We start from the raw sequence: 53,179 nt of genomic DNA on the forward strand, positions 1-53,179 counted from the left end.
AGTTCATGGGGTGAATTATCGGCTGGCACCCGCGCGCACAAGAATCGTGCCCAAGGGGCTTGACGACCTCATGGGGTTTCTACGTATAATGAGCGGCTTTGCGGGACCTCTCGCGTTTGTAACCTGCTTGTAATTTGCCATGACGACAATGCCACCGGTTGAGTCGAAGGCGACACAGCAAGACGAATGGGAAGATGGGGCGCAAGAGCCTGAATTCAAGCCCTTGACGCGCGAAGAAGCGCAGCAGTGGCGAGCCAGTCAGCCGGTTCTGTCTGTCTGGCGCTTGGTTGGTGCGCAGTTGCTGGCTGGGCTCGGTGTCGGTTTGCTGGGCTGGTCGCTGACGCAATCGGCGTCGGTGGGTTGGTCGGTTTTATATGGTGCAGCTTCGGTTGTGATTCCGTCGGCCCTGATGGCCTACGGATTGACATCAAGCGCATTGTCCAGACTCACCTCGGGCTTTGCGCAGGCGGCGTTTGCCGGCCTCCTGTTTTGGGAGGGTGTCAAAGTGCTGTTGGTGGTGGCCATGTTGTGGCTGGCACCTTCGGCGGTCCCGGATTTGAATTGGTTTGGCCTCTTGGCCGGCTTGGTGGTGGTGCTGAAGGTGTACTGGTTGGGTTTCTGGATTCAGTCCCGCCGTACGAATGAAAACGGTTAAATTTCCGACAGATCGGTGAAATAAAAATGGCAGCTGACGGTAACGTTCTAACCCCCGGCGAATACATTCGCCACCATTTGGTTCACCTGACCAATTCCAAGCAGGAGTCCATTGTGGACTTCTCGGTGATCAACATCGACTCCGTGGTCGTGAGTTCGTTGCTCGGGATGCTCGTGTGCTTCGTGTTGTGGAAAGCAGCGCGGTCGGCCACTGCCGGCGTGCCGGGTCGCTTCCAGGCAGCGGTCGAGCTGCTGGTCGAAATGGTGGACAGTCAAGCCAAGTCGGTGATCCACAGCGCCAACAGCCGCAAACTGATAGCGCCCATGGCGTTGACCGTGTTCGTCTGGATCTTCATGATGAACTTCATGGACATGATTCCGGTCGATTTGATTCCAACCATCTGGCACACCGCCGGACCTGCGATGGGATTCAAAGACTACATGCGTGTTGTGCCCACGGCTGACCTTTCGACCACGCTGGGTCTCTCTGTTTCGGTGTTGCTTCTGTGCCTCTACTACAACATCAAGATCAAAGGTTTGGGCGGCTGGGCGCATGAGTTGGTCAGCGCACCTTTCGGCACCAGCAAAAATCCTGTTTGGGCACTGCTTTTGGGCATTGTCAACTTCCTGATGCAAATGATCGAGTTCGTGGCCAAAACGGTTTCCCACGGCATGCGGTTGTTTGGCAACATGTTCGCTGGTGAGCTGGTGTTCATGCTGATCGCGTTGCTCGGTGCCTACGGTGCCTTGTCGCTCGGCGGTGGACTCTTCTTCGTCGGACACGTGATCGCTGGCACGGTTTGGACTTTGTTCCATATCTTGGTCATTACCTTGCAAGCGTTCATTTTCATGATGCTGGCCCTGATTTATCTCGGGCAAGCGCATGACGCTCACTGAAGCGCACTGAACGGTCGCGCTCTGGTTTTCTCTCTCGTTTGTTTCTTTCTTAACTTTCGTTCATCTCATAGGAGTCATCATGGAAAACGTTCTGGGTCTTGTCGCACTGGCTTGCGGTCTTATCGTTGGTCTGGGCGCCATTGGCGCATCCATCGGCATTGCGCTGATGGGCGGCAAATTTCTGGAAGCCTCGGCCCGGCAACCTGAGTTGATGAACGACCTGCAGACCAAGATGTTCATCTTGGCCGGTCTGATTGATGCCGCTTTCCTGATCGGCGTGGCTATCGCTCTGTTGTTCGCTTTCGCCAACCCCTTCACGCTGTAATTGGGTTTGCTGCCCAGCGCGGCGCCGTGGGTGTGTGATGCGAGGTTCTGACCTCCGTTGCAACACCTGGCGCTTCGCGGCGGCAAGTGCGTCACCACTCTTGTTAACACACAGAAAGGCGTTGCGATGAATATCAATGCAACCCTCTTTGCGCAGGCCATCGTCTTTGCGATCCTGGTGCTCTTCACGATGAAATTCGTGTGGCCCCCGATTGCCAAAGCGCTCGATGAGCGTGCGTTGAAGATTTCCGAAGGTCTGGCGGCTTCCGAAAAAGCCAAGACCGAACTGGCTGGCGCCAACAAGCGGGTGGAAGAAGAGTTGAGCAAATCGCGCAACGAGTCTGCTACCCGCCTGGCCGATGCTGAGCGCCGTGCGCAAACCTTGATTGAAGAAGCCAAAGGTCGGGCCACCGACGAGGCCTCGAAGATCGTCGCCGCAGCCCGTCAAGAAGCCGAGCAGCAGGTCGTCAAGGCCCGCGAAGCTCTGCGAGAAGAAGTGGCTGCGCTGGCTGTCAAGGGCGCCGAGCAAATCCTCAAGCGCGAAGTCAACGCCGGCGTTCACGCCGAGTTGCTGGGTCGCCTGAAGACCGAGCTCTGATTCGCCGCAACCCAGTCGGTATCGTCTAGAGGCATCCAAAGGTAAACCATGGCCGAAATTGCCACCATTGCCCGCCCTTACGCGGAAGCGCTGTTCCAGGCTGCCACAGCCGACGCAGCCACGACCGCGGTCTGGCTCGACGAGCTGGCCGCCGTGGCTTCAAACGATCAGCTGCGCCAGTTTGCGGACAGCCCCAAATCGTCGCCTGCCCAGGTGTTTGACCTCATCGCTGGCGTGCTGAAAAGCAAGCTGCCCGAGATGGGTGGCAACTTCTTGCGCACGGTGATCGACAACGGTCGTCTCGCTGCATTGCCCGAAATCGCTGCCCAGTTCCGCGTCTTGAAAAACGCGCAGCAGGGTACGTTTGACGCCGTGGTTTACAGCGCTTTCGATCTGGACAGCGCTGCGCTGGCCGATCTGTCGGGTGTGCTCGAAAAACGCTTCGGTCGCAAGCTCAACCTCCAGGTTGAACTGCAGCCCGAGTTGATCGGTGGCATTCGCGTTGTGGTGGGTGACGAGGTGTTTGACACCTCGATCAAAGCCCGCCTGGAACAAATGAAAATTGCCCTGACGGCCTGACGGCTCGATCCCCGGGCGCGCCTGCATCACATTTAACGAAAGAAGGAAAGAGTCATGCAACTCAATCCCGCCGAAATCTCTGAACTGATCAAGTCCCGCATTGAGGGACTGGCCGCATCGACCGATGTGCGCAACCAGGGCACCGTGGTGTCGGTGACCGACGGTATCGTCCGCGTCCACGGCCTGTCCGATGTGATGCAGGGCGAAATGCTGGAATTCCCGGCCAACAAAGACGGCGTGCCGTCCTTTGGTCTGGCGCTGAACCTCGAGCGCGACTCCGTCGGCTGCGTGATTCTGGGTGAATACGAGCACATCTCCGAAGGCGAAACCGTGAAGTGCACGGGCCGCATTCTGGAAGTGCCGGTCGGTCCCGAGCTGATTGGCCGCGTGGTCAATGCCTTGGGCGCTCCGATCGACGGCAAAGGCCCGATCAACGCCAAAATGACCGACGTGATCGAAAAGGTTGCGCCCGGTGTGATCGCCCGTAAATCGGTGGACCAGCCGGTGCAGACCGGCTTGAAGTCGATCGACTCGATGGTGCCCGTGGGCCGTGGTCAGCGCGAGCTGATCATTGGCGACCGCCAGACCGGTAAAACGGCTGTGGCTATCGACGCCATCATCAACCAAAAGGGTCAAAACATGACCTGCGTTTACGTCGCGATTGGCCAAAAGGCGTCGTCGATCAAGAACGTGGTGCGTGCCCTGGAGCAAGCCGGCGCGATGGACTACACCATTGTCGTTGCTGCTTCGGCCTCTGAATCTGCTGCTATGCAGTACCTGTCGGCCTACTCTGGCTGCACGATGGGCGAGTACTTCCGCGACCGTGGTCAGGACGCCCTGATCGTGTACGACGATCTGTCCAAGCAGGCCGTGGCCTACCGTCAGGTGTCGTTGTTGCTGCGCCGCCCACCAGGCCGCGAAGCCTATCCTGGCGACGTGTTCTATCTCCACAGCCGTTTGCTGGAACGCGCTGCTCGCGTGAACGCCGACTACGTCGAAGCCTTCACCAAGGGTGAAGTCAAAGGCAAGACCGGTTCGCTGACCGCGCTGCCTATCATTGAAACGCAAGCCGGTGACGTGTCTGCGTTCGTGCCAACCAACGTGATCTCGATCACCGACGGCCAGATCTTCCTGGAAACCAGCCTGTTCAACGCCGGTATCCGCCCCGCCATCAACGCCGGTATCTCGGTGTCGCGCGTCGGTGGTGCTGCCCAGACCAAGCTGATCAAGAACCTGTCCGGTGGTATTCGTACCGACTTGGCACAGTACCGTGAACTGGCTGCGTTTGCGCAGTTCGCCTCCGATCTGGACGAAGCCACCCGCAAGCAGCTCGACCGCGGTGCCCGCGTGACCGAGTTGCTGAAGCAAGCTCAGTACAGCCCGCAGTCGATCGGTCTGATGGCGTCCACGCTGTTTGCCGTGAACAAGGGTTTCATGGACGACATCGAAGTCAAGAAAATCTTGGCCTTCGAAAACGGCCTGCACGCGTTCTTGAAGGACAAGCACGTGGCCCTGCTGACCAAGCTGGAAGCCGACAAGGCCATGGACAAGGACGCTGAAGCCCAGATGGCGGCCGCCATTGCCGAGTTCAAGAAAACCGGCACGTACTGATCCGGCCCATTGACCCGATAAAGGAGCAGCAATGGCAGCAGGCAAGGAAATACGCGGCAAGATCAAATCGGTGGAAAACACCAAGAAGATCACCAAAGCCATGGAGATGGTCGCCGCCTCCAAAATGCGCAAGGCGCAGGAACGCATGCGTGCGGCCCGGCCTTACGCCGAGAAAGTGCGCCAGATCACTGGCAACCTGAGCCGGGCCAATCCGGAGTATGCGCACGCGTTCATGCAGACCAACAACGCCAAGACCGCTGGTTTTGTCGTTGTGACCACCGACAAGGGTTTGTGTGGCGGTCTCAACACCAACGTGTTGCGTGCCGTGACCAACCAGCTCAAGGACTTGCAGGCGCAAGGCGTGGGCGCGGAGGCCGTGGCCATTGGCAACAAAGGGCTGGGCTTTCTCAACCGCATCAACGCGAAGGTCGTGTCCAGCGTGACAGGCCTGGGCGACACGCCCCACCTGGACAAGCTGATTGGCCCCGTCAAGGTGTTGCTCGACGCGTACACCGAAGGCCGCGTTAATGCGGTCTACCTCTGCTACACCAAGTTCATCAACACGATGAAGCAGGAGTCGGTCATTGAGCAGCTGTTGCCCCTGAACGCCGGTGAGTTGCAGGACAACGCGGGTGGCCGCGACTGGGACTATGTGTACGAGCCCGATGCACCTGCCGTGATCGACGAGCTGCTGCTGCGCTACGTTGAAGCACAGGTGTACCAAGCGGTTGCAGAAAACATGGCCTCGGAGCAGTCCGCTCGCATGGTCGCCATGAAGGCGGCTACCGACAACGCGGGTAGCGTCATCGGCGAACTCAAGCTGGTCTACAACAAGACCCGTCAAGCTGCGATCACGAAAGAACTTTCGGAAATCGTGGCCGGTGCTGCAGCGGTTTGACGTTCAACAGAATTCAGAGAAATTAAAAGGTATCCATCATGTCTCAAGTACAAGGCAAGATTGTTCAGTGCATCGGCGCCGTCGTGGACGTGGAGTTTCCGCGCAACGAGATGCCGCGCGTTTACGACGCTCTGAAAATGGAAGGCTCCGCCCTGACGCTGGAAGTCCAGCAACAGCTGGGCGACGGCGTGGTGCGCACGATTGCGTTGGGTTCGTCTGACGGTCTGCGCCGCGGCATGCTGGTGACCAACACCCACGCGAACATCACCGTGCCCGTGGGCAAGGCCACGTTGGGCCGCATCATGGACGTGCTGGGCGCACCGATCGACGAGCGTGGTCCGGTGGACCAGACGCTGACGGCACCCATTCACCGCAAGGCCCCGGCTTATGACGATCTGTCGCCTTCGCAGGAACTGCTGGAAACCGGCATCAAAGTGATTGACCTGATCTGCCCGTTCGCCAAAGGCGGCAAGGTGGGTCTGTTCGGTGGCGCCGGTGTGGGCAAGACCGTGAACATGATGGAACTCATCAACAACATCGCCAAGGCCCACAGCGGTCTGTCCGTGTTCGCTGGTGTGGGTGAGCGTACCCGTGAGGGCAACGACTTCTATCACGAGATGGCCGATTCTGGCGTGGTGAACCTGGAGAACCTGGGTGAGTCCAAAGTGGCTATGGTGTACGGCCAGATGAACGAGCCTCCAGGAAACCGCCTGCGCGTTGCGCTGACCGGTTTGACCATTGCAGAGTCGTTTCGCGACGAAGGCCGTGACGTGCTGTTCTTCGTGGACAATATTTACCGCTACACGCTGGCCGGTACCGAAGTGTCCGCACTGCTGGGCCGTATGCCTTCCGCCGTGGGCTATCAGCCCACGCTGGCCGAAGAAATGGGCCGCCTGCAGGAGCGTATTACGTCCACCAAAGTCGGTTCGATCACTTCCATTCAGGCCGTTTACGTGCCAGCCGATGACTTGACCGATCCGTCTCCTGCTACCACCTTCGCCCACCTGGATTCCACTGTGGTGCTGTCGCGTGACATTGCATCGCTGGGTATCTACCCCGCTGTGGATCCACTGGACTCCACCAGCCGCCAGCTGGACCCGCTGGTTGTCGGTCAGGAGCACTACGAAACTGCCCGCGCCGTGCAGAATACCCTGCAGCGCTACAAAGAACTGCGCGACATCATCGCCATTCTGGGTATGGACGAACTGGCACCTGAAGACAAGCTGGCCGTGGCCCGTGCCCGGAAAATCCAGCGTTTCCTGTCGCAGCCGTTCCACGTGGCCGAGGTGTTTACCGGTTCCCCGGGCAAGTACGTGCCGCTGTCTGAAACCATCCGCGGTTTCAAGATGATCACCGCTGGTGAGTGCGATCACCTGCCGGAGCAGTCGTTCTACATGGTTGGCTCGATCGACGAAGCGTTTGAGAAGGCCAAAAAAGTCGCCTAAAGCGGTCTGATCGGACATCCGGTTGGCTCGGAGGGTGAAAGGGTTCAAACCCAAGTTTCTCGCCCCATGACCAGCCGGACTTCCCTAGATTCGCTTGAACCCGACTTTTTACAGGAGTACATATGAGCACCATTCGCGTCGATGTAGTCAGCGCTGAAGAGTCCATCTTTTCTGGCGATGCCAAGTTCGTGGCGTTGCCGGGCGAAGCTGGTGAGCTGGGCATCTTGCCTGGCCACATTCCGCTGATCACCCGGATCAAGCCCGGTGCTGTACGCATCGAAAAGGCCGATGGCGGTGAAGAATTTGTGTTTGTGGCGGGCGGCATTCTTGAAGTGCAGCCCCACCACATCACCGTGCTGTCTGACACCGCTATCCGTGGCAAGGACTTGGACGAGGCCAAAGCTTCTGATGCACGCAAGCAGGCTGAAGAAGCGGTGAAGAACGCCAAGAGCGATATTGACTTGGCGAAAGCCACGTCTGAGCTTGCGGTCATGGCTGCACAGATTGCTGCCTTGCGCAAGTACCGCCAGAAGAAGTGAGCAGCCCACTGCTGCTCAGCTAGAAGATACCGGCCCTGTGGCCGGTTTTTTTATGCCTGAATTGGCTGTTTGCTAACAGCGCTCAAGCGCTCGGGTATGCTGGCCGCAGGAGGAACGTATGTCGTCTATTTCGGAAAATCCAGAACTGTCCTCCGAAGAGGTTGCAGCGCAATTGTTGGTCACTTCGTCCGCGCTGAACGAACTGACGCTGCCTGACGCGGTCAGGGTGGTGGCCTATATGCGACCACGCTGGATCTCTGCTGGCACTGTTTTCATACGTGAGGGAGAGGTTGAGCAAAACGACTACATGCTGTTGGTACTCGATGGCGATATCGCCGTGGAAACCGAGATTCCCAACCTGGATGAAGGCATGGTGCTCAACGTCATTGGAGCGGGCCATTTGATCGGTGAAATGGGTTTGCTCGACGGCGCGCCACGATCTGCCACCTGCACAGCGAGCACCGATGTGGTGGCAGCGGTGCTGACGCGTACTGAGCTGATGGCGTTGTTAAGAGACGAGCCCGAATTGGCCGCTAGATTGTTGATGGCCATTTCCAAACGCATGGCAGACCGGATGCGGGATATGACAAAAAAGCTCAACACCTTTGCACAAATGAACAAGGCACTTCAAGAGGAACTGCAGGCTGCCATCAGCAGTCACAAAAAAAGACCCAAGAGCGCAGCGTGACTTGACCCTCTTGCACTAGCAGCGAACCACGCAATCAGGCAGTTCATTGAGGATGGGTGTCTCCGCTGCAGAAGGAAAGTGTTCCACCAGCAAGGCCGACACCTCTTCCAGTGCCTGCGTCAAACCTGTTTCAAAGTCACCACCCTGCAAGCTGTGACCCAGTCGGTCAACGATGGCTTGCCACTGGGCCGGGCTGACACGGCGTGCCAAAGTCCGGTCGGCCACGAATTCGATCGCGTGTTCCGCCAGTAGCAGGTAAATGAGCACACCGTTGTTTTGCTCGGTGTCCCACACACGCAGCTTTCCAAACCAGCCGAGTGCGCGTTCCCTGACCACGTTGCGCAGAGGTCGCTGGTCAGAGACATTCCAAAGGTCTGAGAAAGGCAGGGCAGCCTCTACGCAAAGACGCACCTCACCGGTGTGTCGTGTCTCACTGGCTGCTACGCGGCGCGCGAGTCTTTCAGCCAGGTCGTCCGGGACTGCGCGCAGTGTGTCAGAGCGGTCCAGCCACTGGTGTTGAAGAATGCGGACAAATTTGTTCATGCCGTGTTGTGCCGTTACCAGCCGCCCGATGCGCCGCCGCCGCCAAAGTTGCCCCCGCCACCCGAACCAAAGCCGCCCCCACCCCCAAAGCCGCCGCCTCCACGAAATCCACCCCCGTTGCTTCCACCCCAAGAACCTCCGCGGCCACTGCGACCGGTTGCTGGAAGGTGCGGGACGAACTGCATGAAAAGCCCTGCCAGCATGCCCAGCATACCGGCGCCAACAGCGATCCAGAACACGGACGTGATGGCCCAGGCCAAACCGCCCGCGCCCACGCCGGTCAGCAGCACACCCAATTTGTTGCCGAAAATGCTTCGAAGCACCGACGAAATGATGGGTACGGCAAAGACCAGAAAAATAAGCAGATCCATCCATTCAAAATCACCGCCGCCCCCAGAGGTTGTGGCCTCTGGCAGCGGCAGTGCTTCGCCCCGGATGCGGGCCAGAATCTGATCTACGCCCGCGTGGATGCCGCCTGCGTAATCGCCTGCGCGAAACGCGGGCGTGACGGCCTGGTCCAGGATTCGGCGCGCCATAAGGTCGGGGATGGCGCCCTCGAGCGTCTTGGCTGTGGCAATGCGCAAACGCCGGTCGTCCCTGGCGATCACAAACAGCACGCCGTCGCCCACGTCCTTGCGCCCGATCTTCCAAGCATCACCGAGGCGCTGGGTGTAGTCGGCGATGTCTTCCGGTGTGGTCGTCGCCACCATCAACACCACCACCTGTGAGCCTCTTTCCGCTTCAAAGGCCGCGAGCTTGGCTTCAAGCGACGCCAGGCTGGCAGCATCCAGGGTGCCAGTCTGATCCATCACGCGGGCGCTGAGCTCGGGTAAGGGCTGCAGCCCTTGGGCCAGGGTGCCAAAAGACAGCAGCAACGCCAGCAAGCCCAGAATGAGCGAACGGATTGACAGCCGTCGAGCCAATCCTGGCAGGGCCGATCGGCCCAGGCATGGCTTGGCTGCCCAGGCGGCTTTCATGGCTTGTTGAAGTCCACGGTGGGTGGGGTCGAAATGGCGGCTTCGTTTTCAACCTGGAAGTTGGCTTTGGGCGCGTAGCTGAACACCATGGCGGTCAGGTTGGTCGGGAAGCTGCGGGTGAGCACGTTGTATTCCTGAATGGTCTGGATATAGCGGTTGCGTGCCACGGTGATGCGGTTTTCGGTGCCTTCCAGCTGAACGCGCAGATCGCTGAAGCCCTGGTTGGCCTTGAGGTTGGGGTACTGCTCGACCACCACCATCAGCCGGCTGAGCGCGCTGCTCACTTCCCCTTGTGCCGCCTGAAATTTCTGCATGGCGGCCGGATCGTTGACCATCTCGGGTGTCATTTGGATCGAGGTGGCTTTGGAGCGTGCCTCAATCACCTTGGTCAGCGTGTCCTGCTCAAAACTGGCCTCGCCTTTCACGGTGGCGACGATGTTGGGGATCAGGTCAGCCCGCCGCTGGTATTGGTTCAACACCTCAGACCAAGCCGACTTGCTTTGCTCGTCCAGCCGCTGAAAGTCGTTGTAGCCGCAGCCCGTGAGGCTGACGGCCAGCAGCAGGCCGCTGATCCAGTAAAAGAGACGGGTGACGGCTGTGGATGTGCGCATGGGGGAACCTCCGCTGGCCCGGTAGGCCGCTTGAAAAACAAATAGGTAGAAGTCAACAAAAAATACTATACCCGCCACCGCGCCGCCTGAACGAGCGAGGTGTGCAGCAGGTCGGGTGTGCAGGCGTCAAAATACAGGCATGCGCAAACCGAAACTGCCCCTGGGCACCCCTGACGACACCGAACACGCGTTTTACGACGCTTTGCAGCACGCCGATATTGAGCGCTTGATGGCCTGTTGGGTCGACGAGGATGACATCGTCTGCGTGCATCCTGGCGGCCCGCGGCTGGTAGGTCACGCGGCGGTGCGTGCCGCTTTTGAGGCCATGTTTGCCAATGGCAGCGTACAGGCATTCCCTGAAAAAGTGCGCAGGCTGGACGCTGGACCGTGCAGTGTGCACAGCGTGGTGGAGCGTGTAGCCGTGATGAGTGACGACGGTATGCAGCACGCCTGGGTGGTTGCAACCAATGTCTACGCCAAGACCGCACAGGGTTGGCGCATGGTGGCCCACCATGCCAGCCCGGGCACACGCACCGAGCCGGTTGAGGTGCTGACGGCCCAGCCCGTGCTGCATTGACGCGCCGGTTGTGCAAACCATAAGCGACCAAGCCCGGGCCGTTGAGGGTATGAACTATCAGGCGCCCTGGTGGTTGCCTGGTGGCAACCTGCAAACCCTGTGGGCAGCGCTTGCCAGCCGGCGCCATTTTGGTCCGGCGCCGGCGTGGCAGCGCAGCCGCTGGACCACGCCCGATGGCGACTTTATTGACGTGGACCAGGCCACACACGCCAGCGCGCCGCAAGCGCCCTTGCTGGTGCTGTTTCACGGGCTTGAAGGCTCGTCGGGCAGCCACTACGCCATGGCGTTCGCCGACTTTGCCGCCACCCAAGGCATTGCTTTTGCCGTGCCCCACTTTCGAGGCTGTTCGGGTGAGCTCAACCACGCACCACGGGCCTACCATTCAGGTGATTTCACCGAAATCGACTGGGTGCTGGCTCGCTTTGCACGTGAAAACCCTGGCCGCCCGCTGGTCGCCGTGGGGGTTTCGCTGGGAGGCAATGCCTTGCTGCGTTGGGCAGGCGAAGCTGGGGAGGCTGCGGGTGAGCGGGTTCGCGCCGTGGCCGCCGTCTGCTCACCGCTTGACTTGGCCGCAGGTGGCCATGCCATTGGCCGTGGATTCAACCGGCAGGTGTACACCCGCGTGTTTCTTTCCACCATGGTCCCCAAGGCCCTCAAAAAGCTGGAACAGCACCCCGGTCTGTTTGACCGAGAAGCCCTTCTGGCAGCGCGCGATCTCTACGAATTTGACAACCTGTTCACCGCGCCACTACATGGCTTTCGCAACACCGACGATTACTGGGCGCGTGCGTCTGCCAAGCCGGTGCTGCACCGCATACGCGTGCCCGCGCTGGCACTGAACGCCCTGAACGACCCCTTCGTTCCAGCGCCATCCTTGCCTTCCGCGCAACACGTCGGCCCCTGTGTGACGCTGTGGCAGCCAACCCAGGGCGGACATGTGGGCTTTCCCTGCTCGGCTGGGCCCCTGGGTGTTCCGGGGCATGTGCGCACCATGCCCGAATCGGTCGGGCGCTGGCTGCTCGCGCACACCTGAAAAGGAGATTCACATGGACGATATCGTCAAAGCCGCCATGGCCAAATGGCCTAACGTGCCGCATTGTTACGGTTGGCTCGGGCTCGACGCGCGGGGCCAATGGTTCATGCGGGATGACGCCACCCAGGCTGCAGGCCCCTTTGCCTGCGAACCCGGCGAACCTTGCAAATCAGCCAAAGGCTCCCTGCTTTTGCACGAAAAACTGATCGAATTCATACACCGCAACTACAGCCGCGATGCTGGCGGGTGCTGGTTCTTTCAAAATGGTCCACAGCGGGTCTACGTCGAGCTGGAAAACACGCCTTACATCTGGCGCCTTCAGCCCGGCGGCGCTGTACTGGCCCATACGGGTCAGCCGGCTGGACGCGTGAAAGCTTGCGCGGTCGATGAACTGGGGCGGCTGTACCTGCAAACCGAACTCGGTTGGGGTCTGGTGCATACCAGCGACATGGTGCAGGCCGCAGATGCGGTCGAAGCGGGAAGCTGGAGTCCGCAAGACATACAGTCGAAGGACCTGCCCTTGATGGGTGCCTTTGTCAGGAGCCCGCAGCGGATGGCCCAAAGCGCACAGACAGCCATTTGAGCAAAAAAAAGCCGGACGCTGTCCGGCTTTTTCGCAGCTGAGGTGAATTACTTCACCGAAGCCAGCATGTACTCAACAGATGCCTTGATATCAGCATCAGAAGCCGCGGAACCGCCTTTGGGTGGCATGGCTCCCTTGCCTTTGATCACGCTGGCCGTCAGGCCGTCAACGCCCAAAGCCAGACGAGGTGCCCAGGCGGCCTTGTCGCCAAACTTGGGTGCGCCCGCCACGCCGGCCACATGGCACACAGCGCAGGCTTGCTTGTAAAGCGCTTCACCAGCACCCGCGGAAACCGTGGCCGATGCAGGCACGGCTGCTGCAGCTGCAACAGGCGCTGCGGCTACAACGGCGGCAGGGGCTTCCACCGCAGGGGCAGGGGCAGCGGCGGCGGAAGCCGCTGGGGCTGCAGCTTCTGCCGCTGGCGCTGCGGGCTCGGCAAACTTGCCACCACCTGCGTTGGCCAAGTGCACCACAGCGCGACCTAATTCCACGTCGCTGAAAGCGCCGCCAGCTTGCGAACCCATGGCTCCCTTGCCCTGCAGCACCGAGGCCAGCAAAGCGTCGTAACCCGTTGCCACGCGGGCAGCCCATGCACCGGTATCGCCAAACTTGGGCGCGCCAGCCAGACCAGCGTCGTGACAGGCGGCACATTGCGCCTTGTAAACCGCGTCGCCAGCTTGCAGTGGACGGTTGGCGTCACGCAGTTCAACCGAGCCCACGCGCTGGATTCGCATGGCAGTAGCCAGCTCTGGGTCCACGGCGCCAGCGGCAGGCTTGTCGCCTGAGGTGACGACGTAAACCAAACCAATGATGATAAAAATGGGAGCCACAAAGGAGAAGAAAGACGTCCACAACAGCTGTGCGGGTGTCTTGATCGGGCCGGTGTGAGATTCGTGCGCGTGATCGCTCATGGTGTCCTCAAGGGGTGGCGGAACGGGGCCAAGATGGGAAATGGCAGGCCTGCACGGGTTGGGCAGACAGCCCGTGATTATAGCTAAGCGCCCCTTGCGCTGGCCTTGCTTGAGGAGGTAGCTGATAGAATCCGACCCTTGCACCGCACATCCACGAAAATTGGTGTTGGTGCATAAGGCCGATCTATATCGGTTCGAGAGGGTCCGTATCGACTATCGGTCCCAAAACAGCATGCGGCTGTAGCTCAGTGGATAGAGTATTGGCCTCCGAAGCCTATGGTCATCCGAGATGCAGCGCAGAATTTGAGTATTGGTCTTTTTACAGCATGCGGCTGTAGCTCAGTGGATAGAGTATTGGCCTCCGAAGCCAAGGGTCGTGGGTTCGATCCCCGCCAGCCGCACCAAAATCAATGACTTACGTGGGTTTTCCGTGGCCCATGCGACAGTCAAAAAATTTCCATCCGCCTCAGCTAGCTCAAAACTTGGGCCATGCACGGTATGGGGCCGATGGTCACAGTAGGTCTGACGTTTTTGCTGTGGCCCACCCATGGCCCACGCGTGGCCCACCGAACCTTTACTGAAACTTGTCGATGGTCTTTTTTGACCACAGGTCTGTGGCCCGACCCGCTTCTCGTCCGTGATCGAGAGCGACCAGCGAAAAAGCCTTGCCGTCCGGTATGGTTGACGAGAGCTGTATCGCAGAGCCAACAAAATCAATCTGGGCTAGCCGCTGTTGCTCCCGCCCGACAGCTATTGGCAGGGTGACAACCCTTTTGTAACGGTTAAAAGGACACAGCAGAAATCTAAACAGAAGTGAATAGCGATCGTTCAGGGTGCGGCAGTAAGAGCTGGATCGCAATTTCCAAGTCGTGTTGGCCGCAACAACCTGCCGATGAACGTCCCGGCTACCATGACGCCCATGGACCCGAAGACCTTGGCCTACTACACCGCAAACGCGACCGAGATAGCACGGCGGTACGAGTCCGTGGTCAGTCCGGTCGAACGGTACTTTGCCTTGGCATTCGCACCTGGCGCACGGGTGCTCGACGTGGGTTGCGGGTCAGGGCGGGATGCCACGCGTCTGCTGGGCAATGGCTACGACGCCTACGGCATTGAACCAGTAGAGGCTTTGCGCGATGCCGCGGTGGCAGCTCATCCGGAGCTGGCCGGACGTATCGGCGAAGGCGGTTTGCCCTGTACCGGGGATGCCTTCGGTGGGGAGTTTGACGGCATCCTGTGCAGTGCCGTTCTGATGCATGTGCCCGACACGGATCTGCTCGATGCAGCATTGGCCATCCGCCGGCTGCTCAAGCCGGGAGGTCGACTTCTTCTCTCGATTCCGGCGTCTCGAGGGGACTTGCTGTCGGGTGACCGGGATACGAACGGGCGGCTGTTTTCGCCCTACTCAGCCGACGAGATCTCCCTTCTGCTGGAGCGGCTGGGCTTCGCGCCCATCTCGCGCTGGGAGAGCGACGACGCACTGGGTCGATCCGGTACCAGCTGGACAACGCTGCTGCTGGAGCGACGCTCAGGCGCGCAGCAAAGACCGATCGATCAGATCGAAAGCATCCTCAACCGGGACCGTAAGGAAGCCACCTACAAGCTGGCCCTCATCCGTGCGTTGGCCGAGATCGCCACCCAGGAAGCGCGTTCCGCTGTTTGGTCGGGGGCCGGCACGGTCGGCGTCCCGATCCACCGTATCGCTGAGCGCTGGCTCCTCTACTACTGGCCCTTGCTGGCCCATCCAGACAAGATCCCGCAGTCCAGGGCGGAAGCCGCCGGCGGAAATCCAATCAAGTTTCGCAGCGCGCTCTCGATGCTGATGGAGCCCTTTGCACAGCAAGGTGCGTACTCGGGTTTGACGGCCTGGCATCTGGCCCGAACGTCGGATCAGCTGGACGCCACATCTCGCTCCCGACTTCAGGCTGCGCTCCGGTCCATTGCGGAGACCATTCGCTCCGGTCCGGTCACTTTCTCGGGCAGTGGCCTTGGAGCAGGTCCAGTGTTTGGGTACGACAAGAAATCCAAGCTGGTCCTCATGCCCACCGAGCTCTGGCGCGAATTCAGCCTACTAGGACACTGGATCGCCGACGCTGTCGTAGTGCGGTGGGCGGCACTCACCCAACAGATTGCTCGCCGGCAGGACATGGATGCGGGCGATGTCCTGCCGCTGCTCCTGGCTAAACCAGAGGCCACCCGATCAGTCCAGCTTGCTAGAACTGCTTACCTGGAAGCGGGCGTGTCGTCGTGCACTTGGTCGAAACGACCCCTCAAGAGCACGTTTGCGGTGGACCATGCCATTCCGTTCGCGCTCTGGGGCAATAACGACTTGTGGAACCTGGTTCCGGCAGATCCCCGGGTTAACCTGTCCAAGTCGGACAAGCTCCCGGCCACTGAGCTGCTGGAGGAAAGCAAGCCAAGGATCGTGGCCTCCTGGGACGTCCTGCGGGATCGACTGCCCGAAGCGTTTAATCGTCAGGCGCAAGCCCTCGCGGGAGAGTCGCTGACCAATACCGGTGCATGGCCTGAGAAGCTGTTTTCTCGGTTCCGCGAGGCCGTCGAGTTCACGGCCCTACAGCGGGGCGTAGAGCGGTGGTCGGCGAATGGAGCTGCGGTCGTATCCTTCGATGACGACATTGGATCGGCCTGATTCTGTAGCCACCTGTAGTGCGGGACAGTCTGGGTCGCCTTTAGGCTGGCAACAGCCGCTCAGCTTATTCAACTCAACGGCAGCTCACGGCGAAAGGAGTCATCGAATGCTCCGAAAGCCGATCAGCCGCTGCACTCTCATAAACCGGTCATTCAAGCGAACTTCAAGACCGGTGTCCCTCGGTCTCCTGCCAATCACTCGGCGCGCCCAATTGAGGAGTTGTGCCTGGCCCGTTGCTGCAATCTGGCGCCCTAGAGACGACCGCCGCTGGACAGCGAATTCGGGTATTGCCAAGTAAATTTACCCCAACACTCTAAATATCGTTAGAATGACGGCATGAAAAACCGCCAACTCAAGGATTTGTTGTACGAGCAGGTCGCCCGCATTGGCAAAGCGCTGGCCAGTCCCAAACGCCTGGAGTTGCTGGAGATGCTGGCGCAGGGCGAAAAGTCTGTGGAGGTGCTCGCGGCCGAACTGTCGATCGACATCAAACTTGCCAGCGCCCACCTCAAGGCGCTGCGCGACGCTCGACTGGTGGCCAGCCGTCGTGAGGGCAAGTTCGTCCATTACCGGCTCACTGGCCCCGATGTGGCCGGGCTGGGCGTGAAGCTGCGTGAGGTGGCTGAAGAGCACCTGCTGGAGTTGCGCATGGCGCTGGACCAGATGGCGGCGCATCCGAACCAGCTCGCGCCAGTGGACCGCGAGGCCTTGATGGCACAAGCCCGGCGCGGCGAAGTGGTGGTGATCGATGTGCGCCCTTCTGACGAATACGCCGTGGCCCACCTGCCGTTCGCGCGGTCCATGCCGCTGGCCGAAGTGGAACAACGCCTGGCCACTTTGCCGCGCGACAAGGAGATCGTGGCGTATTGCCGCGGGCCGTTCTGCCTGCTGTCCGACGAAGCCGTGGCCTTGCTGCAAGCGCGCGGATTTCGCGCGCGCAAGGTATCTGACGGCGTGAGCGAGTGGCAGGCCGCTGGTCTGCCGTTGGAGCGCGAGGCCGACTGAACATGAACCAGGAGATCCCGATGAGCTCAGTGCTATTCATCCTCAACGACGCGCCCTATGGCAACGAGCGAGCGTACAACGGCCTGCGACTGGCGGGTGCCATGACGGCCAAGACCGGTGTGCAGGTGCGCGTGTTCCTGATGGCCGACGCTGTGGGCTGCGCCAAGGCCGGCCAGAAAGTGCCTGAGGGCTACTACAACGTCCAGCTCATGCTGGGCAAGGTGCTGCGCAAGGGCGAGGTTGCGCTGTGCGGCACCTGCATGGATGCGCGCGGCCTGAACGAAGCCGATATGGTTGAAGGCGCCCAGCGCTCCACGCTGACCCAGCTTGCCGACTGGACTTCCGAGGCCGACAAGGTCCTGGTCTTCTGAACACCTCGAAAGTTCTCCATGTTTCCTGGTCGCCGCAACGTCCTTCTGCTGGCAGGGAGTCAGGCCCTGATGCTCTCTGCCATCGTGCTGTCGATGACCCTGGCCGCCATTCTGGGCAGCTTGCTGGCACCCGACAAAAGCCTTGCCACGCTGCCGGTTGCGGCAATGGTTATTGGTACAGCCTTGGCCTCACTTCCAGCAGCCATGCTCATGCGGCGCCTGGGTCGCCGGGTCGGTTTTCTGATGGGCGCTGGCTTGGGGGTGGCTGGGAGCGCCGTGGCCGGATATGGTCTCTGGCAGGATTCTTTCGCACTGTTTGTGCTGGGCCACCTGCTGCTGGGCAGCTACCAGGGTTTTGCCAACTACTACCGCTTTGCTGCCGCTGAAGCAGTGGACGCAGCGCACACGACACGTGCCATCTCCTGGGTAGTCGCGGGTGGGATTGTGGCTGCCTTTCTTGGGCCGCAGCTGGGTGAATGGGGTCGGGACTGGATCGTTTCCGGGCCCTTTGTAGGCTCATACCTGGCGCAAGCAGTGCTCAGTGTGCTGGCGCTGGGTCTGCTGTCTCAGGTTCGGCTCAAGCCAGTGGCGGTAGCGACCGCCGGCGCGGCCCGTTCCGTTCGGGAACTGCTGTCGCAGCCCTTGCTGCTCACATCCGTCTTTGGCGCGGCAGTTGGCTACTCCGTGATGATCATGGTGATGACGGCCACCCCGTTGGCCATGCTGGGCTGTGGTTTGCCCGGGGAGAGTGTGACGCCGGTGATTCAATGGCACGTGGTGGGCATGTTCGCGCCATCATTTTTCACAGGCCACCTTGTCAAGCGCTATGGCGCCCCCCGCATCATGCAGGTGGGCTTCGTGCTGCTGCTCGGGCACGTGGCCGTTGCGCTTTCTGGGCTGGAGTTCCTGCACTTTGCGTCGGCGTTGGTGCTGCTCGGCGTGGGCTGGAACTTCGCGTTCGTGGGTGGCACCGCTCTGCTGACGCAGACCTACCGCCCGGCTGAACAGCTGAAGGTGCAGGCAATCAACGAGTTTCTGGTGTTCGGACTGGTGGCTGCTTCCACTTTGTCCGCAGGCTGGTTGTACGACCGCTACGGCTGGGCCACCCTGAACCTGGCCGTGGTGCCGTTTCTGCTGCTGGCCCTGCTGGCGTCTGTGGGCACCGAACTGAAGACCGCCAGTCTGCGGAGGGCCATATGACTTTTGAGCAGTTTGTGCTTGCCCACGAACCCCTGATTCGCATGGGCTTTTTCTTCGGCGTGTTCGCCCTGGTCGCCCTGTGGGAGTTGGCGTCGCCGCGCCGCGTGCTGAAACTCAGCCGCAAGCAACGCTGGACCGCCAACCTCGGCATCGTGCTGCTCAACACGGTGGTTGTGCGCCTACTCTTTCCCATGGCGGCGGTCGGCATGGCCGCAATGGGCGTGGAAAAAGGCTGGGGCTTGCTGAACAACTTTGCTGTTCCGTTCTGGCTCGCAGTGCCGCTGGCTGTGGTGGCGATGGATTTCGTGATCTGGCTGCAGCACGTGATGGTGCACGCGGTGCCCGCACTCTGGCGGTTGCACCGTGTGCACCACGCCGACCTCGACTACGACCTGACCACCGGCGCACGCTTCCACCCCATTGAGATCGTGCTGTCCATGGGCATCAAGTTCGCCACCATCACGCTATTGGGCGCGCCGGTGCTGGCGGTGGTGATCTTTGAGGTGTTGCTCAGCGCCTGCGCCATGTTCAACCACGGCAACATCCGCCTGCCTGCCGCGCTTGACCGTGTGTTGCGGTGGTTCCTCGTCACGCCCGACATGCACCGCTTGCACCACTCGGTCGAAGACGACGAGAGCAATTCCAACTTCGGCTTCAACCTTACCTGGTGGGACCGACTGTTCGGAACATACCGAGAGCAACCGCGCGCTGGCCAGCTCGGCATGACCATCGGTATTCACGGGCACACCGACCCGCACGAGGTGGCGCGGCTGCCCGGCATGTTGGTTCTGCCATTCAAGGGCCAGATCACCGACTACGCGATCAACCGGCGCAACTGGTCGGCACCCTCCACAGACGCCCAGGGGTGAATGTGAATACCTCAACGTCCTCGCCCAACATGAACCTTGGCAGCACAACACCGTCCATCCGCCTGCCGTTGACCGGTCTGTTGCTCGGGCTGGTGTCACTCGGCGCCGTGCTGGTGGCAGGCATTGGCTACCGCCAGGGCTGGTGGCATTTTCAAAAAGGTCTGCAGATCGCGGAATGGGCGGTCTACGCCGCTGCGCTGGGCCTGGTGATATCGCTGGTGGGGCTGGCCCGTCTGCGTCGCCAGCGGCAGGCCGTTGTGACCGGTCTCCTTGGCGTGCTGCTGGCGCTGCCGGTTCTGGGCATGGCGCTGCATTGGGAATACGCGACGCGCGCCTACCCGCCCATCAACGACATCAGCACCGACACAGTTGACCCGCCCGAGTTCTGGGACATGCCCAACCCCATGGCCTACCCCGGCGAAGCGGTGGCGCAGCAGCAGCGCGTTGGATACCCGGATCTGGCCCCACTGACCCTGCCACAGGCGCCCGCTGAGGTCTTTGAAAAGGCCTTGCAACTGGTGCAGGCACGTGGCTGGAGCGTGGTCGCCAGCGACGCCGAGGAGGGGCGCATTGAAGCGGTGGCCACCAGCCGCCTGTTCGGGTTTGCCGACGAGGTGAGTATCCGCATCGTTCCGGAACGCAGCGGTTCGCGCGTCGACATGCGATCGCGCTCCCGTCTGGGAAAGATCGATCGCGGCACCAATGCGAGGCGCATTCGCGCCTGGCTGGCCGATCTGGCGAACGCGTTCGGACCCCGTTGAACGGGCTAGCACAGTGGAAACCCTTGAGCGATTGTTGCCTTGCCCCGGCCACAATATCCGTTATTGCTGATATCCGAATTAACACCGTAGGAAACACCTTGAAAATCCGCACCCTGGCCTTGGCCGCCCTGACCGCCAGCACCTTGCTGCTCACCCCATCAGTCCACGCAGACAACAAGGCCATCGCCGTCGACGAAATGGGGGCTTACCTCGAGTTTGTCGAATATGGCGGCGGCGTGATCTTTGCCGAGCAAATCCCTGCCGACGAGTGGAAAAAGATGATCGTCATCGACGCGCGCGACGCTGGCCAGTTCGCAAAGGGGCACATCCCCGGCGCCATCAACATGGACTGGCGTCAGGTGCTGTCCAAGCGCAATGAGATTCCGAAGGACAAGCCTGTGCTCATCTATTGCAACACCGGTTCGCTCTCTGCCCAAGCCGGTTTTGCGATGCGTGTGGCCGGTTGGGAGAACCTGCGCATCCTGCAAGGCGGCATGGAAGAGTGGAAAGCCAAGGGCGGTTTTGATGCGGCGGCGAAAGCCACCGCACCTGCCAAGCATTGAGCAGTTCACCGAGGATGTCGTGACTGTCGAACATTAAAGGGATTGATGTCCTGAAGTGGAGGTCATCAGGCGTCAGCTTCAATCCCTAAAGACGACTCTCGCCATCAGTTTGGATACGTGGTGCGATAAACAACTGCATCGAAAACTGGAAGATCAGCCATAGACGGCAACATAGCGCGCAGTTGAGCTCACCATCCGGGGCAGGCTTTTCAGCATGGGTTCAGAGGACGCATGTCGGCCATGAGCCTTCGGTGGTCAAAGGAGAAAACAGCCGCTCAACGTCATAAACGACACGAGGCGGCATTGCGCCTCAAGGGGCAATTTCACCAACACGCTTCGCAGCTCAATGCCGCTGGGTGTCCGAGTGGAATGATGTTAGGCGCCCTTGAACCTGATCTCGGGGACGACTCATTAGGACGCTCAGTTAAGGGCGAACGTAAGACCAGCCTTCGCCTTGGCGCTTCATCATTTGCACGACTCCAGAAGGTGCATAGTTGATAGAAGGGTTCATGTCGGCCTTGGTTAGTTTTACGGCCTTCATTGTGTTTTCGCATGCCACGACTGTCACGCCCGCTTTGGTGGCTTCGGTCACGCGGTCTGCGGTGGTGGAGTCGGCTTTCAACATGCCGATGCCAGGACCATAGGCGACGATTTCTACTTCCGCTTTGTCAGCACCGAGCTCCTGCCGGACGTTTCTGGCGTTGTTCAACGCGAGATTCCATTTGCCTGGGTCGTTGTCGCTGACTTGGATGACAACCTTCGTGGTCGCGACCGCTGACTGTGCGGAAGCTCCCAGGCTGAAGGGAAGGGCTAAGGCCAGGATCGCGGCCTGCAAAAACGTATTGCGTTTCATGTTGTGTCTCCGGTGGGTTTTTAGGATTTGCTCACGAGACCAATTTGAAAAGGTTTGCCGAGCGCGCGCCGAATAGAGAATCGCCGCATCAGCATATTGCGATGTCTATGGCGAGTGACGCAGAGGGTATTCCCTATGGCCTGCCTAGAGGGCTCAACAGGTTTGTATTACCGGCCCACCAATCTGCTGCGACAGTTCAAGCGCCCATCTACAAGCTGGTCTCGGCCCCCTCCCTCGCCGCGCGTTTGCATCCCTCCTACTGCAGGCAGTTCCGGAAGGTGAGGTGCATGCCGATGGGCCCTTCATTCGCACGAGCATGGCTGCGAGCGCACTTCGAGGACGAGAGGAACTATGCAAAGCGGTGATCGCGTCGTCGCGTTGACGTTCGCTCGCGGATCGAGTCGACGGGTTCGGGATCTACGCATAGTTGAGTCCTATGCATAGGGGTCGCTATGCAAAGCTTTCCATAGCGACCTATTGCGGTCGCCCAACAAATCGAAAGGCGGTTTTTCATTGAGTGAGGACTTCAAGGCAACTTTGCCGCCGCACCCGAACCCCAAGCAAAGGCGAGGTGCCGAGATCCCTTGCACTGAGTTGAACTGGAGAAGTCACAGAACAAGTCAATTCCCCTGCGCCAGCTTCAACGACCCAAGTTGGGCCAGTGCGGGTGGTGGTCGTCGATCACAAAGGGGTGCGAATGGCGCGTACCTTGCCCAATGGCTCCCACGACATGGGCATGTCCGTCAGGCAGATCAGCATGTTCGTGCTCAATCGAATCAGGGTCCTGAAGCGGCCAGACCAGTGTGGCCACCCAGACGGCCAATGCCGCAGCACTGCCCAAAACAGCAAAGGTCACGGGCATGCCAAAACGGGCACCCAACCATCCGGCCAAGGGATAGAGCAACAACCAGCACGCATGCGACAGCGCAAACTGAGCGGCAAACAGCGCAGGACGATCTTCTGGATTTGAAGACCGCCGCAACAAGCGCCCGGAGGGCGTCTGCGCGGTCGAATATCCCAAACCGAGCGCAAACCACAAGGCCATGAGCGAGGCATGCCCGACCACCAAGGTGCCCGCGAACATGCCCACGACCATGAACGCTATACCTGTCAGCATCACGCGCCGATCGGACAGTTTCTCCAGAAGACTGGGCAAGGCCAGCGCCGCCACCATGGACCCGGCTCCAAAGCCGGCCAACGCCAGGGCCACTGCGCTCTGGGTCAAACCGAATTTGCCTTGCACGATGACCACCGTGTTGACAAAAACCATGGAGCCTGCTGCTGCAACCGCCGCATTCACCGCCAACAGCCCGCGCAGCCGAGGTGTGGCCAGGTAAATTCGCAGGCCTCGCGTGGTTCGGTCGTAAATGCTGCGGCGCTTTGGAGTTGGATGCGCGGGCAAAACCACCGACACCACCAACGCGGCAGAAGCCAAGAACCCCACCACCGTGCCCGCAAACAGGTCGTGAAAGCCGATCACCGTCAGCAATGCGGCAGCCAGCATCGGACTGACAAGGCTCTCCATGTCGTACGCAAGGCGTGAGAGCGACAAGGCCTTTGTGTAATAAACCTCTTCTGGAAGGACATCGGGGATGGTGGCCTGGAAGGTGGGTGTGAAAGCGGCCGACGCGGCTTGCAACACAAAAATCAACACGTAGATTTCCCAGATCTGGGAAACAAATGGCAGCAGCAGGGCAACAGCCGCCCGGACCAGGTCCAGCGTCACCAGCATGGTGCGTCTGGGCAGGTGTTCGGCAAAGGCCGCAGCGACCGGTGCCACGCCCACGTAGGCGATCATCTTGATGGCCAATGCCGTTCCGAGGACCATCCCTGCGTTCTCGCCCGCCAAATCAAAGGCCAATAGCCCCAGTGCCACGGTCGCCAGACCGGTCCCGATCAACGCAATCACCTGAGCGGCGAACAAGTGCCGGTAGGTGCGGTTGGAAAGAATGGCCAGCATGTTTTTTGTCAGCGAATCGGCGGCCGGTATGCAAGAGCCGACAACTCAGAGGTACCGAGTGATTTCCTTGAACTCTTCCATGGAGTGCTGGTGCACTCCAGCAAGTGGTCCCACGAGATGCTCAAGGCAGTGGTCCAGATGGTCCTGGATCAGCGCCTTCTTGGCTTGCTGCACAGCCTTCTCCACCGCCTGCAACTGCTGAGCGATATCCAGACAGGGGCGGCCCTCTACCAACATCGCTATCGTGCTGTTCAGATGCCCATTCGCCCTCTTTAGGCGCTTGATGACGGCGGGGTGTGAAGCGTGAGTGTGTGGAAGTGTCATGGACATCATTATCCCCCCCAAGGGGATACTATAATTGCCTGCCTCACCCAAGAAACCCCATGACTCTTCGCTCCCACCCCCCAACACGGCCTACTTTGGCAGCATTGGGTATGCGGTGGCTGGTGCTCATGGTGATCATGTTCGGGACGGTCGTCTCATCGATTGGACTCACCAGCTCCCACGGTCTGGCCGCTATTGTTGAATCGCACCAATCTGCGCTGACCGCTCCTGAAGATCCTCACGGCCATGAACATGCAGATCAAGGGGTTGAGGTTTCGGAGACAGATGAGCGTGCAAGTGCAGAGCACCCTCACCACGCGATGGATCATTCGCACGACATAGCCCACCATCTGCCCCTTGCCTGGGGCAATGCATCGCCGCAACTTCCCCGCTGGGAAATCATGGTGCGGCCCTGGATTGAACTGGGGCAAGCCTACCGGCTGGATCGCCCACCGATGGGCTAAGGCGCTTCTCCTCACCGCCTTTGCGCTGCGCCTCGCAGCGCGACCATTTCTTTCAGACCATCGGAGTCTTTTTTATGAACAGCCTTGTTCACGACAGGCTGCCCCATTCGCCATGGGCGATCGGGCACCCCCGTCTTTTTTTGCTTTTTGCTTTCTTCATCTGCTTGCTGCTTAGCAGTGCAGAAGCCTTTGCCCACGCCGTGACAGCGGGCGACAAGGGCTATATCCAGGAAATCTCGGGTGTCAACCTGCTGCCCTTTATGTACCTGGGGGCTAAACACATGATGACGGGCTACGACCACATCCTGTTCCTGTTTGGCGTGATCTTTTTCCTGTACAGGCTGCAACACATTGCGATCTATGTGAGCCTATTTGCGATCGGTCACTCCACCACCATGATCCTGGGCGTGTATTTCAACGTCGGGATCAACAGCTACCTGATCGACGCGATCATCGGGCTTTCCGTCGTCTACAAGGCGCTGGACAACCTTGGCGCTTTCCAACGGTGGCTGGGTTTTCAACCCAACACCAAAGTGGCGACCTTGGTCTTTGGCCTGTTTCACGGCTTCGGATTGGCGACCAAGATCCTGGAGTACGAGATCTCCGCCGACGGCCTCGTGCCCAACCTGCTCGCGTTCAACGTGGGCGTGGAAATCGGGCAGCTGCTCGCATTGGCGGTCATCTTGATCGGCATGAGCTACTGGCGCCGCACACCCAGCTTCATCAAACACGCCTACACAGCCAACGTCGCCATGATGAGCGCGGGTTTCATTTTGGTGGGCATGCAGCTCACCGGCTATTTTGTGTCTTGAACACCCAAGGAATTTTCAACATGTACAACAGCGATACCCCTTCACAAGCCGAGCTGCCATCTTCCAAACAGCTTCTGCGATCCACCCTCCTTGCTGCCGTGTCCGCCGTGGTTCTTCTGGTCGCCGTCGTGCTGCCAGCCGAGTACGGCGTCGATCCCACCGGCATCGGCCGCGTCCTGCGCATGACAGAGATGGGCGAGGTCAAGCAACAACTGGCGGCAGAAGCCGCAGCGGATGCAGCAGGCGCACCAGCTGCAGACTCAACTGCAACCGAGGCATCAGTAATCGCCAACGCCAATGCGGCGCAACCAGCAACGAAGCCTGCACCAGCAAACACCGCGAGTGCTCCTGTCCAACCAGCGGCACCCAAGGAGGTGTGGCGGGACGAAATCCCCTTTACCTTGACGCCTGGTGAAGGAACGGAAATCAAGATGAAGATGGTTGCAGGCGCCAAAGCTCAATACGCTTGGGTAGTCAAAGGTGGCGAAGTCAACTTCGACACACATGGCGATGCGCCAGGCAAGTCCATCAGCTATGAAAAGGGCAGAGGCGTAGCTTCTGATGAAGGCGTTCTGGAGGCGGCATTCACAGGCAACCATGGCTGGTTCTGGCGCAACCGGGGTCAGTCGGATGTGCAACTGGTTCTTCGCACCCGTGGCGACTACAGCGAAATCAAAAAATGACGCAAAAAGTGGCGCAGATCGCTGCGCCACTTCGCTGTCCATAGTCCGAAAGACCGGTTTTTTCCAAAGATCATGAGTGGCTCCTCGTAGCCGAAAACGCTGGTACTGACCGACTTCACGCGGCTCCCATTGAAATCGGTCGCCCCGGCATCGCAGCAGAGGCGACCGCTGATGTCCCCTTCAGATTTCCGTTTGCTCGGAGATTTCGAGGGCGTCATCAACCTCGATGCCCAGGTATTTCACGGTCGACTCAAGCTTGGAGTGACCGAGCAGCAACTGCACAGCACGCAGGTTCTTGGTGCGCCGATAGATCAGTGTCGCCTTGGTCCTTCGCATGGAATGCGTCCCATATTCGGCAGGGTCCAGTCCCAGATCCTCTACCCAGTGGCCAAGAATACGGGCGTACTGCCGGGTCCCCAGGTGGGGTGAATCGTGGAGCCGGCTGGGGAAGATGAAGTCATCCGACTTCAGCGCAGCCTGCTTGATCCATGCCTGCAAAGCGTCTCGGGTAGCGGCCGTGATCTCGAACTGAACTGGGCGCTTGGTCTTGTGCTGCATGACGATGGCGCGTGTGGCCAGCTGCTCGCCATGACAGACGTCGCGGACTTTGAGCGCGACGAGGTCGCACCCTCGCAGTTTGCTGTCGATACCGAGGTTGAAAAGTGCGAGCTCGCGGACCCGCCCTTCCATCTGCAGGCGCACGCGCAACGCCCAGATGTCTTTCAGTTTGAAGGGTGCCTTTTGTCCAACGATCTTTCCCTTGTTCCAAGGCTCGTGATGGACGGTATTGCCGGTGGTTTCCATGATGGTCTCCCATCGAGTTGAGGGACACACAGCATGCGCCGGCGGGGCGAAAGGTCGTTGCTTTAAATCAAATGTCTGGACGATGCAGGTGGCTGGGCGGTTGGACCGTTTTTGAGCGGCTCAGGCGATTCGCGCTCTCGGCCAAACCCAGTCGGTGGGTCAACATCCCGATGGCGGTCAATCGTGATGGGTCATTTACCTTCTCTGTGAGGAATCCCGATAAAGCGAGGCACCTGCTTTGCGTAATCTTCATACTGCTGTCCGAAATGGCGTTCAAGCCATGGCTCCTCCAGAAATGGTGCCAGTAGGTAAAGGAGTGCCCAGATGGTGACCAATGGATAGACGGAAAGCGAGTGCGTGACCAGTGCAAGTCCAACTAGGCCGCAGATGGTGACGACGTAAATGGGGTTCCTGCTCCAGCCATACCAACCCGTTGTCTTAAGTGTGCCTGCTTCACCATGAGCATCGCGCCAACCCAGTTTCCTGGTGATGTAAAAGGCAAGGCCGAATCCAGAAACCAGAAGCACCCATCCGATGGCGAAAACGGGCGTTGGCAACGCTCCTGCGCTGCGATAGTCGATGACGCTCAAGATGCAGGTACCCAATACAAGCGCCCGGAAGGGCCACCAGAAAGCGTGATACTTCCACGTCCCCAGCTCATCTGGCGGCCAGATGCGGAGGTTTGTCCATCGCAGCGAAGAGGCTGACAACACCAAAAGACCGCCGCCACAGAAGAATGAAAAGATGAAAACTGCTGTAGTCACTTGGTAGGCCTGGCTCAACGCCCAAAATAGCCGTAAATGCACGGCGAAACGAACCTGCTCCATCAATGGTTCATCGAATACCCTTGGATGTGCTGGCAGCCCAATGTGCACCACCTCTCTACCGTCCCAATCGTATATCGATGCGCTGGCCCGCCCACAAAAAACCTCTTGGTACGTCCATCCGGTACGGGCAGAACTGAAAAGCGAACGCCTGCCTTCCCGTTATGCGATGGACCGCAACGGGTCGCTCGATGTGAAACAAAGCGTGCTCTCTCACAATGAGCCATTCAAATTGACCTTGCGGCACCCTTCCACTTCCAATCAAAGCCAAAGTTGACAACTCGGCTCTGAAGGGAGAGTAGCCGCACAAACGTAGGGAGTGGCTGCATTCAGAGCTTCACATGGCAAAGGGGCAATACCGTTCGCGGCTCCAATGTACTCAGACCGGTCCGTCGAAAAACAGTTGCCAGCGTCTTTGTTCTTGAACCCAATATTGGCGACGATCGACACTTCGGGATTGCCTTGGTGAAGTTGCTGTGTAGTTGACGATCGCCACCTCAGCTTGACGTGACCAGCGGAAAACTGAAACATTGCGCCATTGGGCTTGTGGGTCGGGCTCAGGGATGGTGCGCCTAGCGTCGACTTTGGATGACACATTGTGAAACGAACTGCTTTCGCGCCCATTGAAGTCTGCCGTTTGCAGCGCTTGCAACACCTGGTTATCACCGCGGGCGTAGGCCGTCTGCCATTGGGTGCACAAGGCCTGGAAGCTGCGCTGCTCAGCAGCCAGTTCAGCGGGTCGAACCCAGTTCACTTCGTCAGCAATGATGACCGGAGTGCGCCGGGTTTGCAGCACATCCATGAGGTAGGTCATGTCGTCATTGGCCAGCGCGACACAACCTTCGGTCGCATAGGGGCTGCGGTTATAGGCGACACGCGGTACGCCATGCAGCCAGATGCCGCTCCCGGTGCGCCCCAGGCGGCGGTCGTGCTCGTTGGGGTAGTTCAGCGGCAGTGCGCCGACGCCGTAAAGCTCATCAACTTGCTGATCATCCAGTCGGCTGGTGATGTGGTACACGCCCAGAGGGGTGCGCAAATCGCCTTCTAGTTGTTTGCCAAACCCGGCACGGCCTATGGAGGCATAGCTGCTGCGGATCAATTGCAGTCCGCCAGCCTGTTGCTCGAACACAAAAACCCTTGAGTGGCTGGCGTCCACCACCACCACATGCCGCACATTGCCGGCCAGCTCCAGCACCTGTTCCGGTACGGTTCCGGGTGGCGGCATCTCCTTGAGCGCGGCGAGTCGGCGATTCGCCTCCGCTCGGAGATTCTGCAGTTGTTCTCGAACCGCCGGAGGTCCATCTTTCACCGGAGCAAGGCCGGGCAAGGCGCCACTTTGTGCGATCAGCAGATCCCCGTAGACGAGTTGCCCCAACTGAAAGTCCGGCACATCCCGCACCAGCGCTTCGGCCAATGGCAGCGCATTTTTGTTGCCCGCTGCGATCGTCCGGTAAATTTCAATCAGACGCCCTTCTGGCGAGGAGCGCAACGAACCGGTCACCAAGGCCGGGATGCCCCTTGTTCTCGAGGTTGATTGGCTGCTTGCCTGTCCCAACGGTAAAACAAAAGTCCCGGCTGCCAACGCTGCATGCGAGAGTAGCGCCCGCCGGGTGGTGGAAGTATCAGGTGCCATATTCATGAAATACGGGTTGGCCCAAGTCATTGCGCACTGGCGAGAGCGACCGAGGTCGCCAGTTCAAACTGTTCGCGCATGAATTTGGCCGTTTGTTGAAAGCCGGGCTGACTGAAGGCTGCGGGGGTCGAGTTCGAAGTCTTGCTGGTGATCTGCGACGGGTTGGTCCGAACGCCCTTGACGAGGTATTCAAAGTGCAGATTCGGACCAGTCGCTGTTCCGGTCGAGCCGACCGCTCCGATGGTCTGGCCCTGCTGCACGCGCTGCCCTGCCTTGACCGAAATGCGCTCCATGTGGGCATACGCGGTGGAATTCTTGTCGGGATGGCGAACCACCACATAGTTGCCATAGCCCTCTTGCCGGCCAGCAAAGCTCACAACGCCTTCGGCCACCGTGCGAATCGGGGTTCCGGCCGGGGCGCCGTAGTCCGTACCCTTGTGCGCTTTTTGCCCCCCATAGACCGGGTGGATGCGAGGTCCGTATGAACTGGTGACCCTCGAGAAGGCCAAGGGCGAAGCCAGGTAGGTGCGTTGCTGACTCGAACCATCGAGGCTGACGAATTCGCCAGCCGTTCCCGGTGCCTGGAACCACATGGCTTGGTGCGTCTGTTGCCCGTTTTGGATTTCGGCGCCCAGCAGTTGTCCCGTGAACAGGATTTCACCATCCAGCTCGAATGCTTCATAAATCAGGCTGAAACGCGCACCACGCTGAAGACTGCGCTGGAAGTCGAGGTCGCCAGAAAAGGCCTCGATCGTTTGCGCGGCCACAGCATCTGGCACACCAGCCTGGTCGGTGCCAGCGTAGAACGAGGAACGGATGGAGAGCGATGCCAGCTTGACCAGTCGCCTGGGGGTGGGCTGTTCGAGTCGGGAAGCGTATACGCCGTCCCCTGCCTCCACCACCAGCCGGTTGACCCGCTGGCTGCTGGCATCCACCGAACGAACCGACAGAGATTTAAGGCGCCCTTGCGGTGTTCTAGTTGTAGTTTCCCAAGAGGTTGTTCACCCGAGGTGAAGGAAGATGGAGGTTCTGACATCTCCCAACTTTCTTCAGGATTCCTCGAATGAACACCCACAAGAATGCCTCATTGACGCCCAAAGGTCGAGCCCATTTGATGAAAGAAATCCAGCGCCTGGGTCTCAAGCGCGCCGCTGCGGCAGCTGGCTTGAGCGCTGGCACAGCTCGCAAATGGCTTCGCCGCTTTGGCCAGCAAGGCGCTACCGGTTTGATCGATCGGAGCTCTCGCCCTCATTCTTCGCCCCAATGCGCCTGCGCGCACAAGATTGAACGCGCGCTGGGTTTGCGAAAAAACCAACGTTTGACCTTTGATCGCATCGCCGAGCGCCTGGGCCTCTCACGCAGCGTTGTGGCACGCGCCTGCAAGGCCGCTGGCATGGGCAAGCTACCTCCCGTTGAAGGCACGCCACCCGTGGTGCGCTATGAGAAGGCCAGACCTGGGCAACTGCTGCACCTGGACATGAAGAAGCTCCCTCGCTTTCAACAACCCGGACACCGGGTCACAGCAGACCGCACGAAGAAGACGCGGCACGCAGGCTACGAGGTATTGCATGTGGCCATTGATGACCACTCCCGTGTGGGCATGTGCCAGATGTTGCCCAATGAGAAGGCTCACAGCGCATGCGCGCATTTGCTGGCAGCGCTGCGCTATTACAGGGCGCTGGGCGTTCGCATAGAAGCCGTGATGACGGACAACGGATCGGCCTACCGATCCAAACGATTTGCCAAGCTGCTGCGTCGTTTGAAGATCAAGCACCAGCGCACCCGGCCGTACACCCCTCGTACCAACGGCAAGGCCGAGCGGTTCATTCAAACGCTGCTGCGTGAATGGGCCTACGCCTATGTCTATCCCGACTCTGATGTGCGCGCCAGCGAACTCGCGCCCTGGATGCTCCACTACAACTTCAGCCGCCCACATGCGGCAACTGAACATCGCCCTCCCGCTTCTCGCCTTGGCTTCGCGGGGAACAACGTCGTGAGAAACTACATCTAGTGACAGACACCAGGTTGCCGGACGCGCCCGTGAGCAATGAACGTGATGTGGCGTCGCGGGCAAGAAAGGATTGCGCATCGCGATCTTCGACCCCCAGGCGCTTGAGCAAGGTCTGGAGGGTCTCATCGCGGCGAGTGAGCTGAGATTGGTGGATCGAGAAATCAGGGTTCTCCTCCATCAGATCCGGGAGGGCAAGTGACGAACCAAGGGGTTCCACCACCTGCCGAATCGGCCCCTGGGTCACATCGGGCAACGCCGGTGAGACACCAAAGGCCACGACGCCGGTGCCCAGCATCAGCGCACCCAAAACCGCCAGTGCGGGCCGCCGTGGGATGTGGATACGAGCTGTCAGAGAGAGCAATTTAACTGGATGCATGTAGGGGAAGGCCGGTGGCTGGAGCGTGGTTTGAATCGCCTCAGACGGCGGACAGAAGAATCTGGATGTCCGACGCGATCGTGGCGGCATCGGTTCCGTAGGGTGAGAACAATCGGACCCGTCCGGTGGTGTCGAAGATGTACTTACCCGCCGAATGGTCCACGGTGTAGGTGGACGGCGCCGATCCGGGAACCTTCTTAAAGTAGATCTTGAAATCCGCAGCGACGCGCTCGAGTTCTGCGGGCTCGGGCCGCAAGGCGATGAAAGCCGGGTCGAAGCTCGCCAGGTATTCCTTGAGCAGCGGTTGAGTGTCACGCTCGGGGTCCACGGTGATGAAGATCACCTGCAAACGGTCACCCTGCTCACCCAACAGGCGTTTGACCTCTGCCAGGGTTGTCATGGAGGTGGGGCAGACGTCCGGGCACTGGGTGAACCCGAAAAAGACCACCACGACTTTGCCTTTGAAGTCCGCCAAGGTCCGCAGGTTTCCGTATTGATCCTGGAGCCTGAAATCCCTTGCAAAGGCGGCACCTGTGACGTCGGTGCTTTTGAAAGACGGGACCTCGGGGGAGCAAGCCACCAGCACAGGGACACCGACCGCACCGGCCAACACCGCTTGCACAAACCGCCGACGATCAGTCAGAAGTTGACTTGGGTTGGTTGAAAACCGCAGGCCCATGTCACTTCCTCGCTTTGGCCACTTCTTCGGCCACGAGCGCCAGTAGCTGTTGATCGCCAAACGACGGCAGTCCACGACCGTTGACGAAAAATGTCGGTGTCTTGGTCACTTCCAACGCCGTCAGGTCTTCGATGTCTTGCTTCAGCACCGCATCGATGGCGGGGGTCTGCGCGTCGGCCTGAGCCTTGGCAATGTCCAGACCGGCCTCTTGCGCTGCACGGTACGCCAAATCGAGATTGGGTTTACCGTGATCGGCCCATTGAGGCTGGGCGGCCAATACCATTTCCAACACGGGCAGGTACTTGTCCTGCAGCTTGGCCGCCTCCAGCAGCTTGACCACCTGATCAGAACCCCCGTGGAAAGGGGCGTACCGGATCACCAGGCGCACATCGTTCGGGTACTGTTTCAAGATGTCCTTGACGATCGGATAGAACGCCCGGCAGGTCTCGCATGCAGGGTCGAAGAATTCGACGATGGTGACCGGTGCGTTGCGCGGACCAAAGACCGGAGAATGGAAGCGCACCAACCGGTTGTTCGCCTGAGCGCCCGGCTGGTCGCCTGACTGGCTGCGGGTCTCGTTGACGACCTCGCTGACTTTCTGCGCTTGCGAATTCTGGACCCGCTTCTGGTAGATATTCATGCCCAGAACAAAGAACAGCAGAACAATGGCGACCAGAGCGACAACAGTGATTTTTTTGGAGTTCATCGGGGTGACTTTCTGAGGTAGACGATGAGGAGGATTGCCAGCGCCATGAACGCGGCCAGAGACAGCCAGGGGATTTGCACGCCGTTGAGGATGTCGAGCTTTTGGTCCGCACAGGACACCCCGGCGCTGCAAGGCACCCAGGCCTTGGGGATCAGGTCCGCGACCAGCAAGGTGTGGTACGCGGCCACCGCCAGCCCACCCAGAGCCAGGGCGAGGGCGTAGATGGCGCCCCGCCGGTCATCGGTGAAGCAGGCGATCGCCAGAACGATGGAGATGGGAAACATGAAGATGCGCTGGTACCAGCACAGCACGCAGGGTGTCATGCCCATGACTTCACCGAGAAACAGCGCGCCCAGGGTGGCGGCGGTGGCGACCAGCCAGGCCAGCACCAGCAACGTCCACGACCGGGTCATGTTGGACTCTCCGTCCTGGAGGCAACAGGGCGAAAGGACAGCCAGATCCAGACCGCTGCGGCTATCACGATGAACACATCGGCCAGGTTGAAGGCGGGCCAGTGAAAACTGCGCCAGTGCAAGTCGAGAAAGTCCGTCACTGCCCCGTTGGCGATGCGGTCGATGAGGTTGCCACCGCCTCCAGCCACTATCAGGGCGCCAGCCACCCGCTCGATCGGCGCCACCCGGCGCGCGAGGCAGAAGAAGGTGATTGGAACGACCACCACGAAGCCGATGACGATGAAGAACACCCGCTGCCAGCCGCCAGCATCGGCCAGCAACGAGAAGGCCGCACCAGTGTTGAGCACGTGGACCAGGTTGAACCAAGACGTGACTTCAACCGCTGTGCCCAACGCAATGGTGCTGGCAAACCAGGCTTTGCTCAGCTGGTCGAGTGCCAGAAGAATGGCCACGGCGGTGAGCCAGGCCAGGCGGGGACGGCCCCGCCAAGGAGTTGCAGACATGAAAAGACCCTGAAAGAACGGACATCGCCAGCCGCACGGGCTGGCACGCTTCACAGGGATCGGGGAAAAGGTGCGGCAAAAAACGCTGCCGCCAAAGAAGCCGAACCCTGGTCAGGCCAGGGTGGGCCACTGCGGCCGTTCGGGCCGCTCAACGAAAAGACCGTCGGACCATGAGCGCGCCCGGGCTTGCGCTCGGGAACCTGTGTCGCTCAAGGAAAAAGGCAGGTCGCTCAGGAGGGCAAGGGCACCCGCATGACAGGTCACGCAGTGCGGGTGCTGCGCATGGGAATCACCGGCCTGATCCGTGGGGTCGGTCTGCAGCGACGCGCCTGCCACGCCAGCATGCAACGCCGCACAGGGCTCTTGGAGGCAGGGCGCGTCCGTAGTCGCACCGGCCCACTGCAAGGGCAAGCAGAACAGGAACAACAAGGCAAACAGACAGGCACGCATGGTGGGTTGATTGTAGAGGTACGCTTGCCAGGGCACTATCGACCGGAGCCGCCGCCCGCGCCTCGCGGCATCTCAAGCCCTTGGAACGCCCTGATCGTGGCCAGCAGCTCAGGCGCTACCGGCATAGGCCGAAACGCCCCGACGTTCGATCGGCCGGTGTTGCCCAGCGGCAGGCGGCCCAGCAAGTGTCCCAAAGGCACCAGCAACAGCCGCATTAGCTGACCATTCACTTCGGCCAGGTTGTGCGTCCGCCAGGCCAGCGCGAGCATCAGTCCATGCGTTTGCGCATGGGGGACCAACCTCGTCTGCCCGAGCACGTGCAGCGCTTCGAGCAAATGCCAAGCCTGCGTTAGATCCCTGCGATCAACCCGAAGATACGCCCCGCGCAAACGTTCGAAGGTGGGTGCGTCAAAAGCCACCGACGTTGTGGGTTCAGTGTGCATGGTCATGGTTTCTCAATTCATGATCGTGGGCCTTGATTTTTTGCTCCCCCAGTTCACCCCGCGCTTGCCTCAGCACTTGCCAGCCCCCATGCAGTGCCAGACCCGCCATCAACGCCGCCACCAGCAGGTCGGGCCAGGCGGTGCCGGTGCCAAAGACACCCAATGCCGCCAGAAATACCGCCACGTTGCCAATGGCGTCGTTGCGCGAGCACAACCAGACGCTGCGCATGTTGGCGTCGCCTTCGCGAAAAGCGTAAAGCAGCCAGGCCACCGACACGTTGGCCAGCAGCGCCAGCAGTGCCACCACACCCATGGTCGGCGCATCGGGCACACCGCCGTTCCAAACGGCCCACAGCGCGCTGGCCAAAACATAAACACCAAAGCCCATCATGCTGAGCGCTTTGAGCACGGCCGCCCGAGCCCGCCAGGCCAGCGCCGAAGCCAGCACAGCCAGCGAGACGCCGTAGTTCAACGCGTCACCGGCGAAATCAATGGCGTCGGCGAGCAGGGACAAGGAACCTGACCTGAAGCCTGCGCCCAGTTCGACCAGGAACATGGCGGCATTGACGATGAGTGCCACCCACAGAACGCGACGGTAGCGCGCCAGGTTGACGATTTGACCGGGGGCGGGGCATTCGTGTTCACAACAGTTGGAAGACATGGAAACTCCTTCAGAATGCTGCATTGGAAACCCTGGAGCCACTTCAGGGTCAAGCCCTTGGCCCATTCGAACGGAGAAAAGCACCATGCGCATCAAAGAACTCGCCCTGGCCACTGGCGTGGAAGCGGACACCATCCGCTACGATGAGAAACAAGGCCTCTTGCCCGAGCCGGCGCACCATGACAACGGCTACCGCGACTACGAGAGCACTCACCTGGAACGCCTAGCTTTCATTCGCCATTGTCGAGCGCTGGAGATGCCGCTTGCTGACATTCGTCGACTGTTGACGCGCTGGACGCGCCGGGCGAGCCGCACCCGGATGTGGACGGTCTGGTCCAGGGACAGATCGATAAAGGCAGGGCACGTCTCCAGAGTATGCGAGCGCTGGAGAAACAACTGGTGCTACTCAAGGCCAGTTGTGGCCGTTGTGACAACGATGGAACAGACTGCGGAATCCTCAAAGAATTGGTGGCGGCCGCCCATGGCGAGGCCTGCGCGTGCCATCCCCATCTTGCGCGCTGACCGACCATGACCACTTTTTTGCTTTACGTCGCCTCCGCGTTGGCCGAGATCGTTGGTTGTTATCTGCCCTGGTTGTGGCTGCGCCAAGGAGGCTCAGTTTGGTTGCTGCTGCCGGCAGTGGTCAGTCTGGCGCTGTTCGCCTGGCTGCTCACCTTGCATGGTGCGGCCACGGGGCGGGTGTACGCGGCCTATGGTGGCGTGTACATCGGCGCAGCCATCGCGTGGCTGTGGATAGTGGATGGTGTCCGACCTTCAGCCTGGGATGTGACCGGTGCGGCCGTGGCCTTGTTGGGCATGGGGATCATCGCGTTCCAGCCGCGCTGACCAGTTCAGCATCCGATCCGATCGACAGGGGCGGCAGATTCGCCGACAAATTGCAGTCAAAACTGTCATCGAAAGGCAAGCCTGCGGTCACCTTCTCACCACTACATTGGCCCTGTACACCGTACCACGTTGCATCACCCGATCAACGTGAAACTCTCAGGAGCAACCATGATTCGCAAGTTCAACATCCTCGTGCTTTCCTTCGCTGCAACCCTACCGGCTTTCGCCATGGATGCGGCTCAATCTGAGGCCAAGCAGACAGTCCCGCTGGTGAATGGAGAAACCCTGTACGTCTTCAAGGACGGAAAGATGGCAAAGGCCAATCGGTTTGGACGCACTGTATTCCTCAAACAGGGTGAGGTTGTCCAATCGGCCGGCGGGCAAAAAATCAGCACTGTAGGTAACGAAGTGGCACGCCTTGACGTCTTGGGACGCAAGGGACACGAGAACTGATCGCGACTTCCCCGCAGAAACAGCCACTCTGTCTAGGGGTGGCTTCTTTATTTGCGACGGATTATCACTGTGACAACAGCCAACATGGCCAGATAGTTGACCACCATGAACCATGGCGTGTTCCAGGCAATGCCGTCGAACCCCCAATAGGTCACCGGGTAGAGCACAGGGGACGGGTAAAAATCAGCCGAGTGTGTGAACACATCGATCAGGATGTGGGACCACCAGCCCAGCAATGGTATCCAGAGGCGTCTCAACCATACCCAGCAGGCAGTGGTGACCACACCGGCAACCAAGGCGCTGTGCATCACACAATGCAAATGGTGGGTCAGTAGCGTCAGTGCAGGCGGCATCGAGGGCTCATAGCCCGGCAGAGCATTGGCATAAGCCTGCAAGACGGACCAGCCATCGGACGTGACCAGTGCCAGGTACCCCAGAGGCAGCAACTGGACCAGGTCAGGCGCCACCGCCATACCGACCGCCAGGGCGGTAGTCCGATAGTCCAGGCGACGGTTCTGATGTACCCACGCGGCTCCGAGACCGACCCAGACCCCATGGGCAACAATGTCCATGATCAATGGCCCGGATGTGGAGCGCCGCTCTGAGTTGAGCCCGCTCGCAGGCGCAACGCATTGCTGATCACAGACGCGGAACTCAGGCTCATCGCCAGCGCCGCGATCATCGGCGACAGCAGCCAGCCGGTGAGCGGGAACAGCACGCCCGCCGCCAGCGGCACCCCCAGCGCGTTGTAAACGAAGGCGAAGCCGAGGTTCTGCTTCATGTTGGCCACGGTCGCCACCGACAGCGCGCGCGCCGTCGCGATGCCGCGCAGGTCGCCCTTGACGAGGGTGAGCTGGGCGCTGTTCATCGCCACGTCGGTGCCGGTGCCCATCGCGATGCCGACATCGGCCTTGGCCAGCGCGGGCGCATCGTTGATGCCGTCGCCGGCCATCGCGACGACCCGGCCTTCCCTCTGCAGCTTCTCGACCAGCGCCAGCTTGTCGGCCGGCTTGACCTCGCCATGCACTTCGTCGATGCCCAGCCGCCGGCCGACGGCGCGGGCCGTGGTCAGCCCGTCGCCGGTGGCCATGACCACGCGCAGGCCGGCCGCGTGCAGCGACTTCAAGGCTTCGGGCGTCGTGTCCTTGACCGGGTCGGACACCGCCAGCAGGCCCGCGAGCCGGCCATCGACCGCCAGGTGCATGACGCTGGCGCCTTCGGCGCGCAGCGCCTCGGCCTGCTCGGCCAGTAGCTCGACCTCGACACCAAGCTGGTCCATCAGCGCGGTGTTGCCCAGTGCCAGCGACCGACCCTCGACCTGGCCGCGCACGCCGATGCCGGACTCGGAATCGAAGTCCTTGGGTTTGGCCAGCGCCAGCCCCTGCTTGCGCGCCGCCGCGACGATGGCCGCGGCCAGCGGGTGTTCGCTGCCCTGGTCGAGGCTGGCGGCCAGGCGCAGCACTTCCGCGTCCTCGAACCCGTCGGCCGCGATGGCTTTCTCGAAGGCCGGACGGCCCTCGGTCAGCGTGCCGGTCTTGTCGACGATCAGCGTGTCGATCTTGCGCAGGTTCTCGATCGCCGCGGCGTCGCGGAACAGCACGCCACTGGTCGCGCCCTTGCCGGTGGCGACCATGATCGACATCGGCGTGGCCAGGCCCAGCGCACAGGGACAGGCGATGATCAGCACTGCCACCGCATTGATCAGGCCGAAGACCCAGCCCTGTTCGGGGCCGAACAGGCCCCAGGCGAAGAAGGTCAGCACGGCGATGGCGACCACCGCGACGACGAAGACGCCGGCCACCCGGTCGGCCATGCGCTGCATCGGCGCGCGCGAGCGCTGGGCCTGGGCGACCATCTGCACGATCTGCGACAGCACCGTGGCCGAGCCGACATGGTCCGCGCGCATGACCAGCGCGCCGCTGGTGTTCATCGTGGCGCCGATGACCTTGTCGCCGGCTCGCTTGCTCACCGGCAGCGGCTCGCCGGTCAGCATCGACTCGTCGAGCGCGCTGCTGCCTTCCTCGACCACCCCGTCCACCGGCACCTTCTCGCCGGGACGCACGCGCAGCCGGTCGCCGACATGGATGTGCGACAGCGGCACGTCTTCCTCGCTGCCGTCGTCCTTGATCCGGCGCGCCGTCTTCGGCGCCAGGCCGAGCAGCGACTTGATCGCGGCCGAGGTCTGCGAGCGCGCCTTCAACTCCAGGATCTGGCCAAACAGCGTCAGCGAGATGATCACCGCCGCCGCCTCGAAATAGACCGCGACGACGCCGTTGCTGACGAAGGCGGCCGGGAAGATCTGCGGCGCCACCGTGGCCACGACGCTGTAGACGAAGGCCACGCTGGTGCCCAGGCCGATCAGCGTCCACATATTGGGGCTGCGGTGGATCACCGACTTCAGGCCGCGCACGTAGAAGGGCCAGCCGGCCCACAGCGCGACCGGCAGCGTCAATACCAGCTCGATCCAGGTCTGCACGCCGGGCGCGAACCAGCCGAAGCGGTGGCCGCCCATGGCCAGGACCGTCACCGCCACGGTGAACGGCAGCGTCCACCAGAAGCGGCGCGAGAAGTCGGCCAGTTCCGGGTTCTTCTCGTCGTCGAGCGTGGGCATCTCGGGCTCGAGCGACATGCCGCACTTCGGGCAGTCGCCGGGATGGTCCTGGCGGATCTCCGGGTGCATCGGGCAGGTGTAGATCGTGCCGGCGGGTGGCGGCGGCTCGGCGGCAATTGGCTTCGCCTTGGCCGACGTGTAGCGGGCCGGGTCGGCGACGAACTTGCCGCGGCACCTGGCGCTGCAGAAGTAGTACGGTAGGCCGTCGTGCTCGACGTGGTGTTCGGAGTCCTTCGTAACCGACATGCCGCACACCGGGTCCTTCGGACCCCGGGAGCCCTCTTGATCGTGCGTGGCGGGCGAGTGGTGGTGGCCGTGGCCGGCGTGATCGTGCGAGGTGCGCGTGTCCATGGCTCACGCGTCCTTGTCGCCGCGCGGGCCGGGTGCCGATCGGTGATCGCTATGACCACCATGCCCACCATGGCCGTGGAACAGATGCATCAGCGGGCAGGCCAGCAGCAGCAGGTAGATCCAATTGCCGGCGACATGGCTCCAGTGCTGGCGCAGCAGGTAGAAGCCGCCGATCAGAGCGACCATCAGCAGCGCGAGCTTGAGCAGGCGGCCGACGCCGGGCGCGCGCCGTGCAACGGTCCGTTGTCCGTGATGGGTTGTCGTCATTTGTGTTCTCCTGTCGAATCCATCGGTGTGGCAGACACCGATGGATCCAAGATAAACCTTGACATCATGTAAAGGTCAAGGCCCGTCAGCTGGACACTCAGCCGCAGATTCAGCCCTTGTCCACCGCATCCCGGTCGAGCAAGGCCTTGCGCTCTTCGTACTGTTCGGGCGAGATCTCGCCGCTGGCCAGCCGCCGTTGCAGAACCTCAAGAGGTGTTTCGCGCGGCCGTCGGCGTTGCTCGCTCGGGCGACCCCAACCGTAGAAGACGAGCACGCCGATCAAGGTAATCCAGAAGATCCACCAGAACCCGTGCATGCCGCCCATGAAGAAACCGTTGTCGTAGAACATGTGCATCTCCTTCACTCCTGGGCACTGCCGGTTGCCTGGACCAGTGCCGCTCTCACCCGCTCCAGACGTCCGCGTACCTCGTGGGCGACGCGTGCGATTTCGGGGTTGCTGGTCATCTGCAGCACGGCCACTGGGTCCATGAACGCGACGCCGATCTGGCCATCAGGCTTTTCACGAACGACCACGTTGCAGGGCAGCAGAAGGCCGATGTCGGGCTCCGCCTCCAGGGCGCGGTGCGCGAGCGGCGGATTGCAGGCACCGAGAATCCGGTACGGTCGCCCATCGATCCCGAGCTTGGCTTTCATGGTGTCCTGCACGTCGATCTCGGTGAGAACGCCGAAGCCCTCGGTCTTCAGCGCATCGACGACGCGCGCGACGGCCTTGGCGAAGTCGGTATCGGTGATCTCGCAGTGAAAACCATAGGCGGTGGCCGTCCGCGGCGCCTGTGTGCTGGGTATGGTGGCCATGGTCGGTCTCCTCACTTTGTCGCCGGGACCGACTGCATGCGGTCCATCATCATCTCCATCATGCTCTGCATCATGTCCATGCGCATTTCCATCATTTGATGGCGCTGTGTCAGGTCCGGCGTGGCCGCGCCCGGGGCGCCTATCCCCTGCATGCCCGCCATGCCACCCATGGGCTTCATGCCTTTCATCATGTCCATGCCTTCTTGCATGGCCTTCATGTGTTCGACCATCAGCGCCTCGCGTTCGGCCGGTGTCTTGGCGGCTGCCATCTTGGTGTGCATTGCTTGCATCGTGGCCATGTGCTGCTGCATGTGCTGTTGCATCTGCGGCATCGACCACATGCCCATGGGCACACCGGCCTGGGGTGTGACTTGCTGGGTCGTGGTGCTGGCTGCCGAAGTGGAGGGGTGGTGCTGGGTGTGCTCTTCCGCTTGTTGTGCCGAGACGGCAAATGCCGTGCCGGCGACAGCTACGGCCAGAAGGGTTCGGATCAAGGTGGACATATCGATTCCTTATTTGAGGGAACGCATGGCGAGATGCCATGGGGTCACTGTAGGGCTCGACCCAGGTCACCAAGATGACCCGAAGATGACAACAACGTCAGGCTCAGCGTGGCGACTGCTGCAGGGCCTGGCGATTGATGTCGTCGTGGTGGCGTCGGGTCTCAGGTGACCACTGCGACTTGATCCAGGACAGAACCGCCACGATGTCGGCATCGCTGAGCGAATCGCCAAAGGCGGGCATGTTGGTGGCATAGTCGGGCATGCCAACGGCCTTCGCTACCCCTTGTTTGGTGATGCGAATCAACACATCGTCCGGGTGGTGCCAGGTGTGGCCGCTCCCGTCGTGAGGCGGCGCCGGCAAGCGGCCATCGGCACCCCGCTCCCGCCAATTCGTTTGCCCTTCCAGCTTCACACCATGGCAAATTGCGCACCGGGCCTGATAGATCTGCGCGCCTTGCTTGAGCATCGCAACGTCATCCGGGCGAAGCAGCCCGGCAGGAGCTGACTGGTCGAGGCCAGCTGATCGCGACCAAAAAAGGGCTGCGGCTACCCCAGCCAATGCCAGGAGAGCCGCAGCCAACCGGAGACGCTGAAAACTCAGGTTCACTTCGCCGGCTGGATGTCCGTCACCGTCATCTGACCGTTCTCATTCGTGACCATGAACTGAATCTTGGCCCCAACGCTGGTTTTGTCCAGCAAGGCCTTGTCCTTGGCCGTGAAGACCATGGTCATGCCGGGCATGTCCATGTGCTTGATTTCACCGTGCCTGATGGTGATCTTGCTGGCGTCCTTGTCAATCTTGCGCACCTCGCCGTCGGTCATGCCAGGCGCTGCCGCCATGCCCGTTTTCCCTTGGTCCATGTTCGTTTGAGCAAACACGGGGTTGATGGAAATAGCCGTAAGAGTCAGCGCGGTTGCGCTCAAAATCATTCGCAGTTTCACTTTGAATCCTTGTCGTTGAGTTGTTTTGACACCAATTGGAGGCGGCTTACTTGGCCGCCACCTCGACCTGGCCCTTCATGCCTGCCTCGTAGTGGCCCACATGCAGGCAAGCAAAGTTCACCACACCAGCCTTGGTGAAGCGCCAGATCACTTCGCCCTGCTTGCCAGGCTTTAGCGAAATTTTGTTGGCTTCTTCGTGCTCCATGCCCGGGAACTTCTTCATGACCTCGTAGTGCTCCATCAATTCCTTCTCTGTTCCAAGGCTGAATTCATGCGGCACTTTGCCAGAGTTCTTGATAACGAAGCGAATCGTCTCCCCCTTCTTCACCTTCAAGTTCGAAGGCGTAAAACGCATGCTGTCAGCCGCGTCCACCTCAATCGTGCGTGAGACATTTTTCACCACGCCTGGCTGGCCAATGGGCGATTCATCGTGGTGCCCACCACCATGGTTGCCAGCTGCAAGGGCGACAGACGCGACCAAGGCTGCTGCAGCGAAAACGAAGCCAGCGCGCGAGACAGTACCGAAGTTGTTGAATTTCATGAGATTTCTTTCAAGGTTGGGTTGGGAAACGGTGGAAAAAGCTGTGTTGCCGTGAGGGCATACGGGTTAGTGCGACATGCCTTTGCCGGTGGGCTTGATCGCCATGGCAGTGGCCGGCGTTGTGTCGCTGCTAGCAGCGGGACGCGGAGTCGGCGGGAGCGCACCATTCCATTCGTACGACACAGTGCCTTCGGGGAACTTGTAGTGACCCGGATTCTTGTAGTCGCCCGGTTTCTGGTCCTTGCGGACCTTGAAAACCGTGAACATGCCGCCCATTTCCAGCGGTCCGAACTGACCGGTACCGGTCATCATGGGCGCCGTGTTGTCGGGAATGGGCATCTGCATCTCGCCCATGTCGGCCATGCCGCGTTCGCCCATCAACATGTAGTCGGGCGCGACCTTCTGAATCTTCTTGACCAGACCGCGGTGGTCCGCACCAATCATGGTGGGCACATCGTGCCCCATGGCGTTCATGGTGTGATGGCTCTTGTGGCAGTGCATGGCCCAGTCGCCCTCCTCGTCGGCGATCAGCTCGATCTGGCGCATCTGACCCACGGCCACATCGGTGGTGACCTCGTACCAGCGCGTGCTGGGCGGGGTAGGGCCACCGTCGGTGCCCGTGACCAGGAACTCGTGCCCGTGCAGGTGGATCGGGTGGTTGGTCATGGTGAGGTTACCAACCCGGATGCGCACCCGGTCGTTCAAGCGCACATTGAGCGTATCGATTGCCGGGAACACCCGGCTGTTCCAGCACCAGATGTTGAAGTCCGTCATGGTGTTGATCTTGGGCGTCTTGCTACCAGGCTCCACGTCAAAGGCGTTGAGCAGGAAGCAGAAGTCCCGATCCACCTCACTGATGTGCGGGTGCTTGCCCTTGGGGTGGGTCACCCACATGCCCATCATGCCCATGGCCATCTGTACCATTTCATCCGCATGTGGGTGGTACATGAAGGTGCCGGGGCGCCGTGCCTCGAACTCGTACACATAGGTCTTGCCTACGGGGATGGCGCGCTGATTCAGACCGCCGACGCCGTCCATTCCGTTGGGCAGGCGCTGACCATGCCAGTGAATTGTGGTGTGCTCAGGCAGCTTGTTGGTCACAAAGATGCGCACGCGGTCACCCTCAACGACTTCAATGGTCGGCCCAGGACTCTGGCCGTTGTAGCCCCACATGTTGACCTTGAAGCCAGGCGAGACTTCGCGAACCACGGGTTCGGCCACCAAATGGAATTCCTTGACGTTGTTGTTCATGCGCCAAGGCAAGGTCCAGCTGTTGAGGGTCACCACGGGGTTGTACGGGCGACCGGTTGTCGGGATCAAAGGCGGCGCCGTTTCCACCGACGTCTGCATGACCGGCTCTGGCAAACCCGCCAAGGCGGATCGCGCCACGGCCAGGCCGGCCACGGAGGCTGCGGCACCTGCAAAAAACTGGCGCCTGGAGTTGGTATTGGAATTGGTTTTGGTCATGTGTTGTGTCCTTTCAATGCGCTGCTGCTGCCGGGGCATCGCCTCCGGCGCCCCCCAGACTCACAAAACTGGCGGGCTCTCCGCCTTGCAAGACCCACTGAAGATCGGCTTCGGCGAGCCAGAAGTCGCGTTGTGCGCTGATGGCATCAACCGTGGCCTGGGACTGGTTCTGTACTTCGTCCAGCAGGTCCCATACGCTCTTGAGCATGCCGTTGTAGTGCAGCACCGTCTCTTCGGTGATGAACTCACGGGTTTTCAGAATCTCTCCCTGGCTGTCTTGTGCCAAGGCGTGGGCAGCCCAATAGACGTTCATGGCCGACTTCGACAGAGCACGATTGCGCAGGCCTTCGGCACCTGGCAAGTGGTTGCGAACCGCTTCGGCGCGCTTCTGCAGTTCGTCGAGTGTCGTGGGTTGCACCGGGATGGCCGGCAGCTGGTCCGGCAACTCAAAGCCATCTTGCAGGCCTGTTTGCCCCATCGTCTTGACCAAAGCGGCCTGCGCCTGAGCGGCGGCTTGCTGGGCTCGCCGCAAATTCATGCGTGCGTTGGATGCCGCCAGTTGAACGGGGGACAGTTGCAGTTTGCTCCAGTTGCCCACCGTCACCATGCGCTGTCCCAGCTCAAAGGCCGCCTGCGCGGCTTCGAGCATGTCACGCTGGTGCTTCAACACCTGTTGGGCTGCCACTGCCTCGATCCAGGCTTTACGCCCCACCGCTGCCACCTCCAGCACCTCACCGGCGTCCTCGACACGACGTTGAAGGCTGGGGTCGAGTTCAGTCCAGCGGCCTTCAGCGATCAGCTGTTCGTTTTTTGGACCCAGCCGAGCCAACGGACGGGCCAGATCGCGGTGCACCATCCAGGCCATCCGGACCGCTGTGTCCGCGGTGGGGATGGCTACACCCGGGGTGCTTTCTGGAGTCGGGGTGGCGGTACTGGCATTGGCCTGCTCCCATTTGAGCACGTCAACATGGCCGCGCTTGAGCGCCCCCACCGCGTCGTTGGCGCGACGCCAGTCGGCCTCCTGTGTCGAGCTGGCGGTCTGCGCAGCCAGCGCAAATGGAAGGGCCAACAGGCCCGCCACCAGCACCTGGCTTGTGGCTCGGTAACTGAACAAAGATTTCACTGCTATCGCTCCTTTTGATATGAATCAAGTGGGGCGAAGTATGGTGACCCGAGTCCGTCACAACCCTGTCGGCTGGATTACAAAAATGTCAGTTTTCGTCACGCATGCACCATTTCGAGCAAACTTCCGGTCAGGAGAATGTGATCGTGAAAATTCTGATCGTTGAAGACGAACCCAAAGCGGGTAACTACCTCAGCCAAGGCCTGCGCGAGGCCGGCTTTGCCGTGGACCTCGTCACCAATGGCATTGACGGTCTGCACCATGGCCTGGAGGGGGACCACGATCTGGTGATCCTGGATGTCATGCTGCCTGGGTTGGACGGGTGGCAGGTGCTCAAGAGCCTGCGCAGTCAGGGGCGACAGATGCCCGTGCTCTTCCTCACGGCACGCGATCAAGTCGAAGACCGCGTCAAAGGCCTGGAACTGGGTGCTGACGACTACCTGGTCAAGCCGTTTTCGTTTGCCGAGTTGCTGGCCAGGGTCCGGACGGTCCTGCGACGCGGCCGTTCAGGTCTCGAACCCACTTCGATGAAAGTAGCCGACCTGGAGCTCGACCTGCTGCGCCGGCGGGTGACCCGGTCTGGCAAGCGCATCGACCTGACGGCCAAGGAGTTTGGTCTGCTGGAGCTGCTGATGCGCCGCCATGGCGAGGTGCTGCCGCGCTCCCTGATCGCCTCGCAGGTGTGGGACGTGAATTTTGACAGCGATACCAATGTGATCGAAGTGGCCATGCGGCGCTTGCGGGCCAAGGTGGACGATGCATTTGAACCGCGCCTGATCCAGACTGTCCGCGGGATGGGCTACGTCCTCGAAGCACCCGAGCACACACACTGATGTTCGGCCAGTTGTCGCTGACGGCGCGCCTGACCGCGCTGTATACCTTGGTATCGGCCTGCGTTCTGGTCGGGCTGGGCTTCTTGGTCTCGTACGCGGTGATTCGACACTTTGTCGAACTCGATACGGATTACCTCAAGGACAAGATCGACCTTGTGCGAACCATCGTCGGTGACTCACGCTCACCGACGATTGCGATGACTCGCCTTGATGAGTTGTTGACGAGTCACCGCGGATTGCTTGTCGAGCTGCGCAATAACGCGGAGAAAGTGTATGGCGAAAAAGGATCGGTGTTATCCACTTTGCCGTCATCCATCGGTGCAGATGGGCGCACATTCGACTGGAGGGTTGGTGACCAATCCCTGCGCGGTCTGAGAGCAGCGTTGCGACCTCCTGCAAGTTGGCCGGGCCAGGCCGCTGACCGCGCACCACTAGAACTGCTGATCGCACTGGACACAGCGCACCATACCCATTTCATGCAGTCGCTCAGACGCACTCTGGCGCTCTACCTGATAGGCGCGATCTTGATCAGCGGTCTACTGGGGTGGTGGGCCGCCCGCCGTGGCCTGGAGCCGTTGCGAGTCATAAGGGAGCGCACGATGACAGTCACCGCCCAAAAGCTTGATCAGCGCATGCCTGTCGAAGCGGTTCCGGTGGAATTTGCCGATCTGGCGCAAGGGTTGAACGACATGCTCGGCCGGCTTCAGGCGGACTTTTCACGCTTGCAGGAATTCTCTGGCGACCTGGCGCACGAATTGCGAACCCCCATCAACAACCTGCTGACCCAGACCCAGGTGTCGCTGGCGCAGAAGCGGGACGTGAGCGTGTACCAAGACATCCTGGCGTCCAATGCCGAAGAGCTGCAGCGACTGGCCCGGATGGTCTCTGACATGTTGTTCCTGGCCAAAACGGAACATGGGATCGAGTTGCCGAACCGCGAGACCGTGTCGCTCATCGACGAGGTACGGGACCTGTTCGAATTCTACGAAGCGCTGGCGGAGGAGAAGCAAATTGTCATGGAAGCGGATGGAAATGCGCATATCGTTTGCGACCGGCTGATGATCCGCCGCGCGATCAGTAACCTGCTGTCCAACGCGATACGGTACTCGCCGCCGAACGGACCTGTGCGGGTGTCGGTGACCCAGGGTGACGGTCAGATCCAGCTTTGCGTGCACAACGCCGGTCCCGCAATCCCTGCCGCCGACCTCCCACGGCTGTTCGACCGTTTCTACCGGGCAGAGAAGTCGCGCAGTAACCCTGACTCAGAAGGAACGGGTCTGGGTCTGTCCATCATCAGAGCCATCATGGAGGCCCACGGCGGAACGGCATCGGTAGCATCCAATGATCAGATGACCACGTTTTGCCTGTGCTTTTCCACTTGGGCTTTAACGTCCATGGCTTGACCCATGCGCCCGTTACTGTCTTACCTGTTGTGCTCTCCCGTTGCGAAGGTGCTGTCTCTGCCGAGTTGGGTTGGAGGTTTGCGCCTGCCAACACCATGCTCGATTTTCGATCGCACTTCGCTAATCCACGCCCAACCTTTGTAGCGATGCGATCAATGGACAACACACCCGTCCGCGAGCACTGTGGCAATGTTCCACCAGTTCAGACAAGGCAATTTCGATGCGCTGTAAATCCGCAAGTCGGGCGCGTACGTCAGTCAGTTTCCTCTCTCCTTGCGCGCGGGCCTCATCGCAGTGTGATCCGTCTTCCAGTTTGAGCAGCTCGGCCACCTCGTCCAGGCTGAAACCCAGGCGCTGCGCTGCCTTGATGAAATGCACACGCGCCAGATCGACGTCGCCATAGCGGCGGATGCTGCCCTGTGGCCGGGCGGGCTCGGGCATCAGTCCCCGCCGCTGGTAGAAGCGGATCGTTTCCAGATTCACCCCGGCGGCTTGTGCCAGGGCTCCGATGGTGAAAATGTTGGACATGGTGCTTGACTCCGTACTCAGGTACGGCCCTAAGCTTACGCCATGAATACCCATACACCCCGTGATTCCACTCAGAAAACTGGCTTGTTGGCCCTCTTGGCAGGCGGATTGGCGGCCCTGCTTGCGTCTGCCTGCTGCATCGGTCCTTTGCTGTTGCTCTCTGTGGGCATTTCTGGCGCATGGATCGGCCACTTGACTGAATTGGGTCCCTTGCAACCCGTGTTCCTCGGGGTGGCAGTGCTTGCATTGGTGCTGGCCTGGCGCCGCATCTGGCGGCCGACCCAGGTTTGCGAACCGGGCCAGGTCTGTGCGCTGCCACGGGTCAAGCGCGCTTATCAGTGGTTGTTTGGATTGGCAGTGGCCCTGATCGCCGTGGCGCTGGTGTTCCCATTCGTCGCCCACTGGTTTTACTGAAAGGCCCACCATGAAAAAAGTTTCGCTGTCTCTGGCGCTCCTTCTGCTGGCAGGTACGGCATCGACTGCCCCTCAAACCGTCAGGCTGTCGGTGCCAACCATGGACTGCCCTGTTTGTCCCATCACCATCAAGAAGGCCCTGCTTCAGGTGGACGGGGTCAGCCAGGCTCATGTGAACTTCGAGCGCAAAGAAGCCCTGGTCACGTTTGACAACGAACGGACCCAGGTCGATGCCTTGACGCGCGCCACTGCTGGAGCGGGTTATCCATCCACCCTGGCGGAGCGCAAGCCATGAGCGCGGTGAACCTGATCTCCACGCTCACCTGCCCCCATTGTGGGCACAGCAAAACCGAAACCATGCCCACCGACGCGTGCCAGTGGTTCTACAAATGTGAGCGGTGTCACGAGTTGCTCAAGCCCCTGGCGGGTGACTGTTGTGTGTTTTGCTCCTACGGCACTGTTCCGTGCCCGCCCATCCAGGCCGGCAACTGCAACCAATGCGGTGACCTTTGATCAAGATCAACCGGCACCGCCGACTTGAGTCGGCCATGTGCGCCTAGAATCCGCTGATGCGTTTTTTCATCGCTCTCCTGCTGTGCTTGTCCATCCCGCTTCAGGGCTGGGCTGCAGGTGCTGTTGTGCAAACGCCTTGCCCCGTAGGTGAGGCGATGGCGATGGCGATGCAAGGCGCAGATGCTGGTGAGGTGATGGCTGACCTCAGTGACTGCTGCAACGACGCAGCAACAGCAGCGGCGACCGGAAAACTCTGCAAGACCGGCCAGGAATGCCAGGCGCCCGCCGGCTGGGTGTTGCCCTTTTCGCAGCCCGTAGTTCAGTCCCAGTCGTCGAGCGTCCTGCTCGTGACCGTCTCGTTCGCGCCCCCTGGCGGTGCTCCCGCCAGCGTCTGGCGTCCCCCCACGCTCTGACTCCGTTGATTCGGTCTGTGCGCTGCCGCTGAGGTAAGTGCGCAGTCCGTGACGTGGCTGCATGCCTTTGTCGCGCGCAGCCCGGTTCATCTTCATGGAGCAGAGAAATGCAAGCCTATTCAACAGGCATGAACCGGCATGCAAGGCCGGTGGTTCGCGCGATCGCGCCCAAATACATCGTCAACACCGCCACCCTGCTGATCGCCCTGTGGCTGGGCATCGCACCACCCGCCCGCGCATCGGACCACGGGCCGCTGGAGCTTTCAACCGCCGTTCAAGCCGCGCTGGCACGCTCTCAGGCATTGAGTGCGCAGGACGCCGCGGCCCGCTCGGCGCGGGAAGCCGCCGTGGCCGCCGGTCAACGGCCCGACCCGGTGCTGCGGTTCTCGCTCAACAGCCTGCCTATTGAAGGCGACAATCGCCTCAGCACATCGGCCGAGCCCATGACCAGCAAGGCCGTCTCTTTGATGCAGGCGTTCCCCGCTGAGGGAAAACGTCAGGCCCGCTCACAACGCTACGAGCGCGAAGCCGAGGTGGCCCTGGCCATGCGGGCACAGCGCGCGGCCAACTTGCGGCGGGATACCGCCATCGCGTGGTGGGAGCGGCACGCGCAAGAGAAGCGGGTCTCACTGTTGCGATCGCAGCTGAGCGAGAACCGCCTGCAGCTCCAGGCGGCCGAAGCGGCCACGCGTGGCGCGCTGCCCGCTGGTGCCAGCAGCCCTTCGCTGGACTGGTTGAGTGCGCGCGACGCGGTTGCCCAGACGCAGCAAGCCCTGCTGGGTGCCGAGGCCACCCTGGTCAATGCGCGCCAGACCTTGGCCCGCTGGACCGGCATGCCGCTTGATCAGCCCTTGGGCGATGCACCAGCATTGGCTTCATTGGCGCTTTCGGCAACGGGATTCGCGCCCCGGTTGCAGCAGCACCCGGACCTGGTGTTGGCTAGCGCGCGCCTGGCCTCCGCCGAGGCCGACGCCGAATTGGCGCGGCAGGATCGCCAGCCCGACTGGAGCGGCGAGCTGATGTTCAGCCATCGGCGCCCGCGCTACGACAACATGGTTTCGCTGGCGGTGTCGGTGCCCCTGCAATGGAACCGTGCGCAGCGGCAGGACCGCTTGCTGGCTGTGCGGCTGGCCCGAGTGGACGAGCTGCAGGCCGAGCGCGAAGAGCGCTCGCGCGAGGCCCTCGTCGAGGCCGAGCGCTGGCTGGCGGCCTGGCGTGGCGGTCTGGAACAACTGGCGCTGATCGACAAGGAGCGCCTGCCCCTGGCACGCCAGCGCACCGACCTGGCGCAGGCGGCCTACAGCGGCGGCAACGCCCGGCTGGGTGATGTGCTCGCCGCCCGGCGCATGGCCGTGGTGCTGGAGATGGAACGCATCGAGGTGCAGCTCTCGACGTCGCGCCTGTGGGCCCGGCTCGAATACCTCTTGCCCGACTCCGCCGACATGAGTCCCACCGCCGCTGCAACTGCGACTGACGCGGCTGCTTCCCCAATGCAGAAGAACTGACACCATGAAAACCTCTACATCCATTGGCCTGACTGCCGTAGCACTGGCCATCCTGAGCGCCGTGGGTTATGGCGCCTGGACCGCCGGCATGAACGCCGGCATGAACATGGGCACGGCCACTCCCCAGGGCGCGCCCACCGAGGCCAGCACCTCGACACAAGACCCCAGCACCTGGAGCATGAACCAGGGATTCGAGGCCACCGAGCGCCACATGCGTGACGGCCTGAAGGCTGGCGACTTGGACCCGGTGACCGGCTCGAAAATCCTCAATTACCACGACCCCATGGTGCCAGGCAAGAACTTCAATGCCCCCGGCAAGTCGCCTTTCATGGACATGCTGCTGGTGCCGCGCTACGCCGGTAGTGGCGGCGCGACCGACACCGGCGGTGTGACGGTGAGTTCGCGCGTGCAGCAAAACCTGGGGTTGCGCACGGTGGAAGTGACCGAAGGCCGGCTGGACAGCCCGGTGTCGGTGGTCGGCAACGTGGCCTGGAACGAGCGGGACCAGGTGCTGGTCAGCGCCCGGTCGATGGGTTTCGTCGAGCGTCTGCACGTGCGCGCAACGCAGGACCGCGTCGCCAAGGGCGCGCCGCTGGCCGACATCTATGTGCCCAGCTGGGTTGCAGCGCAGGAGGAATACCTGGCTGTGGCCCGCATGGCCGAGCAGGACGCGCAGCTGGTGCCCTTGCGCGAGGCGGCACAGCAGCGCATGCGCCAAGCGGGCATGAGCCCGGCGCAGATCGATCACGTCGTGCGCAGCGGCAATCTGCAACCCCGCTTCACGCTGAGCGCCCCGCTCGGCGGTGTGGTGACGGAGTTGATGGTGAGCGAAGGGGCGACCGTGATGCCGGGCATGACCTTGATGCGGCTGCAAGGCACGGGCAGCGTCTGGGCCGAAGGCCAGGTGCCCGAGAGCCAGGTCGCCCAGCTCAAGCCCGGCGCCGAGGTCAGCGCCACCAGCCCGGCCGCCCCAGGTCAGACCTTCACCGGTCGGCTGCAGGCGCTGCTGCCCTCGGTGGACCCGGCCACCCGCACGATCAAGGCGCGGCTGGAACTGGCCAACCCGCAGGGCCGGCTGGTGCCGGGCATGTTTGTGCAGATGCGCTTGGCCAACCCCGATGCCGGGAAGGTGCTGTTGCTGCCGAGTGATGCTGTGATCCACACCGGCCAGCGCAGCGTGGTGATGTTGGCCGAAGGCGATGGCCGCTTCTCGCCGGTGGAGGTGCGCACCGGCCGCGAAGCGGGTGACCAGACCGAGATTCTGCAAGGTCTGCAAGCCGGCCAGAAAGTGGTGCGCTCGGGCCAGTTCCTGGTCGATTCCGAGGCCAGTCTCAACGGTTTGCTGGCTCGGCTGAGCCCGGCGCCGGAAGCGGGAATGGACAAGCCGATGGCGATGCCGGAGCCGAACAACACCATGCCAGCGGCAACGCATCAGACGCCCGCCAAGGTCAAAGAGGTGGATGGCGACACGGTCACCCTCGACCACCCGGCCATACCGGCGCTCAAATGGCCGGCCATGACGATGGACTTCGGGCTGCCACCAGTCGACCAGAGACCGAAGGATCTGTCGGCAGGCCAATCGGTGGTTATCGAGTTTGAAATGCGCGATGGCGACATCCCCCAGATCACGCGCATCCAGCCCGCCGCCTCGGGAGCGAAGCCATGATCGCGCGCCTGATCCACTGGAGCATTGCCAACCGCTTTCTGGTCTTGATGGCCACGGTGATGATCACCGCCTGGGGTGTGGTCTCGATGCTGCGCACGCCGCTGGACGCGCTGCCCGACCTGTCGGACACGCAGGTCATCATCCGCACCACCTGGCCCGGCCAGGCACCGCAGCTGGTGGAAAACCAGGTCACCTACCCCCTGACCACCACCATGCTCTCGGTGCCCGGCGCCAAGGCCGTGCGCGGGTTCTCCATGTTTGGCGACAGCTTCGTTTACGTGCTGTTCGACGATGGTGTGGACCTGTACTGGGCGCGCTCGCGGGTGCTCGAATACCTGAACCAGGTGCAGTCCCGCCTGCCGGCCACGGCGAAATCGTCTCTGGGCCCAGACGCCACCGGTGTGGGCTGGATCTACCAGTATGCGCTGATCGACCGCACCGGGCGGCAAGACCTGGCCCAGTTGCGTTCGCTGCAAGACTGGTTCTTGCGCTTCGAGC

Annotated in this window: 66 protein-coding genes and 1 tRNA gene (2 of these 67 running past the window's edge); 37 read left to right on the plus strand and 30 right to left on the minus strand. The window is 61.0% G+C overall.

Going from position 1 to position 53,179, the window contains the following annotated elements; genetic code table 11:
- A protein-coding gene (locus tag AC0GNR_RS06435; protein WP_472900141.1) for a D-amino acid aminotransferase crosses the window boundary here: on the minus strand, positions 1-7 show its start. Its footprint begins 905 nt before the window's first position; the window shows 7 of its 912 coding nt (coding positions 1-7); the start codon lies at positions 5-7; the stop codon falls past the left edge of the window.
- Positions 8-223: 216 nt separating this feature from the next.
- Here AC0GNR_RS06435 and AC0GNR_RS06440 point away from each other — a divergent pair, with 216 nt between their 5' ends.
- The 10 genes from AC0GNR_RS06440 to AC0GNR_RS06485 all read left to right on the plus strand — a co-directional run bounded on the left by AC0GNR_RS06440 (position 224) and on the right by AC0GNR_RS06485 (position 8,233).
- Entirely contained in the window at positions 224-655 is a 432-nt protein-coding gene (locus tag AC0GNR_RS06440) for an ATP synthase subunit I (protein ID WP_472900142.1), read from the plus strand.
- Positions 656-681: 26 nt separating this feature from the next.
- Positions 682-1,551 (plus strand): F0F1 ATP synthase subunit A, encoded by an 870-nt coding sequence (gene atpB, locus AC0GNR_RS06445; RefSeq protein WP_472900143.1) that lies wholly within the window; start codon positions 682-684, stop codon positions 1,549-1,551.
- Positions 1,552-1,630: 79 nt separating this feature from the next.
- Positions 1,631-1,876 carry a F0F1 ATP synthase subunit C gene (gene atpE, locus AC0GNR_RS06450; protein ID WP_291088794.1) on the plus strand — a complete coding sequence of 82 codons (246 nt, stop codon included), beginning with the start codon at positions 1,631-1,633 and terminating at the stop codon, positions 1,874-1,876.
- Positions 1,877-2,002: 126 nt separating this feature from the next.
- The gene (locus AC0GNR_RS06455) at positions 2,003-2,473 is read left to right on the plus strand and encodes a F0F1 ATP synthase subunit B (protein ID WP_439112171.1); all 471 of its coding nucleotides are present in this window, start codon (positions 2,003-2,005) and stop codon (positions 2,471-2,473) included.
- A gap of 48 nt (positions 2,474-2,521) precedes the next feature.
- Complete coding sequence (locus AC0GNR_RS06460; protein ID WP_472900144.1) at positions 2,522-3,052, plus strand: F0F1 ATP synthase subunit delta; 531 nt, start codon at positions 2,522-2,524, stop codon at positions 3,050-3,052.
- 54 nt (positions 3,053-3,106) lie between these two features.
- Entirely contained in the window at positions 3,107-4,663 is a 1,557-nt protein-coding gene (gene atpA, locus AC0GNR_RS06465; protein WP_472900145.1) for a F0F1 ATP synthase subunit alpha, read from the plus strand.
- A gap of 31 nt (positions 4,664-4,694) precedes the next feature.
- Entirely contained in the window at positions 4,695-5,561 is an 867-nt protein-coding gene (gene atpG, locus AC0GNR_RS06470) for a F0F1 ATP synthase subunit gamma (protein WP_472900146.1), read from the plus strand.
- A 38-nt stretch (positions 5,562-5,599) separates the two neighbouring features.
- Positions 5,600-7,006, plus strand: a complete 1,407-nt coding sequence (gene atpD / locus AC0GNR_RS06475; protein WP_439112167.1) for a F0F1 ATP synthase subunit beta — start codon at positions 5,600-5,602, stop codon at positions 7,004-7,006.
- A 122-nt stretch (positions 7,007-7,128) separates the two neighbouring features.
- Entirely contained in the window at positions 7,129-7,545 is a 417-nt protein-coding gene (locus tag AC0GNR_RS06480; protein WP_304829076.1) for a F0F1 ATP synthase subunit epsilon, read from the plus strand.
- 118 nt (positions 7,546-7,663) lie between these two features.
- Complete coding sequence (locus tag AC0GNR_RS06485; RefSeq protein WP_472900147.1) at positions 7,664-8,233, plus strand: Crp/Fnr family transcriptional regulator; 570 nt, start codon at positions 7,664-7,666, stop codon at positions 8,231-8,233.
- Positions 8,234-8,248: 15 nt separating this feature from the next.
- Here the strand turns inward: AC0GNR_RS06485 and AC0GNR_RS06490 are convergent, their stop codons facing one another.
- The 3 genes from AC0GNR_RS06490 to AC0GNR_RS06500 are packed head-to-tail and all read right to left on the minus strand — an operon-like array spanning position 8,249 to position 10,364.
- Positions 8,249-8,776 (minus strand): TPM domain-containing protein, encoded by a 528-nt coding sequence (locus tag AC0GNR_RS06490; RefSeq protein ID WP_472900148.1) that lies wholly within the window; start codon positions 8,774-8,776, stop codon positions 8,249-8,251.
- A 14-nt stretch (positions 8,777-8,790) separates the two neighbouring features.
- Positions 8,791-9,753: a TPM domain-containing protein gene (locus tag AC0GNR_RS06495; RefSeq protein WP_472900149.1), complete on the minus strand. Its 963-nt coding sequence runs from the start codon at positions 9,751-9,753 to the stop codon at positions 8,791-8,793.
- Positions 9,750-10,364, minus strand: a complete 615-nt coding sequence (locus tag AC0GNR_RS06500) for a LemA family protein (RefSeq protein WP_472900150.1) — start codon at positions 10,362-10,364, stop codon at positions 9,750-9,752. Before AC0GNR_RS06500 ends, AC0GNR_RS06495 begins: the two co-directional genes overlap by 4 nt.
- 139 nt (positions 10,365-10,503) lie before the next feature.
- On the opposite strand from AC0GNR_RS06500, the gene AC0GNR_RS06505 reads away from it, so the two are divergent.
- Genes AC0GNR_RS06505 through AC0GNR_RS06515 form a run of 3 tightly spaced genes read left to right on the plus strand, consistent with a single transcriptional unit; the run spans position 10,504 to position 12,557 of the window.
- A complete protein-coding gene (locus AC0GNR_RS06505; RefSeq protein WP_472900151.1) occupies positions 10,504-10,941 on the plus strand; it encodes a YybH family protein in 438 nt (145 codons plus the stop codon).
- A 49-nt stretch (positions 10,942-10,990) separates the two neighbouring features.
- On the plus strand, positions 10,991-11,974 hold the full coding sequence (locus AC0GNR_RS06510) for a YheT family hydrolase (protein WP_472900152.1): 984 nt from the start codon (positions 10,991-10,993) through the stop codon (positions 11,972-11,974).
- A gap of 13 nt (positions 11,975-11,987) precedes the next feature.
- Complete coding sequence (locus AC0GNR_RS06515) at positions 11,988-12,557, plus strand: DUF2946 family protein (RefSeq protein ID WP_472900153.1); 570 nt, start codon at positions 11,988-11,990, stop codon at positions 12,555-12,557.
- 47 nt (positions 12,558-12,604) lie between these two features.
- On the opposite strand, the gene AC0GNR_RS06520 is transcribed toward AC0GNR_RS06515, so the two are convergent.
- Entirely contained in the window at positions 12,605-13,468 is an 864-nt protein-coding gene (locus AC0GNR_RS06520; protein WP_472900154.1) for a c-type cytochrome, read from the minus strand.
- A 328-nt stretch (positions 13,469-13,796) separates the two neighbouring features.
- On the opposite strand from AC0GNR_RS06520, the gene AC0GNR_RS06525 reads away from it, so the two are divergent.
- From AC0GNR_RS06525 to AC0GNR_RS06560, 8 genes are all read left to right on the plus strand, one after another.
- A tRNA-Arg gene (locus AC0GNR_RS06525) sits at positions 13,797-13,872 on the plus strand.
- Between the two features lie 515 nt (positions 13,873-14,387).
- Positions 14,388-16,118 (plus strand): methyltransferase domain-containing protein, encoded by a 1,731-nt coding sequence (locus AC0GNR_RS06530; protein WP_472900155.1) that lies wholly within the window; start codon positions 14,388-14,390, stop codon positions 16,116-16,118.
- Between the two features lie 336 nt (positions 16,119-16,454).
- Positions 16,455-17,123 carry an ArsR/SmtB family transcription factor gene (locus AC0GNR_RS06535; protein ID WP_472900156.1) on the plus strand — a complete coding sequence of 223 codons (669 nt, stop codon included), beginning with the start codon at positions 16,455-16,457 and terminating at the stop codon, positions 17,121-17,123.
- A gap of 20 nt (positions 17,124-17,143) precedes the next feature.
- On the plus strand, positions 17,144-17,494 hold the full coding sequence (locus AC0GNR_RS06540; RefSeq protein ID WP_472900157.1) for a DsrE/DsrF/TusD sulfur relay family protein: 351 nt from the start codon (positions 17,144-17,146) through the stop codon (positions 17,492-17,494).
- Between the two features lie 69 nt (positions 17,495-17,563).
- Positions 17,564-18,694 (plus strand): MFS transporter, encoded by a 1,131-nt coding sequence (locus AC0GNR_RS06545; RefSeq protein WP_472900158.1) that lies wholly within the window; start codon positions 17,564-17,566, stop codon positions 18,692-18,694.
- Positions 18,691-19,563 carry a sterol desaturase family protein gene (locus tag AC0GNR_RS06550; RefSeq protein ID WP_472900159.1) on the plus strand — a complete coding sequence of 291 codons (873 nt, stop codon included), beginning with the start codon at positions 18,691-18,693 and terminating at the stop codon, positions 19,561-19,563. The genes AC0GNR_RS06545 and AC0GNR_RS06550 overlap by 4 nt, the downstream gene beginning before the upstream one ends.
- 29 nt (positions 19,564-19,592) lie before the next feature.
- Positions 19,593-20,324: a DUF1499 domain-containing protein gene (locus AC0GNR_RS06555; protein WP_472900160.1), complete on the plus strand. Its 732-nt coding sequence runs from the start codon at positions 19,593-19,595 to the stop codon at positions 20,322-20,324.
- Positions 20,325-20,422: 98 nt separating this feature from the next.
- Positions 20,423-20,887, plus strand: coding sequence for a rhodanese-like domain-containing protein (locus tag AC0GNR_RS06560; RefSeq protein WP_472900161.1), 465 nt, complete (start codon positions 20,423-20,425; stop codon positions 20,885-20,887).
- Between the two features lie 424 nt (positions 20,888-21,311).
- Here the strand turns inward: AC0GNR_RS06560 and AC0GNR_RS06565 are convergent, their stop codons facing one another.
- From AC0GNR_RS06565 to AC0GNR_RS06575, 3 genes are all read right to left on the minus strand, one after another.
- Entirely contained in the window at positions 21,312-21,740 is a 429-nt protein-coding gene (locus AC0GNR_RS06565; RefSeq protein ID WP_472900162.1) for a DsrE family protein, read from the minus strand.
- Positions 21,741-22,380: 640 nt separating this feature from the next.
- Positions 22,381-23,700, minus strand: coding sequence for an MFS transporter (locus tag AC0GNR_RS06570; protein ID WP_472900163.1), 1,320 nt, complete (start codon positions 23,698-23,700; stop codon positions 22,381-22,383).
- 45 nt (positions 23,701-23,745) lie between these two features.
- Positions 23,746-24,024, minus strand: coding sequence for a metal-sensing transcriptional repressor (locus AC0GNR_RS06575; RefSeq protein WP_472900164.1), 279 nt, complete (start codon positions 24,022-24,024; stop codon positions 23,746-23,748).
- Between the two features lie 128 nt (positions 24,025-24,152).
- On the opposite strand from AC0GNR_RS06575, the gene AC0GNR_RS06580 reads away from it, so the two are divergent.
- The 3 genes from AC0GNR_RS06580 (at position 24,153) to AC0GNR_RS06590 (ending at position 25,983) form a co-directional block, all read left to right on the plus strand.
- Positions 24,153-24,488 (plus strand): hypothetical protein, encoded by a 336-nt coding sequence (locus tag AC0GNR_RS06580; RefSeq protein WP_472900165.1) that lies wholly within the window; start codon positions 24,153-24,155, stop codon positions 24,486-24,488.
- A gap of 164 nt (positions 24,489-24,652) precedes the next feature.
- On the plus strand, positions 24,653-25,300 hold the full coding sequence (locus AC0GNR_RS06585) for a HupE/UreJ family protein (protein WP_472900166.1): 648 nt from the start codon (positions 24,653-24,655) through the stop codon (positions 25,298-25,300).
- A 20-nt stretch (positions 25,301-25,320) separates the two neighbouring features.
- Complete coding sequence (locus tag AC0GNR_RS06590) at positions 25,321-25,983, plus strand: transmembrane anchor protein (RefSeq protein ID WP_472900167.1); 663 nt, start codon at positions 25,321-25,323, stop codon at positions 25,981-25,983.
- A gap of 180 nt (positions 25,984-26,163) precedes the next feature.
- Here the strand turns inward: AC0GNR_RS06590 and AC0GNR_RS06595 are convergent, their stop codons facing one another.
- The 4 genes from AC0GNR_RS06595 to AC0GNR_RS06610 all read right to left on the minus strand — a co-directional run bounded on the left by AC0GNR_RS06595 (position 26,164) and on the right by AC0GNR_RS06610 (position 30,179).
- On the minus strand, positions 26,164-26,787 hold the full coding sequence (locus AC0GNR_RS06595; protein ID WP_472900168.1) for a tyrosine-type recombinase/integrase: 624 nt from the start codon (positions 26,785-26,787) through the stop codon (positions 26,164-26,166).
- 191 nt (positions 26,788-26,978) lie between these two features.
- Positions 26,979-27,614, minus strand: a complete 636-nt coding sequence (locus AC0GNR_RS06600) for a methyltransferase family protein (RefSeq protein ID WP_472900169.1) — start codon at positions 27,612-27,614, stop codon at positions 26,979-26,981.
- Between the two features lie 376 nt (positions 27,615-27,990).
- On the minus strand, positions 27,991-29,274 hold the full coding sequence (locus AC0GNR_RS06605; protein ID WP_472900170.1) for a L,D-transpeptidase family protein: 1,284 nt from the start codon (positions 29,272-29,274) through the stop codon (positions 27,991-27,993).
- Complete coding sequence (locus AC0GNR_RS06610; protein WP_472900171.1) at positions 29,271-30,179, minus strand: peptidoglycan DD-metalloendopeptidase family protein; 909 nt, start codon at positions 30,177-30,179, stop codon at positions 29,271-29,273. The genes AC0GNR_RS06605 and AC0GNR_RS06610 overlap by 4 nt, the downstream gene beginning before the upstream one ends.
- A 128-nt stretch (positions 30,180-30,307) precedes the next feature.
- Between AC0GNR_RS06610 and AC0GNR_RS06615 the strand changes: the two genes are divergently transcribed.
- Complete coding sequence (locus tag AC0GNR_RS06615) at positions 30,308-31,255, plus strand: IS481 family transposase (protein WP_472900172.1); 948 nt, start codon at positions 30,308-30,310, stop codon at positions 31,253-31,255.
- Positions 31,256-31,671: 416 nt separating this feature from the next.
- On the opposite strand, the gene AC0GNR_RS06620 is transcribed toward AC0GNR_RS06615, so the two are convergent.
- From AC0GNR_RS06620 to AC0GNR_RS06645, 6 genes are all read right to left on the minus strand, one after another.
- A complete protein-coding gene (locus tag AC0GNR_RS06620; protein WP_472900173.1) occupies positions 31,672-32,310 on the minus strand; it encodes an SCO family protein in 639 nt (212 codons plus the stop codon).
- 1 nt (position 32,311) lies between these two features.
- Complete coding sequence (locus tag AC0GNR_RS06625) at positions 32,312-33,016, minus strand: DsbA family protein (protein WP_472900174.1); 705 nt, start codon at positions 33,014-33,016, stop codon at positions 32,312-32,314.
- Entirely contained in the window at positions 33,013-33,429 is a 417-nt protein-coding gene (locus AC0GNR_RS06630; RefSeq protein WP_472900175.1) for a disulfide bond formation protein B, read from the minus strand. Before AC0GNR_RS06630 ends, AC0GNR_RS06625 begins: the two co-directional genes overlap by 4 nt.
- The gene (gene lspA, locus AC0GNR_RS06635; protein ID WP_472900176.1) at positions 33,426-33,932 is read right to left on the minus strand and encodes a signal peptidase II; all 507 of its coding nucleotides are present in this window, start codon (positions 33,930-33,932) and stop codon (positions 33,426-33,428) included. The genes AC0GNR_RS06630 and lspA overlap by 4 nt, the downstream gene beginning before the upstream one ends.
- Positions 33,933-34,417: 485 nt before the next feature.
- Positions 34,418-34,831: a DUF3703 domain-containing protein gene (locus AC0GNR_RS06640; RefSeq protein ID WP_472900177.1), complete on the minus strand. Its 414-nt coding sequence runs from the start codon at positions 34,829-34,831 to the stop codon at positions 34,418-34,420.
- Positions 34,815-35,486, minus strand: a complete 672-nt coding sequence (locus tag AC0GNR_RS06645; RefSeq protein WP_472900178.1) for a cation efflux transmembrane domain-containing protein — start codon at positions 35,484-35,486, stop codon at positions 34,815-34,817. Before AC0GNR_RS06645 ends, AC0GNR_RS06640 begins: the two co-directional genes overlap by 17 nt.
- A gap of 85 nt (positions 35,487-35,571) precedes the next feature.
- Here AC0GNR_RS06645 and AC0GNR_RS06650 point away from each other — a divergent pair, with 85 nt between their 5' ends.
- The 3 genes from AC0GNR_RS06650 to AC0GNR_RS06660 all read left to right on the plus strand — a co-directional run bounded on the left by AC0GNR_RS06650 (position 35,572) and on the right by AC0GNR_RS06660 (position 36,785).
- The gene (locus AC0GNR_RS06650; protein ID WP_472900179.1) at positions 35,572-36,018 is read left to right on the plus strand and encodes a MerR family transcriptional regulator; all 447 of its coding nucleotides are present in this window, start codon (positions 35,572-35,574) and stop codon (positions 36,016-36,018) included.
- Positions 36,015-36,332, plus strand: coding sequence for a YnfA family protein (locus tag AC0GNR_RS06655; protein WP_472900180.1), 318 nt, complete (start codon positions 36,015-36,017; stop codon positions 36,330-36,332). The genes AC0GNR_RS06650 and AC0GNR_RS06655 overlap by 4 nt, the downstream gene beginning before the upstream one ends.
- A gap of 168 nt (positions 36,333-36,500) precedes the next feature.
- Positions 36,501-36,785, plus strand: a complete 285-nt coding sequence (locus tag AC0GNR_RS06660) for a CopK family periplasmic copper-binding protein (protein ID WP_472900181.1) — start codon at positions 36,501-36,503, stop codon at positions 36,783-36,785.
- Positions 36,786-36,832: 47 nt separating this feature from the next.
- Here the strand turns inward: AC0GNR_RS06660 and AC0GNR_RS06665 are convergent, their stop codons facing one another.
- The 11 genes from AC0GNR_RS06665 to AC0GNR_RS06715 all read right to left on the minus strand — a co-directional run bounded on the left by AC0GNR_RS06665 (position 36,833) and on the right by AC0GNR_RS06715 (position 45,406).
- Positions 36,833-37,357 (minus strand): hypothetical protein, encoded by a 525-nt coding sequence (locus tag AC0GNR_RS06665; RefSeq protein ID WP_472900182.1) that lies wholly within the window; start codon positions 37,355-37,357, stop codon positions 36,833-36,835.
- Positions 37,358-37,359: 2 nt separating this feature from the next.
- The gene (locus tag AC0GNR_RS06670; RefSeq protein WP_472900183.1) at positions 37,360-39,747 is read right to left on the minus strand and encodes a heavy metal translocating P-type ATPase; all 2,388 of its coding nucleotides are present in this window, start codon (positions 39,745-39,747) and stop codon (positions 37,360-37,362) included.
- Between the two features lie 3 nt (positions 39,748-39,750).
- Positions 39,751-40,014 (minus strand): DUF2933 domain-containing protein, encoded by a 264-nt coding sequence (locus tag AC0GNR_RS06675; RefSeq protein WP_472900184.1) that lies wholly within the window; start codon positions 40,012-40,014, stop codon positions 39,751-39,753.
- 109 nt (positions 40,015-40,123) lie between these two features.
- Positions 40,124-40,363, minus strand: coding sequence for an SHOCT domain-containing protein (locus tag AC0GNR_RS06680; RefSeq protein WP_472900185.1), 240 nt, complete (start codon positions 40,361-40,363; stop codon positions 40,124-40,126).
- 11 nt (positions 40,364-40,374) lie between these two features.
- Positions 40,375-40,830 (minus strand): DUF302 domain-containing protein, encoded by a 456-nt coding sequence (locus AC0GNR_RS06685; protein WP_472900186.1) that lies wholly within the window; start codon positions 40,828-40,830, stop codon positions 40,375-40,377.
- Between the two features lie 11 nt (positions 40,831-40,841).
- Entirely contained in the window at positions 40,842-41,333 is a 492-nt protein-coding gene (locus AC0GNR_RS06690) for a hypothetical protein (RefSeq protein ID WP_472900187.1), read from the minus strand.
- A 103-nt stretch (positions 41,334-41,436) separates the two neighbouring features.
- Positions 41,437-41,799 carry a c-type cytochrome gene (locus AC0GNR_RS06695; RefSeq protein WP_472900188.1) on the minus strand — a complete coding sequence of 121 codons (363 nt, stop codon included), beginning with the start codon at positions 41,797-41,799 and terminating at the stop codon, positions 41,437-41,439.
- A 137-nt stretch (positions 41,800-41,936) separates the two neighbouring features.
- Positions 41,937-42,263, minus strand: a complete 327-nt coding sequence (locus tag AC0GNR_RS06700) for a copper-binding protein (RefSeq protein WP_472900189.1) — start codon at positions 42,261-42,263, stop codon at positions 41,937-41,939.
- 58 nt (positions 42,264-42,321) lie between these two features.
- Complete coding sequence (locus tag AC0GNR_RS06705; protein ID WP_472900190.1) at positions 42,322-42,816, minus strand: cupredoxin domain-containing protein; 495 nt, start codon at positions 42,814-42,816, stop codon at positions 42,322-42,324.
- Positions 42,817-42,882: 66 nt separating this feature from the next.
- Entirely contained in the window at positions 42,883-44,283 is a 1,401-nt protein-coding gene (locus tag AC0GNR_RS06710) for a multicopper oxidase family protein (protein WP_472900191.1), read from the minus strand.
- Between the two features lie 13 nt (positions 44,284-44,296).
- Positions 44,297-45,406, minus strand: a complete 1,110-nt coding sequence (locus tag AC0GNR_RS06715) for a hypothetical protein (RefSeq protein WP_472900192.1) — start codon at positions 45,404-45,406, stop codon at positions 44,297-44,299.
- Between the two features lie 146 nt (positions 45,407-45,552).
- Between AC0GNR_RS06715 and AC0GNR_RS06720 the strand changes: the two genes are divergently transcribed.
- Positions 45,553-46,239, plus strand: coding sequence for a heavy metal response regulator transcription factor (locus AC0GNR_RS06720; RefSeq protein WP_472900193.1), 687 nt, complete (start codon positions 45,553-45,555; stop codon positions 46,237-46,239).
- Positions 46,239-47,642 (plus strand): heavy metal sensor histidine kinase, encoded by a 1,404-nt coding sequence (locus AC0GNR_RS06725; protein ID WP_472900194.1) that lies wholly within the window; start codon positions 46,239-46,241, stop codon positions 47,640-47,642. The genes AC0GNR_RS06720 and AC0GNR_RS06725 overlap by 1 nt, the downstream gene beginning before the upstream one ends.
- Before the next feature lie 120 nt (positions 47,643-47,762).
- On the opposite strand, the gene merR is transcribed toward AC0GNR_RS06725, so the two are convergent.
- Positions 47,763-48,170 carry an Hg(II)-responsive transcriptional regulator gene (gene merR, locus AC0GNR_RS06730; RefSeq protein WP_472900195.1) on the minus strand — a complete coding sequence of 136 codons (408 nt, stop codon included), beginning with the start codon at positions 48,168-48,170 and terminating at the stop codon, positions 47,763-47,765.
- Positions 48,171-48,212: 42 nt separating this feature from the next.
- Between merR and merT the strand changes: the two genes are divergently transcribed.
- The 7 genes from merT to AC0GNR_RS06765 all read left to right on the plus strand — a co-directional run.
- Positions 48,213-48,584 carry a mercuric ion transporter MerT gene (gene merT, locus AC0GNR_RS06735; protein ID WP_472900196.1) on the plus strand — a complete coding sequence of 124 codons (372 nt, stop codon included), beginning with the start codon at positions 48,213-48,215 and terminating at the stop codon, positions 48,582-48,584.
- 10 nt (positions 48,585-48,594) lie between these two features.
- Complete coding sequence (gene merP, locus AC0GNR_RS06740; RefSeq protein WP_472900197.1) at positions 48,595-48,879, plus strand: mercury resistance system periplasmic binding protein MerP; 285 nt, start codon at positions 48,595-48,597, stop codon at positions 48,877-48,879.
- The gene (locus AC0GNR_RS06745) at positions 48,876-49,097 is read left to right on the plus strand and encodes a GDCCVxC domain-containing (seleno)protein (RefSeq protein ID WP_472900198.1); all 222 of its coding nucleotides are present in this window, start codon (positions 48,876-48,878) and stop codon (positions 49,095-49,097) included. The genes merP and AC0GNR_RS06745 overlap by 4 nt, the downstream gene beginning before the upstream one ends.
- 56 nt (positions 49,098-49,153) lie before the next feature.
- Complete coding sequence (locus AC0GNR_RS06750) at positions 49,154-49,510, plus strand: hypothetical protein (protein ID WP_472900199.1); 357 nt, start codon at positions 49,154-49,156, stop codon at positions 49,508-49,510.
- Positions 49,511-49,617: 107 nt separating this feature from the next.
- Positions 49,618-51,015: a TolC family protein gene (locus AC0GNR_RS06755; RefSeq protein WP_472900200.1), complete on the plus strand. Its 1,398-nt coding sequence runs from the start codon at positions 49,618-49,620 to the stop codon at positions 51,013-51,015.
- 4 nt (positions 51,016-51,019) lie between these two features.
- On the plus strand, positions 51,020-52,681 hold the full coding sequence (locus AC0GNR_RS06760; RefSeq protein WP_472900201.1) for an efflux RND transporter periplasmic adaptor subunit: 1,662 nt from the start codon (positions 51,020-51,022) through the stop codon (positions 52,679-52,681).
- On the plus strand, positions 52,678-53,179 hold the 5' end (the start) of the coding sequence (locus AC0GNR_RS06765; RefSeq protein WP_472900202.1) for an efflux RND transporter permease subunit. It continues 2,636 nt past the right edge of the window; the window shows 502 of its 3,138 coding nt (coding positions 1-502); the start codon lies at positions 52,678-52,680; its stop codon lies off the right edge, out of view. The genes AC0GNR_RS06760 and AC0GNR_RS06765 overlap by 4 nt, the downstream gene beginning before the upstream one ends.

The organism is Hydrogenophaga sp. LT287 (assembly GCF_055702805.1).

Excerpts from the sequence above, each read along its gene's own strand:
- AC0GNR_RS06615 (WP_472900172.1), top strand. The coding sequence starts at position 30,308 with ATGAACACCCACAAGAATGCCTCATTGACGCCCAAAGGTCGAGCCCAT.
- AC0GNR_RS06670 (WP_472900183.1), bottom strand. The coding sequence starts at position 39,747 with ATGGACACGCGCACCTCGCACGATCACGCCGGCCACGGCCACCACCAC.
- AC0GNR_RS06555 (WP_472900160.1), top strand. The coding sequence starts at position 19,593 with ATGAACCTTGGCAGCACAACACCGTCCATCCGCCTGCCGTTGACCGGT.
- AC0GNR_RS06650 (WP_472900179.1), top strand. The coding sequence starts at position 35,572 with ATGCGCATCAAAGAACTCGCCCTGGCCACTGGCGTGGAAGCGGACACC.
- AC0GNR_RS06705 (WP_472900190.1), bottom strand. The coding sequence starts at position 42,816 with ATGAAATTCAACAACTTCGGTACTGTCTCGCGCGCTGGCTTCGTTTTC.
- AC0GNR_RS06690 (WP_472900187.1), bottom strand. The coding sequence starts at position 41,333 with ATGTCCACCTTGATCCGAACCCTTCTGGCCGTAGCTGTCGCCGGCACG.
- AC0GNR_RS06550 (WP_472900159.1), top strand. The coding sequence starts at position 18,691 with ATGACTTTTGAGCAGTTTGTGCTTGCCCACGAACCCCTGATTCGCATG.
- AC0GNR_RS06495 (WP_472900149.1), bottom strand. The coding sequence starts at position 9,753 with ATGAAAGCCGCCTGGGCAGCCAAGCCATGCCTGGGCCGATCGGCCCTG.
- AC0GNR_RS06580 (WP_472900165.1), top strand. The coding sequence starts at position 24,153 with ATGGTGATCATGTTCGGGACGGTCGTCTCATCGATTGGACTCACCAGC.
- atpD (WP_439112167.1), top strand. The coding sequence starts at position 5,600 with ATGTCTCAAGTACAAGGCAAGATTGTTCAGTGCATCGGCGCCGTCGTG.
- AC0GNR_RS06655 (WP_472900180.1), top strand. The coding sequence starts at position 36,015 with ATGACCACTTTTTTGCTTTACGTCGCCTCCGCGTTGGCCGAGATCGTT.
- merP (WP_472900197.1), top strand. The coding sequence starts at position 48,595 with ATGAAAAAAGTTTCGCTGTCTCTGGCGCTCCTTCTGCTGGCAGGTACG.
- atpE (WP_291088794.1), top strand. The coding sequence starts at position 1,631 with ATGGAAAACGTTCTGGGTCTTGTCGCACTGGCTTGCGGTCTTATCGTT.
- AC0GNR_RS06745 (WP_472900198.1), top strand. The coding sequence starts at position 48,876 with ATGAGCGCGGTGAACCTGATCTCCACGCTCACCTGCCCCCATTGTGGG.
- AC0GNR_RS06620 (WP_472900173.1), bottom strand. The coding sequence starts at position 32,310 with ATGGGCCTGCGGTTTTCAACCAACCCAAGTCAACTTCTGACTGATCGT.
- AC0GNR_RS06685 (WP_472900186.1), bottom strand. The coding sequence starts at position 40,830 with ATGGCCACCATACCCAGCACACAGGCGCCGCGGACGGCCACCGCCTAT.
- AC0GNR_RS06510 (WP_472900152.1), top strand. The coding sequence starts at position 10,991 with ATGAACTATCAGGCGCCCTGGTGGTTGCCTGGTGGCAACCTGCAAACC.
- AC0GNR_RS06725 (WP_472900194.1), top strand. The coding sequence starts at position 46,239 with ATGTTCGGCCAGTTGTCGCTGACGGCGCGCCTGACCGCGCTGTATACC.
- merT (WP_472900196.1), top strand. The coding sequence starts at position 48,213 with ATGAATACCCATACACCCCGTGATTCCACTCAGAAAACTGGCTTGTTG.
- AC0GNR_RS06535 (WP_472900156.1), top strand. The coding sequence starts at position 16,455 with ATGAAAAACCGCCAACTCAAGGATTTGTTGTACGAGCAGGTCGCCCGC.
- AC0GNR_RS06545 (WP_472900158.1), top strand. The coding sequence starts at position 17,564 with ATGCTCTCTGCCATCGTGCTGTCGATGACCCTGGCCGCCATTCTGGGC.
- AC0GNR_RS06540 (WP_472900157.1), top strand. The coding sequence starts at position 17,144 with ATGAGCTCAGTGCTATTCATCCTCAACGACGCGCCCTATGGCAACGAG.
- merR (WP_472900195.1), bottom strand. The coding sequence starts at position 48,170 with ATGTCCAACATTTTCACCATCGGAGCCCTGGCACAAGCCGCCGGGGTG.
- AC0GNR_RS06760 (WP_472900201.1), top strand. The coding sequence starts at position 51,020 with ATGAAAACCTCTACATCCATTGGCCTGACTGCCGTAGCACTGGCCATC.
- AC0GNR_RS06645 (WP_472900178.1), bottom strand. The coding sequence starts at position 35,486 with ATGTCTTCCAACTGTTGTGAACACGAATGCCCCGCCCCCGGTCAAATC.
- AC0GNR_RS06530 (WP_472900155.1), top strand. The coding sequence starts at position 14,388 with ATGGACCCGAAGACCTTGGCCTACTACACCGCAAACGCGACCGAGATA.
- AC0GNR_RS06605 (WP_472900170.1), bottom strand. The coding sequence starts at position 29,274 with ATGACTTGGGCCAACCCGTATTTCATGAATATGGCACCTGATACTTCC.
- AC0GNR_RS06680 (WP_472900185.1), bottom strand. The coding sequence starts at position 40,363 with ATGTTCTACGACAACGGTTTCTTCATGGGCGGCATGCACGGGTTCTGG.
- AC0GNR_RS06750 (WP_472900199.1), top strand. The coding sequence starts at position 49,154 with ATGCGTTTTTTCATCGCTCTCCTGCTGTGCTTGTCCATCCCGCTTCAG.
- atpB (WP_472900143.1), top strand. The coding sequence starts at position 682 with ATGGCAGCTGACGGTAACGTTCTAACCCCCGGCGAATACATTCGCCAC.
- AC0GNR_RS06665 (WP_472900182.1), bottom strand. The coding sequence starts at position 37,357 with ATGGACATTGTTGCCCATGGGGTCTGGGTCGGTCTCGGAGCCGCGTGG.
- AC0GNR_RS06520 (WP_472900154.1), bottom strand. The coding sequence starts at position 13,468 with ATGAGCGATCACGCGCACGAATCTCACACCGGCCCGATCAAGACACCC.
- AC0GNR_RS06565 (WP_472900162.1), bottom strand. The coding sequence starts at position 21,740 with ATGAAACGCAATACGTTTTTGCAGGCCGCGATCCTGGCCTTAGCCCTT.
- AC0GNR_RS06695 (WP_472900188.1), bottom strand. The coding sequence starts at position 41,799 with ATGCTCAAGCAAGGCGCGCAGATCTATCAGGCCCGGTGCGCAATTTGC.
- AC0GNR_RS06575 (WP_472900164.1), bottom strand. The coding sequence starts at position 24,024 with ATGACACTTCCACACACTCACGCTTCACACCCCGCCGTCATCAAGCGC.
- AC0GNR_RS06625 (WP_472900174.1), bottom strand. The coding sequence starts at position 33,016 with ATGAACTCCAAAAAAATCACTGTTGTCGCTCTGGTCGCCATTGTTCTG.
- lspA (WP_472900176.1), bottom strand. The coding sequence starts at position 33,932 with ATGTCTGCAACTCCTTGGCGGGGCCGTCCCCGCCTGGCCTGGCTCACC.
- AC0GNR_RS06640 (WP_472900177.1), bottom strand. The coding sequence starts at position 34,831 with ATGACCATGCACACTGAACCCACAACGTCGGTGGCTTTTGACGCACCC.
- AC0GNR_RS06570 (WP_472900163.1), bottom strand. The coding sequence starts at position 23,700 with ATGCTGGCCATTCTTTCCAACCGCACCTACCGGCACTTGTTCGCCGCT.
- AC0GNR_RS06460 (WP_472900144.1), top strand. The coding sequence starts at position 2,522 with ATGGCCGAAATTGCCACCATTGCCCGCCCTTACGCGGAAGCGCTGTTC.
- AC0GNR_RS06595 (WP_472900168.1), bottom strand. The coding sequence starts at position 26,787 with ATGGAAACCACCGGCAATACCGTCCATCACGAGCCTTGGAACAAGGGA.
- AC0GNR_RS06630 (WP_472900175.1), bottom strand. The coding sequence starts at position 33,429 with ATGACCCGGTCGTGGACGTTGCTGGTGCTGGCCTGGCTGGTCGCCACC.
- AC0GNR_RS06600 (WP_472900169.1), bottom strand. The coding sequence starts at position 27,614 with ATGGAGCAGGTTCGTTTCGCCGTGCATTTACGGCTATTTTGGGCGTTG.
- AC0GNR_RS06675 (WP_472900184.1), bottom strand. The coding sequence starts at position 40,014 with ATGACGACAACCCATCACGGACAACGGACCGTTGCACGGCGCGCGCCC.
- atpA (WP_472900145.1), top strand. The coding sequence starts at position 3,107 with ATGCAACTCAATCCCGCCGAAATCTCTGAACTGATCAAGTCCCGCATT.
- AC0GNR_RS06590 (WP_472900167.1), top strand. The coding sequence starts at position 25,321 with ATGTACAACAGCGATACCCCTTCACAAGCCGAGCTGCCATCTTCCAAA.
- AC0GNR_RS06700 (WP_472900189.1), bottom strand. The coding sequence starts at position 42,263 with ATGATTTTGAGCGCAACCGCGCTGACTCTTACGGCTATTTCCATCAAC.
- AC0GNR_RS06710 (WP_472900191.1), bottom strand. The coding sequence starts at position 44,283 with ATGACCAAAACCAATTCCAATACCAACTCCAGGCGCCAGTTTTTTGCA.
- AC0GNR_RS06755 (WP_472900200.1), top strand. The coding sequence starts at position 49,618 with ATGCAAGCCTATTCAACAGGCATGAACCGGCATGCAAGGCCGGTGGTT.
- AC0GNR_RS06500 (WP_472900150.1), bottom strand. The coding sequence starts at position 10,364 with ATGCGCACATCCACAGCCGTCACCCGTCTCTTTTACTGGATCAGCGGC.
- atpG (WP_472900146.1), top strand. The coding sequence starts at position 4,695 with ATGGCAGCAGGCAAGGAAATACGCGGCAAGATCAAATCGGTGGAAAAC.
- AC0GNR_RS06515 (WP_472900153.1), top strand. The coding sequence starts at position 11,988 with ATGGACGATATCGTCAAAGCCGCCATGGCCAAATGGCCTAACGTGCCG.
- AC0GNR_RS06505 (WP_472900151.1), top strand. The coding sequence starts at position 10,504 with ATGCGCAAACCGAAACTGCCCCTGGGCACCCCTGACGACACCGAACAC.
- AC0GNR_RS06485 (WP_472900147.1), top strand. The coding sequence starts at position 7,664 with ATGTCGTCTATTTCGGAAAATCCAGAACTGTCCTCCGAAGAGGTTGCA.
- AC0GNR_RS06490 (WP_472900148.1), bottom strand. The coding sequence starts at position 8,776 with ATGAACAAATTTGTCCGCATTCTTCAACACCAGTGGCTGGACCGCTCT.
- AC0GNR_RS06455 (WP_439112171.1), top strand. The coding sequence starts at position 2,003 with ATGAATATCAATGCAACCCTCTTTGCGCAGGCCATCGTCTTTGCGATC.
- AC0GNR_RS06660 (WP_472900181.1), top strand. The coding sequence starts at position 36,501 with ATGATTCGCAAGTTCAACATCCTCGTGCTTTCCTTCGCTGCAACCCTA.
- AC0GNR_RS06480 (WP_304829076.1), top strand. The coding sequence starts at position 7,129 with ATGAGCACCATTCGCGTCGATGTAGTCAGCGCTGAAGAGTCCATCTTT.